Source organism: Vibrio sp. McD22-P3, from assembly GCF_021568915.1.
In the GTDB taxonomy this organism is placed as follows: Bacteria; Pseudomonadota; Gammaproteobacteria; order Enterobacterales; family Vibrionaceae; genus Vibrio; species Vibrio mediterranei.
The window spans coordinates 173015-228668 of the sequence record NZ_JAKGTN010000009.1; the positions used below are offsets into that span (position 1 = coordinate 173015).

The 55654-nt window shown below is 44.6% G+C and carries 52 protein-coding genes and 10 tRNA genes (1 of these 62 only partly in view); 18 read left to right on the plus strand and 44 right to left on the minus strand.

The window, feature by feature from the left end:
• The 4 genes in view from yqiA to nudF are tightly spaced (at most 28 nt apart) and all read right to left on the minus strand, a layout consistent with a single transcriptional unit that may run on beyond the window.
• Nucleotides 1-321, minus strand: partial view of an esterase YqiA gene (gene yqiA, locus L2W36_RS12600; protein WP_236110190.1) — the 5' portion only. It extends 267 nt beyond the left edge of the window; 321 of the gene's 588 nt are visible here — the first part of the coding sequence; it begins with the start codon at nt 319-321; the stop codon falls past the left edge of the window.
• Complete coding sequence (gene cpdA / locus L2W36_RS12605; protein ID WP_171392217.1) at nt 321-1145, minus strand: 3',5'-cyclic-AMP phosphodiesterase; 825 nt, start codon at nt 1143-1145, stop codon at nt 321-323. Before cpdA ends, yqiA begins: the two co-directional genes overlap by 1 nt.
• 28 nt (nt 1146-1173) lie before the next feature.
• Nucleotides 1174-1620 carry a DUF1249 family protein gene (locus tag L2W36_RS12610; protein ID WP_006074454.1) on the minus strand — a complete coding sequence of 149 codons (447 nt, stop codon included), beginning with the start codon at nt 1618-1620 and terminating at the stop codon, nt 1174-1176.
• Between the two features lie 9 nt (nt 1621-1629).
• Nucleotides 1630-2253, minus strand: coding sequence for an ADP-ribose diphosphatase (gene nudF / locus L2W36_RS12615; RefSeq protein WP_124940283.1), 624 nt, complete (start codon nt 2251-2253; stop codon nt 1630-1632).
• Between the two features lie 236 nt (nt 2254-2489).
• Between nudF and tolC the strand changes: the two genes are divergently transcribed.
• Entirely contained in the window at nt 2490-3803 is a 1314-nt protein-coding gene (gene tolC, locus L2W36_RS12620) for an outer membrane channel protein TolC (RefSeq protein ID WP_038224336.1), read from the plus strand.
• A 65-nt stretch (nt 3804-3868) separates the two neighbouring features.
• Here the strand turns inward: tolC and hldE are convergent, their stop codons facing one another.
• The 5 genes from hldE to L2W36_RS12645 all read right to left on the minus strand — a co-directional run bounded on the left by hldE (nt 3869) and on the right by L2W36_RS12645 (nt 11870).
• Nucleotides 3869-5299, minus strand: coding sequence for a bifunctional D-glycero-beta-D-manno-heptose-7-phosphate kinase/D-glycero-beta-D-manno-heptose 1-phosphate adenylyltransferase HldE (gene hldE / locus L2W36_RS12625; protein ID WP_006074448.1), 1431 nt, complete (start codon nt 5297-5299; stop codon nt 3869-3871).
• Nucleotides 5300-5420: 121 nt separating this feature from the next.
• Complete coding sequence (gene glnE / locus L2W36_RS12630) at nt 5421-8270, minus strand: bifunctional [glutamate--ammonia ligase]-adenylyl-L-tyrosine phosphorylase/[glutamate--ammonia-ligase] adenylyltransferase (protein WP_124940284.1); 2850 nt, start codon at nt 8268-8270, stop codon at nt 5421-5423.
• Between the two features lie 91 nt (nt 8271-8361).
• Nucleotides 8362-9132 carry an ABC transporter permease gene (locus tag L2W36_RS12635; protein WP_006074443.1) on the minus strand — a complete coding sequence of 257 codons (771 nt, stop codon included), beginning with the start codon at nt 9130-9132 and terminating at the stop codon, nt 8362-8364.
• A 5-nt stretch (nt 9133-9137) separates the two neighbouring features.
• Nucleotides 9138-10058 carry an ABC transporter ATP-binding protein gene (locus L2W36_RS12640; protein WP_236110191.1) on the minus strand — a complete coding sequence of 307 codons (921 nt, stop codon included), beginning with the start codon at nt 10056-10058 and terminating at the stop codon, nt 9138-9140.
• 165 nt (nt 10059-10223) lie between these two features.
• Nucleotides 10224-11870 (minus strand): SulP family inorganic anion transporter, encoded by a 1647-nt coding sequence (locus tag L2W36_RS12645; protein ID WP_006074439.1) that lies wholly within the window; start codon nt 11868-11870, stop codon nt 10224-10226.
• A gap of 232 nt (nt 11871-12102) precedes the next feature.
• Between L2W36_RS12645 and can the strand changes: the two genes are divergently transcribed.
• Nucleotides 12103-12762 (plus strand): carbonate dehydratase, encoded by a 660-nt coding sequence (can, locus tag L2W36_RS12650; protein ID WP_006074438.1) that lies wholly within the window; start codon nt 12103-12105, stop codon nt 12760-12762.
• Nucleotides 12763-12826: 64 nt separating this feature from the next.
• Here can and hpt read toward each other — a convergent pair whose 3' ends face one another.
• On the minus strand, nt 12827-13357 hold the full coding sequence (gene hpt, locus L2W36_RS12655; RefSeq protein ID WP_006074437.1) for a hypoxanthine phosphoribosyltransferase: 531 nt from the start codon (nt 13355-13357) through the stop codon (nt 12827-12829).
• A gap of 527 nt (nt 13358-13884) precedes the next feature.
• Between hpt and L2W36_RS12660 the strand changes: the two genes are divergently transcribed.
• Entirely contained in the window at nt 13885-14505 is a 621-nt protein-coding gene (locus L2W36_RS12660) for a LuxR/HapR/OpaR family quorum-sensing transcriptional regulator (protein WP_006074436.1), read from the plus strand.
• 101 nt (nt 14506-14606) lie between these two features.
• Here the strand turns inward: L2W36_RS12660 and lpdA are convergent, their stop codons facing one another.
• The 5 genes from lpdA to ampD form a co-directional block, all read right to left on the minus strand.
• Nucleotides 14607-16034 carry a dihydrolipoyl dehydrogenase gene (gene lpdA / locus L2W36_RS12665; RefSeq protein ID WP_006074435.1) on the minus strand — a complete coding sequence of 476 codons (1428 nt, stop codon included), beginning with the start codon at nt 16032-16034 and terminating at the stop codon, nt 14607-14609.
• Between the two features lie 273 nt (nt 16035-16307).
• Entirely contained in the window at nt 16308-18221 is a 1914-nt protein-coding gene (gene aceF, locus L2W36_RS12670) for a pyruvate dehydrogenase complex dihydrolipoyllysine-residue acetyltransferase (protein ID WP_236110192.1), read from the minus strand.
• 30 nt (nt 18222-18251) lie between these two features.
• Nucleotides 18252-20915 (minus strand): pyruvate dehydrogenase (acetyl-transferring), homodimeric type, encoded by a 2664-nt coding sequence (gene aceE / locus L2W36_RS12675; protein ID WP_006074433.1) that lies wholly within the window; start codon nt 20913-20915, stop codon nt 18252-18254.
• Nucleotides 20916-20971: 56 nt separating this feature from the next.
• Nucleotides 20972-21739: a pyruvate dehydrogenase complex transcriptional repressor PdhR gene (gene pdhR / locus L2W36_RS12680; protein ID WP_236110193.1), complete on the minus strand. Its 768-nt coding sequence runs from the start codon at nt 21737-21739 to the stop codon at nt 20972-20974.
• Between the two features lie 384 nt (nt 21740-22123).
• Nucleotides 22124-22708, minus strand: a complete 585-nt coding sequence (ampD, locus tag L2W36_RS12685; RefSeq protein ID WP_006074431.1) for a 1,6-anhydro-N-acetylmuramyl-L-alanine amidase AmpD — start codon at nt 22706-22708, stop codon at nt 22124-22126.
• 135 nt (nt 22709-22843) lie between these two features.
• On the opposite strand from ampD, the gene nadC reads away from it, so the two are divergent.
• From nadC to yacG, 8 genes are all read left to right on the plus strand, one after another.
• Nucleotides 22844-23734, plus strand: a complete 891-nt coding sequence (gene nadC, locus L2W36_RS12690) for a carboxylating nicotinate-nucleotide diphosphorylase (RefSeq protein WP_006074430.1) — start codon at nt 22844-22846, stop codon at nt 23732-23734.
• A gap of 241 nt (nt 23735-23975) precedes the next feature.
• Complete coding sequence (locus L2W36_RS12695) at nt 23976-24455, plus strand: pilin (RefSeq protein WP_236110194.1); 480 nt, start codon at nt 23976-23978, stop codon at nt 24453-24455.
• Nucleotides 24455-26146, plus strand: a complete 1692-nt coding sequence (gene pilB / locus L2W36_RS12700; RefSeq protein ID WP_236110208.1) for a type IV-A pilus assembly ATPase PilB — start codon at nt 24455-24457, stop codon at nt 26144-26146. Before L2W36_RS12695 ends, pilB begins: the two co-directional genes overlap by 1 nt.
• Nucleotides 26147-26156: 10 nt before the next feature.
• On the plus strand, nt 26157-27383 hold the full coding sequence (locus tag L2W36_RS12705; protein WP_236110195.1) for a type II secretion system F family protein: 1227 nt from the start codon (nt 26157-26159) through the stop codon (nt 27381-27383).
• A gap of 42 nt (nt 27384-27425) precedes the next feature.
• Complete coding sequence (locus L2W36_RS12710) at nt 27426-28295, plus strand: prepilin peptidase (protein ID WP_236110196.1); 870 nt, start codon at nt 27426-27428, stop codon at nt 28293-28295.
• 2 nt (nt 28296-28297) lie between these two features.
• On the plus strand, nt 28298-28906 hold the full coding sequence (coaE, locus tag L2W36_RS12715; RefSeq protein WP_088876263.1) for a dephospho-CoA kinase: 609 nt from the start codon (nt 28298-28300) through the stop codon (nt 28904-28906).
• A 31-nt stretch (nt 28907-28937) separates the two neighbouring features.
• Nucleotides 28938-29678 carry a cell division protein ZapD gene (zapD, locus tag L2W36_RS12720; RefSeq protein WP_031494891.1) on the plus strand — a complete coding sequence of 247 codons (741 nt, stop codon included), beginning with the start codon at nt 28938-28940 and terminating at the stop codon, nt 29676-29678.
• A gap of 21 nt (nt 29679-29699) precedes the next feature.
• Nucleotides 29700-29894 (plus strand): DNA gyrase inhibitor YacG, encoded by a 195-nt coding sequence (yacG, locus tag L2W36_RS12725; protein WP_006074419.1) that lies wholly within the window; start codon nt 29700-29702, stop codon nt 29892-29894.
• 198 nt (nt 29895-30092) lie between these two features.
• Here yacG and rplS read toward each other — a convergent pair whose 3' ends face one another.
• The 5 genes from rplS to ffh form a co-directional block, all read right to left on the minus strand.
• Complete coding sequence (gene rplS, locus L2W36_RS12730) at nt 30093-30446, minus strand: 50S ribosomal protein L19 (RefSeq protein ID WP_006074418.1); 354 nt, start codon at nt 30444-30446, stop codon at nt 30093-30095.
• Nucleotides 30447-30488: 42 nt separating this feature from the next.
• Entirely contained in the window at nt 30489-31238 is a 750-nt protein-coding gene (gene trmD, locus L2W36_RS12735; protein WP_038224311.1) for a tRNA (guanosine(37)-N1)-methyltransferase TrmD, read from the minus strand.
• A 34-nt stretch (nt 31239-31272) separates the two neighbouring features.
• Entirely contained in the window at nt 31273-31830 is a 558-nt protein-coding gene (gene rimM, locus L2W36_RS12740; RefSeq protein ID WP_031494889.1) for a ribosome maturation factor RimM, read from the minus strand.
• A gap of 20 nt (nt 31831-31850) precedes the next feature.
• On the minus strand, nt 31851-32099 hold the full coding sequence (gene rpsP, locus L2W36_RS12745) for a 30S ribosomal protein S16 (RefSeq protein WP_031494887.1): 249 nt from the start codon (nt 32097-32099) through the stop codon (nt 31851-31853).
• A gap of 221 nt (nt 32100-32320) precedes the next feature.
• Entirely contained in the window at nt 32321-33700 is a 1380-nt protein-coding gene (gene ffh, locus L2W36_RS12750) for a signal recognition particle protein (RefSeq protein ID WP_006075530.1), read from the minus strand.
• Nucleotides 33701-33872: 172 nt separating this feature from the next.
• On the opposite strand from ffh, the gene L2W36_RS12755 reads away from it, so the two are divergent.
• Together L2W36_RS12755 and L2W36_RS12760 are read left to right on the plus strand one after the other, a co-directional pair.
• The gene (locus tag L2W36_RS12755) at nt 33873-34667 is read left to right on the plus strand and encodes a cytochrome C assembly family protein (protein WP_038224308.1); all 795 of its coding nucleotides are present in this window, start codon (nt 33873-33875) and stop codon (nt 34665-34667) included.
• Nucleotides 34668-34771: 104 nt separating this feature from the next.
• On the plus strand, nt 34772-36040 hold the full coding sequence (locus tag L2W36_RS12760; protein ID WP_236110197.1) for an HlyC/CorC family transporter: 1269 nt from the start codon (nt 34772-34774) through the stop codon (nt 36038-36040).
• Between the two features lie 64 nt (nt 36041-36104).
• Here the strand turns inward: L2W36_RS12760 and metH are convergent, their stop codons facing one another.
• Nucleotides 36105-39782, minus strand: coding sequence for a methionine synthase (metH, locus tag L2W36_RS12765; protein ID WP_236110198.1), 3678 nt, complete (start codon nt 39780-39782; stop codon nt 36105-36107).
• 300 nt (nt 39783-40082) lie between these two features.
• Here metH and L2W36_RS12770 point away from each other — a divergent pair, with 300 nt between their 5' ends.
• Nucleotides 40083-41405, plus strand: coding sequence for a cation:proton antiporter (locus L2W36_RS12770; RefSeq protein WP_236110199.1), 1323 nt, complete (start codon nt 40083-40085; stop codon nt 41403-41405).
• A gap of 259 nt (nt 41406-41664) precedes the next feature.
• On the opposite strand, the gene L2W36_RS12775 is transcribed toward L2W36_RS12770, so the two are convergent.
• The 7 genes from L2W36_RS12775 to mutY form a co-directional block, all read right to left on the minus strand.
• Nucleotides 41665-41740, minus strand: a tRNA-Asn gene (locus tag L2W36_RS12775).
• Between the two features lie 55 nt (nt 41741-41795).
• Nucleotides 41796-41871: transfer RNA gene (locus L2W36_RS12780), tRNA-Phe, on the minus strand.
• A 7-nt stretch (nt 41872-41878) separates the two neighbouring features.
• Nucleotides 41879-41954, minus strand: a tRNA-Thr gene (locus tag L2W36_RS12785).
• A gap of 58 nt (nt 41955-42012) precedes the next feature.
• A tRNA-Phe gene (locus tag L2W36_RS12790) sits at nt 42013-42088 on the minus strand.
• 125 nt (nt 42089-42213) lie between these two features.
• Complete coding sequence (mltC, locus tag L2W36_RS12795) at nt 42214-43347, minus strand: membrane-bound lytic murein transglycosylase MltC (protein WP_038224375.1); 1134 nt, start codon at nt 43345-43347, stop codon at nt 42214-42216.
• 54 nt (nt 43348-43401) lie between these two features.
• Nucleotides 43402-43674 (minus strand): oxidative damage protection protein, encoded by a 273-nt coding sequence (locus L2W36_RS12800; protein WP_038224304.1) that lies wholly within the window; start codon nt 43672-43674, stop codon nt 43402-43404.
• Between the two features lie 14 nt (nt 43675-43688).
• Nucleotides 43689-44747 carry an A/G-specific adenine glycosylase gene (gene mutY, locus L2W36_RS12805; RefSeq protein WP_216613724.1) on the minus strand — a complete coding sequence of 353 codons (1059 nt, stop codon included), beginning with the start codon at nt 44745-44747 and terminating at the stop codon, nt 43689-43691.
• A 141-nt stretch (nt 44748-44888) separates the two neighbouring features.
• On the opposite strand from mutY, the gene trmB reads away from it, so the two are divergent.
• Nucleotides 44889-45608: a tRNA (guanosine(46)-N7)-methyltransferase TrmB gene (trmB, locus tag L2W36_RS12810; protein WP_006075540.1), complete on the plus strand. Its 720-nt coding sequence runs from the start codon at nt 44889-44891 to the stop codon at nt 45606-45608.
• An 85-nt stretch (nt 45609-45693) separates the two neighbouring features.
• Entirely contained in the window at nt 45694-46614 is a 921-nt protein-coding gene (gene glsB, locus L2W36_RS12815; protein ID WP_062459974.1) for a glutaminase B, read from the plus strand.
• A 29-nt stretch (nt 46615-46643) separates the two neighbouring features.
• Here the strand turns inward: glsB and hemW are convergent, their stop codons facing one another.
• Genes hemW through L2W36_RS12850 form a run of 7 tightly spaced genes read right to left on the minus strand, consistent with a single transcriptional unit; the run spans nt 46644 to nt 51367 of the window.
• Nucleotides 46644-47792, minus strand: coding sequence for a radical SAM family heme chaperone HemW (hemW, locus tag L2W36_RS12820; RefSeq protein WP_236110209.1), 1149 nt, complete (start codon nt 47790-47792; stop codon nt 46644-46646).
• A 16-nt stretch (nt 47793-47808) separates the two neighbouring features.
• On the minus strand, nt 47809-48411 hold the full coding sequence (locus L2W36_RS12825) for an XTP/dITP diphosphatase (protein WP_006075536.1): 603 nt from the start codon (nt 48409-48411) through the stop codon (nt 47809-47811).
• Nucleotides 48412-48459: 48 nt separating this feature from the next.
• A complete protein-coding gene (locus tag L2W36_RS12830; protein ID WP_062459978.1) occupies nt 48460-48891 on the minus strand; it encodes a DUF4426 domain-containing protein in 432 nt (143 codons plus the stop codon).
• Nucleotides 48892-48915: 24 nt separating this feature from the next.
• Nucleotides 48916-49203, minus strand: coding sequence for a DUF167 family protein YggU (yggU, locus tag L2W36_RS12835; RefSeq protein ID WP_236110200.1), 288 nt, complete (start codon nt 49201-49203; stop codon nt 48916-48918).
• Nucleotides 49203-49760: a YggT family protein gene (locus tag L2W36_RS12840; protein ID WP_236110201.1), complete on the minus strand. Its 558-nt coding sequence runs from the start codon at nt 49758-49760 to the stop codon at nt 49203-49205. Before L2W36_RS12840 ends, yggU begins: the two co-directional genes overlap by 1 nt.
• Nucleotides 49761-49791: 31 nt before the next feature.
• A complete protein-coding gene (proC, locus tag L2W36_RS12845; RefSeq protein ID WP_006075532.1) occupies nt 49792-50610 on the minus strand; it encodes a pyrroline-5-carboxylate reductase in 819 nt (272 codons plus the stop codon).
• 46 nt (nt 50611-50656) lie between these two features.
• On the minus strand, nt 50657-51367 hold the full coding sequence (locus L2W36_RS12850) for a YggS family pyridoxal phosphate-dependent enzyme (protein ID WP_062459982.1): 711 nt from the start codon (nt 51365-51367) through the stop codon (nt 50657-50659).
• A 25-nt stretch (nt 51368-51392) separates the two neighbouring features.
• Between L2W36_RS12850 and L2W36_RS12855 the strand changes: the two genes are divergently transcribed.
• Nucleotides 51393-52433 carry a type IV pilus twitching motility protein PilT gene (locus L2W36_RS12855; protein ID WP_236110202.1) on the plus strand — a complete coding sequence of 347 codons (1041 nt, stop codon included), beginning with the start codon at nt 51393-51395 and terminating at the stop codon, nt 52431-52433.
• A 9-nt stretch (nt 52434-52442) separates the two neighbouring features.
• On the plus strand, nt 52443-53552 hold the full coding sequence (locus tag L2W36_RS12860; RefSeq protein ID WP_107307048.1) for a PilT/PilU family type 4a pilus ATPase: 1110 nt from the start codon (nt 52443-52445) through the stop codon (nt 53550-53552).
• 139 nt (nt 53553-53691) lie between these two features.
• On the opposite strand, the gene L2W36_RS12865 is transcribed toward L2W36_RS12860, so the two are convergent.
• From L2W36_RS12865 to L2W36_RS12895, 9 genes are all read right to left on the minus strand, one after another.
• Nucleotides 53692-53767, minus strand: a tRNA-Asn gene (locus L2W36_RS12865).
• Between the two features lie 19 nt (nt 53768-53786).
• Nucleotides 53787-53862, minus strand: a tRNA-Thr gene (locus tag L2W36_RS12870).
• A 32-nt stretch (nt 53863-53894) separates the two neighbouring features.
• Nucleotides 53895-53970, minus strand: a tRNA-Asn gene (locus L2W36_RS12875).
• Nucleotides 53971-53989: 19 nt separating this feature from the next.
• A tRNA-Thr gene (locus L2W36_RS12880) sits at nt 53990-54065 on the minus strand.
• 56 nt (nt 54066-54121) lie between these two features.
• Nucleotides 54122-54197, minus strand: a tRNA-Phe gene (locus L2W36_RS12885).
• A gap of 233 nt (nt 54198-54430) precedes the next feature.
• Nucleotides 54431-54679 carry a hypothetical protein gene (locus tag L2W36_RS12890; RefSeq protein ID WP_236110203.1) on the minus strand — a complete coding sequence of 83 codons (249 nt, stop codon included), beginning with the start codon at nt 54677-54679 and terminating at the stop codon, nt 54431-54433.
• Nucleotides 54576-54812, minus strand: coding sequence for a hypothetical protein (locus L2W36_RS27505; protein WP_443088394.1), 237 nt, complete (start codon nt 54810-54812; stop codon nt 54576-54578). Before L2W36_RS27505 ends, L2W36_RS12890 begins: the two co-directional genes overlap by 104 nt.
• 20 nt (nt 54813-54832) lie before the next feature.
• On the minus strand, nt 54833-55132 hold the full coding sequence (locus tag L2W36_RS27510; RefSeq protein ID WP_088876271.1) for a cache domain-containing protein: 300 nt from the start codon (nt 55130-55132) through the stop codon (nt 54833-54835).
• Nucleotides 55133-55566: 434 nt separating this feature from the next.
• Nucleotides 55567-55643: transfer RNA gene (locus L2W36_RS12895), tRNA-Asp, on the minus strand.
• Nucleotides 55644-55654 lie beyond the last annotated feature (11 nt).

Below are 55654 nucleotides of genomic sequence, written 5' to 3' on the forward strand. Positions count from 1 at the left end.
AAAATCGAGCAACAACTCATAGGGCTTTACAGCAGGATTCACTAACACCGCTTTCAATCCATAATGAGCATTGAGCCAAGTCGACAAATAACCACCAAGAGAGCTACCAACTAACGCAATATGATAGTCACTGTGATAGCGCTCTATCAATTGCTTCAGTAGTTCAGCGGCTTGCTGAGGAAAACAAGGCATTTGCGGCACTAACACTTTGATATCAGGACGATGCTTCTGGCAGTATTCCGACATTACCTGCGCTTTAAGCGATAGAGGCGAGCTGTTAAAACCATGAATATATAAAAGCAGCGGCTTCTTTTTCGTCATCAGTAGCCTTCCGCGTTAAAGTCAGGTCTAAACGAGCCGTTAGCTAGGCGTTTCACTTCGGTGTGCAAGCGACCATCCTCTCTTAGTTCCAGCTCACGCCAACCCGGAGAGCGGACGTCTAGCGCGAACTCGTTCGAGTTCGGTTTAAACTGCACACAAGTTGAAGGCGTTGCCAGCACACGCACTCCGCCACGCATTTCATCTAGTTCTTGATGAATATGGCCACAAAGTACGGCGCGAACATTGTCATGCTTTTCGACAACGTTCCAAAACTCATCCGCATCTTTTAGCGAGTGTTGATCGAGCCAAGCACTATTTACTAACAATGGATGGTGATGCAGCAATACTAAGGTATGTCTGTCACAATGCGTAGAAAGCATACGGTCTAAAAACTCGAGTTGGCTATCACTCAGTCGACCATGAGGTACTCCCACGACCTGAGAGTCAAGCAGCACTACCTGCCACTTCTCTCCTAGAAGAACATGGGTAACATCTTGAATAAGCGGCGAGTTCACCACGCTATTCATACAAGGTTTGTAATCATGATTGCCTGGCAACCAGTAGCAAGGAAGAGCTAACGGCTCAATTCCCGCAACAAATTTCTCATATGAAGCTTCTGTGTGGTCTTGTGAAATATCACCAGTCGCAAGCAAGGCATCGAATTGCGTGCCTTGTGCAACGATTTCAGCCACAACAGCATTAAAACTTTCTTGGGTATTAACACTCAGTAGGCAGCCATCTTGCGGCGCAAATAGATGCGTGTCGGTCAATTGCAGCAACCTGACGCTACTTAACTGAGATTCATCACTGGGTGTTGTTTTCAAAATATAGAAACCTGAACATCAAATTCTTTCAGCTTCGATACATAATCGGAGCTCGACTAATTCCATTTTTTAAGCAAAAAGTTAGCCAATCACTTAGAAATTGATTGAACTGAAATTTTTCATCTTTTTGCAGCATTTTGGCGTTGGGATAATCATAACGCGCATTTACTCGCGAAGTTTGCTCACAGTTGCAAACTTCTGCGACCCTAGCATCGTGATAGAGTCGTACCGTCATTTTAGGCAATGGAAAAACAGGAAGCTCATCATCTTGGCAAATTTCGACCAATGTTGTGTACTTCGTCACTTCTAGAACTTCCAATTGATAGGTCAAATTTGCCGCTTGGTAGCAACGGACATCTCCAACCGTCGGTGTTGTTGGAATCAAGCGATTCAATTTAGCGTAATTCGTTTCATAGATCCGCATTAGCTCCGCAAGATCAACATGATACGTATTACTATCGACAACGCCTACCATAGAAAATTCCTACCAACTTGCCTGTAATTTGCGGTAATTAAGCTCTAACCATTGCAATGCAATGATCGAAGCTCCATTTTCAATTTCTCCGCTTTCTACCATCTGATACGCCGCTTCACGAGACACAACGCGAACTCGTATATCCTCTCCCTCTGTCTCCAGGCCATGGACTCCACTAGCGAGTGATGCGTCAACATGCCCGACAAATACAGAGATGCGTTCTGAACATCCACCAGAGGAAGGGTAGTAGCGAGTGATGGGGACTAATGCCTTAACTTCTACTCCAGCTTCTTCTACCGATTCACGACGGACCAGTTCTTCAATCGTTTCATCTTTGTCAACGATGCCTGCGACGATCTCAACCTGCCATGGGTTTTCATGTTCAAGGGCACCAACTCGGATTTGCTCAATTAGCACTACCTCGTCACGAACAGGATCATAAGGCAGCATCGCAGCAGCCCCACCGCGAACTAACATTTCTCTGTCAATTACGGAACTCCAACCGCCTTCAAACAGTCTATGCTTGAAGCGATATAGAACCATTTCGAAGAACCCTTTGAACACCGTTTGTTTTGACATTATTTCTACATCGTCAGATGTAAACTTATCATGCTGTTGTAAAGAGTCTTTCATCACTGACCTCTGGCTGAAGTTAATCTTATAGTCTACTCAAGGAAAGGGGGTTCTACCAACGACAAGGTTCAACTTTTTACGCAATAATTCAAATAAAATTTGCTTTTGGTTAATTATTTGTCGCAATTTTAGGTGAGCTTGCGTAAAAAAGTGCAAAGTTTCGAGTGAATTACGGTCATTTTAAGTTAAACTGTGAATCATACCCTTATCAGTATTATCAGGCAGGATTAGGACAAATGAAAAAACTGCTTCCATTATTTATCACAGCTGCATTAGGAAGCGTAAGTGCAGCGGCATGGGCCGACTCCCTAACGGAAATCTACGATCAAGCTAAACAAAATGATCCTCAGCTACTAAGAGCTGCGGCACAACGTGATCGTGCATTTGAAGCCATTAACTCTGCTCGTGCGACTCTGTTGCCACAAATTAACTTAACGGCTGGCTATAACGCAGTAAGAAGCGATATCGATACTGCCGATAGTGACAAACTGAGTGCTGGTGTTGGGTTCTCACAAGAGCTTTATAACCGTACTAGTTGGATCACTCTAGACAGTGCTGAGAAAACGGCTCGTCAAGCAGATTCACAATACGCTGCAGCGCAACAAGACCTAATCCTACGTACTGCACAAGCTTACTTCGAAGTACTACGTTCAAAAGATAACCTTGAATCGGTTCGCGCTAACAAAGCGGCGGTTGCTCGTCAGCTAGAGCAAACTAAGCAACGTTTCGAGGTAGGTCTTTCAGCGATTACTGACGTTCACGATGCACAAGCACAATACGACCGAGTGTTGGCTGATGAAGTTGTTGCAGAAAACAACTTACTTAACCAATATGAAGCGCTTCGCGAAATTACAGGTCAAGAGCACAAGAACATCGATGTTCTTGATACCGACCGCTTCTCAGCAGCACGTCCAGAGCAATCCGTGACTTTCTTCCTCGAAGAAGCCCAGAATAAGAACCTAGATTTACTTTCTGCGCGTATCGGTCAAGACATTGCTAAAGACAACATCACGTTAGCAAGTTCTGGTCACCTTCCAAAACTAACATTGGATGGTGGTTACAACTACGGCAACGAACGTAACAATAACAATGTAGCTAGCCAGTTTGATGGAAGTAACGCTTTCAATGCAGGTATTAACCTATCAGTGCCTCTATACACGGGTGGCAACATTACCTCGCAAACCAAACAAGCAGAGTTCGCGTACGTCGAAGCAAGTGAACAGCTAGAGCAAACTTACCGCTCAGTTGTGAAGAATGTTCGTGCAAATAACAACAATATCAACTCTTCTATTGGTGCTATTCGCGCTTATGAGCAAACGGTGATTTCTGCTGAGTCTGCACTAGAAGCCACTAAAGCTGGTTTTGATGTTGGTACTCGTACTATCGTTGACGTGTTAGAAGCGACTCAGGCACTTTATAACGCCGAGAGCAACCTTTCTGATTCTCGCTACGACTACATCATTAGTATTCTGAACCTACGTCAATCGGTAGGTACATTAAGCGAGCAAGATATCGTTGATATCAATGCAGGCCTTAAGAAAGCGAAGTAATTGCTAACGGAAATAAAAAGGGACGCGGATGCGTCCCTTTTTATTTGTTTATGCTGACGGAAGGATTAACCTCGGCCACCTTTGATAGCTTCAATGATCTCGGTCGTTGAACAGCCATCTTCAAAGTTCAGTACTTTTACTTCACCACCAGCCGCGATTACCTCTTTACCACCTGCAATCTCTTCTGGCTTATAGTCACCGCCTTTAACAAGCAGACTTGGTAGCACTTCTGAGATCAAGCGTTGTGGCGTTTCTTCAGAGAATGGTACAACCCAATCAACAGCCCCTAGACCAGCAAGAACAGCCATACGGCGATCAGTTGGATTAACCGGACGACCTGGTCCTTTTAACGCTCGAACAGATTCATCTGTGTTCACAGCAACAATTAAGCGATCACCCAGTTCAGCAGCGTGGTTTAGATAAGACACATGTCCTGCGTGAAGAATGTCAAAGCAACCATTCGTCATCACGACGGTTTCACCTTTAGAGCGCGCTTTCGCTACCGCTTCAATCAACGCAGCTTCACTAATCACACCGAAATCAGTATCTTGACTACCGTGAACCGCTTCAGCAAGTTCAATAGTAGATAGTGTTGATGTACCAAGCTTACCAACAACCACTCCAGCTGCTGCATTAGCCAACGCACACGCCTCATCAAGCGGTTTACCTGCTGCTACTGATGCAGCCAATACAGAGATAACCGTATCCCCCGCACCAGTAACGTCATACACTTCTTTCGCTTGTGTTGGTAAATGGAACGGCTCCTGATCTTTACGAAGTAAAGTCATACCATGCTCACTACGTGTCACCAATAATGCTTCAAAGTCGAACTCTTTAATTAGCGCATTACCTTTCTCGATAAGCTCTTCTTCGCTTTTCACTTTGCCTACAACATGCTCAAATTCCGCCATGTTTGGTGTTAGCAATGTTGCGCCGCGATAGCGTTCGAAATCAGCCCCTTTAGGGTCGATAAATACAGGAACACCTGCGGCTTTCGCTTTCTGGATATACGCTTGAACATGCTCTAGTGCACCTTTGGCATAATCGGATAGCACCACAGACTTCACGTTTGGTAACGCTTGATCCATCTTTGCGAGTACAAGCTCAGGATCGGTATTCTCGAACTTATCTTCAAAGTCCAAACGAATCAGTTGCTGCCCTCGGCTCAAAACACGAAGTTTGGTGATAGTTGGGTAGTTAGGTAATGCAACAAAATCACAAGTTACTTTCAACGACGTCAGTGTTTCAGTCAGTACTTTTGCTGGTTCATCCATACCAACAAGTCCAATAGTATGTGCATGACCACCTAGCGAAGCGATATTCATAGCAACGTTGGCAGCGCCGCCTGGACGTTCTTCGTTATTTTCTACTTTTACTACAGGAACTGGGGCTTCTGGAGAAATACGCCCTGTCGGACCATACCAGTAACGGTCTAACATAAGGTCACCGACAATCAATACGCCAGAGTCGCTGTAATTCGGTAGGATGGGTTTCATTTCTGTACTCCAATATGATGTAAGAGGGCTTAATTATGCCCTCTTGTCTTAAATCTTTTGGCTAAGCCATTGAATGGATAGTAGCACAACTCTTCGTTTCAATACCAAGCTGAAGCAAGAATTACCCTAGCCACTGTTTCCATGCTTCAACGACGATGGCTTTCTCTTGAGTAAACTTACTATCGTCAACATCCGCGTCTAAGTTGAGTAAGTTACGATGATGAATTTCATCACGCAATGTGGTGTAGGCTTGAGTGAGTGCCATCGCTTGCTCTTCTTCCATCACACCTTGTGACATCATTGACTCAAATATACGCACATTATCCGACCAGCGTGTCAGCTTTGGCTTGTCATGACTGTATTGCAACACCAAATACTGGGCTAAAAATTCAATATCAGTAATGCCCCCAGCATCTTGTTTAAGCATAAATCGACCCGCTTTTTTGCCACCTAAATGGTCGCGCATTTTTTCTCGCATATCGACCACTTGCTGTTTCAATGTCAGTTCATCACGAGCGGTCCGAAGGACTTCATCGCGGGTGTTTTCAAATGCGTGTTGCAGAGGTGCATCACCGTATATCATACGTGCTCTGACCAAAGCTTGATGCTCCCACGTCCAAGCATCATTATGCTGGTATTCATCAAAGGCGTCAGTCGGACTCACTAACAGTCCAGACGCGCCGGAAGGACGCAGTCTAGTATCCACTTCATACAGAATTCCCGATGCTGTTCTGGTTGAGAATATGTGGATAATGCGCTGTGCTAAACGAAGATAGAACTGACGACCGTCGATATCCTTTTTTCCGTCGGTGTACGCGCTTACCGGACAATCATGCATAAACACAATATCCAGATCAGAGTTGTAACCTAGCTCCCAACCCCCTACTTTACCGTAGCCAATCACCGCAAAACCTTTGCTGCCACGATCTTTCAAGTGTGTTGGTTCACCATATTTAGCCGCCATTTGCTGCCAAGCTTGGTTTATGCCCGCCTCTACAATAGCTTCAGCCAAATACGTTAAATGATCACTTACTTTCATAACGGGCAGTACGCCTGCAATATCGGCGGCCGCTATTCTCAGAATACAGGTCTGTTTAAACTGACGCAGCGCCTCCATCTGCTGTTCCATATCCTCTTCTGGAATACGAGCTAGATAATCCCGTAGTTCGGTCTTATAGGACTCAAGAGGTACTGGGTTGTAGAGATGCGCAGGATCAAGCAACTCATCAAGCAAGATCGGATAACGTCCAAGCTGTTCCGAGATCATTGGACTTGCCGTACAGAGCCTCACTAACTGCACAAGTGCGGCTGGGTGCTCATCCAATAGCTCAAGGTAAGTCGTTCGAGTCACAATACGATGCAGAACATGCAGCACTCGCGATAAACCAAACTCTGCATCTTTATGGGCATAAATGGCACTAAAGACTTTAGGCATCAATCGATTAAGTACTTCACGCCCACGAGGGCCTAGTGTTTTCTTGGCAAGATCCGCTTTAAACTGCTGAATGGTTTTCTGTTTGTCGGCTGGATTCTCCACATGAAGATCATGCTCTAGCAAGTGCTCGATCACTTCTGGTCGATCCGCCATATCCCATAACTCATGGAAGTGCTTAGCGATTGGGTTCGCGTCTTCTTCGTCCTCATCTTCGCCAATCAAGTTAGCAAACACCTGATGTACATTTAGCATATGCAACTCAGTTGCCTGAACCATAGCAGACCAGCTTTCAAATTGCATCGCACACGCTAATTTGAGCTGGTCGCATGGCTTATCAGGTAGTGTCTGAGTCTGCTTATCGGCCATGGCTTGCAATAGGTTTTCCAACCGACGCAAGAAACAATAAGCCGAACGCAGCTGCTGGACATTTTCTGACTCTAGTAGAGACAGAGTGTCGATTGCATCAAGCGTTTCCAGTAACCCTCGACCTCGTAAACTCGGTTCACGTCCTCCACGAATAAGCTGAAACACTTGAGCGATAAATTCCACTTCACGAATACCGCCTGGACCGAGCTTGATGTTGTTTCCTAACCCTCGTCTGCGAACTTCGCTACTGATCATCGATTTCATGCGCCTTAATGACTGAATGGCACTAAAATCGATATAACGGCGGAACACAAAAGGGCGCAGCATTTTACGCAGCTCTTGGTATTGTGGATACATCTCACTGCCCATTACACGCGCTTTCACCATCGCATAACGTTCCCAATCACGGCCTTGCTCTTGATAGTAATCTTCCAGTGCCGCATAACTCATCACCAATGGTCCGCTCTCACCAAATGGGCGTAATCTCATATCCACTCGGTAACAAAAGCCATCAAACGTCTGCTGATCAAGTGCTTTGATGATGCGCTGCCCTAGGCGTGTAAAGAATTGAGCATTAGCAATTGAGCGACGCGTCCCCTGTGTTTCGCCGTTTTCTGGATAAGTGAAAATGAGATCGATATCCGATGAGAAATTCAGCTCACCGCCACCGAGCTTCCCCATACCGATAATCAACATTGGCTGCGCTTCACCCTCTGCATTACAAGGTGTGCCCCATTCCAAGCAGCACGCTTTATATTGCCATTGATAAGTCTCAAAGATCATCGCTTCAGCTAGCATGGAAAGATGGTGCAGGCTTTGTTCTAGACTCCAGTCACTAGTAAAATCGCGCCACGCGATATATGTCATTTCACGATTTCGGAATCGACGTAGAACACGATGACCTTCCGTTTCGCTACCACAAGACTCAAGTTGAATAGCCAATCGCACTCGATAATCCTCAGCTCTGCTCTGCTGCGATAGCATGTCAGGTAGATCCGCGAACAGCCCTTCATCTTTCAATAGTGACTCTTCCACAAAACAGCTCATCGCCATGACATACTTTAGCTGTTGTTGTCGCTCTGGAGTCCAATGGGATAGGTCAGAATAGGCTTGTTGAATTCGCTCAAACGCTGATTGAGCATCGTGTTGTAATTCGGCAGGCAGTTGCATTTGTCGTCCTTGTCTCGACTGAAACAAAAAGTGGCAGCTACCGCTACCACTTCATTGATCACATATCAGTGTATTACGCTAGAATCTTGCTCTAGCTTCTAAGGCCAATACCCTTAGTCACCAAATGATGGGCTACTCCATAAAGTACCACGATAAACACCAAGAGTACGCCAAAAGATGTCACAATCCCTACATCCGACACACCTAAGAAACCGTAACGGAAAGCATTGACCATATAAACGATTGGATTGATTTTGGATACACCTTGCCAGAACTCAGGAAGCAGGCTAATGGAATAAAACACACCGCCTAGATATGTCAGCGGTGTCAAAACAAAAGTGGGAATAATCGATATATCATCAAAGGTCTTGGCATACACCGCATTAATAAGACCACCGAGTGAGAACACCACCGACGTCATAAACACAGTCGCGATAATTACTGCCCAATGTTCAACTTGTAAATCAACAAAAAACAGTGAGACAAAAGTCACTATCGTGCCAACCAATAAGCCACGTACAACACCGCCCATGACAAAACCAGCAATGATGACGTAATTGGGAACAGGTGCGACAAGAAGCTCTTCAATATTGCGCTGAAATTTGGCACTAAAGAAGGACGAAGCAACATTCGAATACGAGTTAGTAATCACCGACATCATGATAAGGCCAGGAACAATATATTCCATGTAACTGAAGCCGTTCATTTCACCGATTCGAGAACCAATCAGACTACCGAAGATGATGAAGTAAAGTGTCATGGTAATCGCTGGCGGTACTAGGGTTTGTACCCAAATTCGAGTAAAGCGATTAATTTCTTTCGTTAGAAGGCTTTTAAATGCCGTCCAATACAAACCGTACAAATTCATCAGTTTGCCTCCGCTTGATTACGCACAATAGAAACAAATAACTCTTCAAGTCGGTTGGCTTTGTTCCTCATTGACAGCACTTTAATACCAGCCTCGGAAAGCTGAGTGAAAATGTGGTTTAACCCCTGAGTTTTCTCAATCTCTATCTCCAATGAGCCATTCACCACATTTTGCGATTTAACCCCTTGTAGTTCAGGAATATCAACGCTTGCGTCAATATCGAGAATAAACGTTTCTACATCCAGCTTATTAAGCAAAGCTTTCATCGATGTGTTCTCAATCAGCTCACCGCGTTGGATAATACCGATGTTGCGACAAAGCAGTTCCGCTTCTTCAAGGTAGTGAGTTGTCAGAATAATGGTGATGCCTTGTCGATTAATCTCTTTAAGGAAATCCCACATTGAACGACGAAGTTCAATATCAACCCCCGCCGTCGGTTCATCAAGAATGAGCAGTTTGGGTTCATGCATTAGAGCGCGAGCAATCATAAGTCGACGCTTCATTCCTCCGGAGAGGTTTCGTGCTCGCTCGCTACGCTTTTCCCAAAGGTCTAGCTGAGAGAGGTATTTTTGCGCGCGTTGCTTCGCCACATCCTTAGCAACACCGTAATACCCTGCTTGCTGAAGAACAATCTGCTCAACGGTTTCGAACTGGTTAAAGTTGAACTCTTGTGGCACCAGACCAAGTTGTTGCTTCGCCAGTTCAAGTTCATTATCAATATCGTGACCAAACACCGAGACCTTGCCCGATGTTTTGTTGACTAGAGACGTAATGATACCGATGGTGGTCGATTTACCCGCACCATTAGGCCCAAGCAAAGCATAAAAGTCTCCCTGCTCAACTTGAAGACTCACCCCTTTTAGCGCTTCAAAACCGCCCGCATAGGTCTTTCTTAACTGCTCAATTTCTAATGCGATCATAATTTGCACCGAAGAATGCATCATTGGAATAATTTGATATTTCCAATGATATCGAAAAGTTTGAATATACCCTTACACATGATGATGATGGCTCAATTTTTCAAGTGGTGGTGATGAATTGGCTATAAAAAAAACGAGTATGTTAGTACTCGCTTTTTATCCCTTTTAAGCCGTTGCCTTATATGCAGCATCCAATGCGTGTTCTCGCTGCTGATAGATATTGCCATCCGGAACAAGATCAATAACGTGGAATTTATCCAATTGTTGTCGAGTTTGCGTATTTGGACATAACAAGTACACCTGACACTCTGCGTCTTTGGCATCCTTGATGGCATTTTCTAGAGCAAGACCAACCGTTACGTCGATCATAGGAACATCGGTAAGGTCGAGTATCATCGCTTGATAATCGGCAATACTTGAGTGTTGTCTTGAAATTGCTTTAGAGACACTAAAAATCATTGGCCCAGATAAGTAGAAAAACAATACCTTACCTTGAGTTTGTTCTAGCAACTCTCGCTCATATTCACTTAACGGCACATCGTCGTCGTCAGCGTCGCTGATCGCTTTTACCTGACGAGCTTGCTCACGGCTCAATCTTTCGATAATGATGATATTCGAGATAAACACACCAAGGCCTACGGCAACGATAAGATCTACAAATACAGTCAGCAGCATAACACCGTACATGATCGCCATACCGGCCAAACTCACCTTATGTGCTCGCTGAATAAAGCTCCAATCCAGTATGTTAAAACCGACATAAACAGCAATGCCTGCCAACACCGCCATTGGAATAGGTTCAGTTAAACCACTTGCTACCAGTACCACCAGCGCCAACACCAATGCCCGCACCACACCAGACAATGGAGAGCGAGCCCCTACTTGGATATTGGTCACCGTCCCCATCGTCGCACCCGCTCCCGGTAAAGCCCCAAACAAACCTGCGATAAGGTTCGCTAACCCTTGGCCGCGCAATTCCTTATCTGAGTCATGCTCTTTCCGAGTTAGAGAATCACCGATAACAGCTGTTAATAAGGTATCAATACAGCCTAATGTGCCGAGTACAAGCGCATCGATAAGCATGGTAGTCAGCATTTCGGCGTTAAAATGCGGTATGACTAAAGAAGGCAAACCTGCTGGAATCTCGCCAATTCTGCGAATACTCTCACTACTGAAAAACAGCATAGATATCACTGTGACTAACACCAGCGCCACAAGCTGCGGAGGAATATGTTGACGGTATTTTTTAGGGAACAGAAATAGAATCGCTAACGTCAGTAACCCAAGGAATAATTCTGAAAAGTCGATATGGGTCAGCAGTTCAGGTAATGCCCTGATTGTCCCAATAACGCCGCCCGTTGGCGCGGCTTGTCCCAATAGTGGCGCCAGTTGAAGAATCACCAAGATCACACCAATTCCCGACATGAACCCCGAGACAACACTGTATGGCATCAAGGTAACGTATTTTCCGAGTTTTAACGTACCAAGCAAGATTTGAAAAATACCCGCCATCATAACGACAGTGAAGGTCATCGCCATCCCCGTTTCCGGGTACTTAGCCATCATTGCTGTCAATACCGCTGTCATGATGACCGTCATAGGGCCTGTCGGTTCGGAAATAAGGCTAGAAGAACCGCCAAATAGAGAGGCAAACAGCCCCACCATGATTGCGCCCCACAGCCCGGCTTCTGCGCCTGCTCCAGATGCCACACCAAACGCCAACGCCAGTGGCAATGAAATAATCGCGGTAGTTACCCCGCCAAATACATCCCCTTTAAGGTTTATATCTTCAAAACGACGTCCTAACTTCATTACTATCCTTGAAAATAACCAAAAAATTGCCTCACCTTAACAAATGTGACAATAAGTTAATAACTAATAAGGGCCATTCAATTTTCATAAGATATAAGTTTTTTTCACTGAATCGTTAAGTCACTGATTTTAGGTACATGAACACGTCAGATGAGTACATTTTGATACTTTTTTTTCGAGATTCAATTTGTAACATTGTGTATAGTATCTCGAATTATTGAAGGGAAGTATCATGCCGGAAATCAAACAACTCTTTGACAACAATTCAAAGTGGTCTGAAGAAATTCGCTCCGAAAGACCAGAGTATTTCGCAAAGCTAGAGGAAGGCCAAAACCCTGGATTCCTTTGGATTGGTTGCTCCGATAGCCGAGTACCAGCAGAGCGTCTAACGGGGTTATATTCAGGCGAACTCTTTGTTCACCGTAATGTTGCCAACCAAGTCATTCATACCGATCTTAACTGCCTATCTGTAGTGCAATACGCGGTGGATGTGCTAAAAGTCAAACACATTATCGTTTGTGGTCACTATGGCTGTGGTGGCGTGAATGCTGCTATTGATAACCCACAGCTTGGGCTCATTAACAACTGGCTTCTACATATACGCGATTTGTACTTAAAGCATCGTAACTGGCTCGGTGAATTGCCACGCGACATGTGGGGTGACAAGCTTTGTGAGATTAACGTTGCTGAGCAGGTGTATAACCTAGGTAACTCAACCATTATGCAAAACGCTTGGGAACGCGGCCAAGAAGTTGAAGTTCATGGTGTGGTCTATGGCATTGGTGATGGTAAGTTGCAAGATCTCGGTGTTCGCTGTTCAAGCAGAGAGAGTCTTGAAGTAAATTACCAAGCTGCCATGTCGAAAATTTTGAGTACCGAAGTACTAAAATAATTCAGTATTTAGAAAAATGCCCATCTCACAGAGATGGGCATTTTTTATGTTTGTACGACCAGATTTATTCCTGAGGTACCACTTTACCGATGTAAGGTAAGTGGCGATATTTCTGAGCGTAATCGATACCAACACCCACTACGAACTCATCCGGGATTTCGAAGCCAATCCATTTAACATCGACATCGACTTCACGGCGTGATGGCTTGTCTAGCAAGGTACAAATCTGAATAGATTTTGGTTCACGTAGCGATAGAATCTCTTTCACTTTATTTAAGGTATTACCAGTATCGATAATATCTTCCACCAGCAGGATATCTTTACCTTTAATATCATCATCAAGATCTTTCAGGATGCGCACATCACGTGAGCTTTCCATGGTATTGCCATAGCTTGATGCCGTCATAAAGTCTACTGAGTGAGTAAGCTCGATGGCACGAGCCAAATCCGCCATAAAGACAAAAGAGCCACGTAGCAAGCCGACCATAACTAAATCTTCGCTACCTTTGTAGTGTTCAGTAATTTCTTTACCTAGCACTTTTACACGCTCATGAACTTCTTGCTCAGAAATCATGACTTCAACAGTATGTTTCATATCTATCTCGATGTTGATTGGTTAACTTGGTCGCTACAGCAACAGTAGCTGTGAGTCCCCTCCTAAAACAGACAACACTATTTTAGTGAAGAAATACCAAGCGTTCACATTTGCTCGGTATGGTATCACTTTCTGACTCAGGATAAAAATCAGGCGAAAATCTGGCGTCAAATTACTCTGTTGGTATAAACCAGAACGAATCTTTGTTAACGCATGGTGTTGAAAGAATATGACGCTTTCAGCGCAAAGTGTGATATGCAGGTAAATTAATGCTAATTATGAAAATTATCAGTGTATGACTATTGACCAAAGCACATATGCACCATTACACTTATCAAACAAAAGAAAAAATAGAGCATGTGATTTCCAAAATGGAAATTGTTAACCAAAAACTAACATTAATATGCCAGTTATTGTGTATAACAGCTTTCATATTGGACCAAATCTCTGACTCTGTATAACAAACAGGGCGCAGTTGGACGTACTCATAGAGTTACCAGCCCTACCAACGTTGGCAAGGAAATATTATGGACTCAATAGTAAAAAGACCTAGAACTCGCTTATCTCCACAAAAGCGCAAGTTACAGCTTATGGAGATTGCACTAGAAGTATTCGCGAAACGCGGCATTGGTCGTGGAGGTCACGCGGATATCGCAGAAATTGCACAAGTTTCAGTAGCAACGGTATTCAACTACTTCCCAACACGAGAAGACTTGGTTGATGAAGTACTTAACCACGTCGTCTGTCAGTATTCCAACTTCTTATCAAATACCATTGACCTTGATGTCGACATCAAAGAAAACCTAACCAATATTCTTGATGGTGTGGTGGATATGGTGATCGAAGACTGTCACTGGAATAAGGTATGGTTTGAATGGAGTACATCTACGCGCGATGAGGTTTGGCCATTGTTTGTTTCATCGAACAAAACTAGCCAAGCACTGATTGAAAACATGTTCATTAAAGCCATTGAACGTGGCGAAGTCTGCTCTCAACACAACACTAAGCATCTTACTAGCCTATTCCACGGTATTTGCTATTCACTGTTTGTTGAAGCTAATCGCAGTAGTGATGGTGAATCCATCAAGTCGTTGACCGACTGCTATATGGATATGGTTTGCATCTACGAGAAAGATAGCCGCCACTAAAAAACAGCCCTTGAGCACAAATGCTTAAGGGCTTGATTTTAAATAGTATCTATAAAAAAACGGCCAGTATGATACTGGCCGTTTTTGTCTTCACTCAGAAATTATTTCTTTTTCTTCGCTTTTGCATTTGGAAGGTCAGTGATAGTGCCTTCAAATACTTCTGCTGCAAGACCAACAGATTCGTGAAGCGTTGGGTGAGCGTGGATAGTCAATGCGATATCTTCTGCATCACAACCCATCTCGATCGCTAGACCGATTTCACCAAGCAGTTCACCACCGTTAGTACCCACGATAGCACCGCCAATTACGCGATGAGTATCTTTATCGAAAATAAGCTTAGTCATACCGTCTGCGCAGTCAGATGCGATTGCACGACCTGACGCTGCCCATGGGAATGTCGCCGTTTCGTAGTTGATGCCTTCTGCTTTCGCTTCTTTCTCAGTCTTACCAACCCAAGCTACTTCTGGTTCAGTGTAAGCAATTGAAGGAATCACTTTCGGGTCAAAGTAGTGCTTCTTACCAGAGATAACCTCTGCCGCTACGTGACCTTCATGCACGCCTTTGTGAGCAAGCATTGGTTGACCAACGATATCACCGATTGCATGGATGTGAGGGACGTTTGTGCGCATTTGCTTATCAACATTGATAAAACCACGCTCGTCTACTTCAATACCCGCTTTTTCTGCATCAAGCAGTTTGCCGTTTGGTACACGGCCGATAGCCACAAGCACTGCATCATAACGCTCAGCTTCAGAAGGTGCTTTCTTACCTTCCATTGAAACGTAGATGCCGTCTTCTTTAGCTTCAACTGCCGTCACCTTGGTTTCAAGCATCAAGTTGAACTTGTTCTTAATACGCTTGGTGTAGACTTTAACCATATCTTTGTCCGCAGCTGGGATAAGTTGGTCAAACATTTCTACAACATCAATCTGAGATCCCAGAGAGTGGTATACCGTCGCCATTTCTAGACCGATGATACCACCGCCCATGATAAGCAGTTTTCCTGGTACTTCTTTCAGCTCTAGCGCATCAGTAGAATCCCAAATACGTGGGTCTTCATGCGGGATGAATGGCAATTTAATAGGGCGTGAACCCGCAGCTACAATGGCGTTGTCGAAGTTAACAACAGTTTTACCGTCTTCGCCTTCAACTTCAATTGAGTTAGGACCAGTAAACTTACCGAAACCGTTAACCACATTTACTTTACGCATCTTAGCCATACCGCCAAGACCACCAGTAAGTTGGTTAATAACTTTTTCTTTCCATAGACGAATCTTATCGATGTCAGTCTGTGGCTCACCAAATACGATACCGTGGTCAGCAAGCGCTTTTGCTTCTTCGATAACTTTAGCAACGTGAAGTAGTGCTTTAGATGGGATACAACCCACGTTCAGACACACACCACCAAGCGTGCTATAACGTTCAATAAGAACGGTTTCTAGGCCTAAATCGGCACAACGGAATGCAGCGGAGTAACCAGCAGGACCGGCACCAAGTACTACCACCTGGGCTTTAATTTCTTTGCTCATTTTGACCTCTTGTAGTCATTATCCCTAACAGGCTGAGTGGGTATTGATTTTTATATGCTTAGACTTCGTTTTAAACAGACGTTCTATTAAACAAATAACTTAAACAATTATGATTTCAGACCGCCAACATTTTACAGAGATGTTAATGGTGTGAAAAGTAAATCAATTTAGCCTGTGAGCTAGACAACAATTCACGTTGGAAATGTTGTATTAATTTGTTTTCCCCTCACTCGCTCCCCTTTGATTAGGGGGAGCGAGAGTGGGAAAGTTATCTTACAGTACTAGACGACGAATATCGCTTAGGCAGCTGTTTAGATAAGTAATGAAACGTGCACCTTCTGCACCATCAATCACACGGTGATCGTATGATAGAGACAGAGGTAGCTGCAGACGTGGTTCGAATTCTTTACCGTTCCACACAGGCTTCATTTCAGACTTAGATACACCAAGGATACCTACTTCAGGCGCATTTACGATAGGCGTAAATGCTGTACCACCGATGCCACCTAGGCTTGAGATAGTGAAACAGCCACCTTGCATGTCAGCCGCAGTTAATTTACCTGCACGTGCTTTCTTAGAAATTACCATTAGCTCTTCAGATAGCTCGTAGATGCCTTTCTTGTTTACATCTTTGAATACTGGAACAACAAGGCCGTTTGGCGTATCAACCGCGATACCAACGTTCACGTACTTCTTAAGAATGATGCTCTCGCCATCTTCTGATAGAGAAGAGTTAAACGCAGGGAATGCTTCTAGTGCTTTTGCAACAGCTTTCATGATGAACACAAGTGGAGTGATCTTCATGCCTGAATCTTTCTTCGCTTCGATAGCGTTTTGCTCTTTACGGAACGCTTCTAGGGCTGTGATATCAGCGTTATCCCACTGTGTAACGTGCGGGATCATTACCCAGTTACGGTGTAGGTTAGCACCAGAGATCTTCTTGATCTTAGAAAGCTTCTGAACTTCAGTCTCACCAAACTTGCTGAAGTCAACCTTCGGCCAAGGTAGTAAACCAAGAGCAGAGCCGTCACCGCCTTTGCCAGATGCCGCAGCACCAGACTCAAGACGCTTAAGTGCATCTTTAACGTAAGACTGAACGTCTTCTTTAAGGATACGGCTCTTACGACCAGTACCTTTAACCTTAGAAAGGTTAACGCCAAATTCGCGAGCTAGACGACGAACAACTGGAGACGCGTGTGCGTAATCGTTGTTTTCTTGGAAATCGTTTGCTGCAGGTGTAACTGCTGAAGCTTCAGCTTTTGGACGGTCCGCCGATGCGGCAGGAGCTGCTGCTGGAGCAGGAGCAGGAGCAGCTACTGGAGCCGGAGCCGCACCAGCAACCGGAGTGCCGGCCACCTCAAATACCATGATTAGAGAGCCAGTCGTTACTTTGTCGCCAGCTGCAATTTTGATTTCTTTTACTGTACCTGCAAATGGTGCTGGAACTTCCATTGAAGCCTTGTCGCCTTCCACAGTGATTAGAGATTGCTCTTCTTCTACTGTATCGCCAACCGCTACCATTACTTCAGTAACTTCAACTTCGTCACCGCCGATATCTGGTACGTTTACTTCTTTTTCAGCAGATGCTGCTGGAGCCGCCGCAGGTGCTGCAGGAGCTTCTGCTATTGGAGCTGCCGCGCCAGAGCCCGCAGTTTCGAACACCATCACAAGAGAGCCAGTTGTTACTGAATCACCTTCAGCAATCTTGATCTCTTTAACCGTACCTGCAAATGGTGCTGGTACTTCCATCGAAGCTTTGTCGCCTTCTACAGTTAGAAGAGATTGCTCTTCTTCTACTGTATCGCCAACTTTAACCATGATTTCAGTAACTTCTACTTCGTCGCCACCGATATCTGGAACGTGAACTTCTTTAAGTTCTGCTGCCGCTGCTGCTGGAGCTGGAGCCGCTGCTGGAGCCGCTTCTGCCGCAGGAGCAGGTGCAGCGTCAGCTGCACCTTCGGCTTCGAAAATCATGATAAGAGAACCTGTAGTAACAGAATCGCCTTCCGCTACTTTGATTTCTTTAACGATACCTGCTTGAGACGCTGGAACTTCCATAGAAGCTTTGTCGCCTTCAACAGTGATAAGAGACTGCTCTTCTTCTACCTTGTCGCCAACGCTTACAAGAATCTCAGTAACTTCAACCTCATCCGCACCGATGTCAGGTACATTAATTTCGATTGCCATTGCTTATTTACCTTCTAATTAAGCGCTGTATTAAGCGTAAAGTGGGTTAGTTTTTTCAGTGTCGATGTTGAACTTAGCAATTGCTTCAGTCACAACAGACTTCTCAACATCACCGCGCTTCGCTAGTTCAGTTAGTGCTGCAACTACCACGTAGCCTGCGTTAACTTCGAAGTGACGACGTAGGTTTTCACGGCTGTCTGAACGGCCGTAACCATCTGTACCAAGTACTTTATATGACTCTGAAGGCATGAACGCACGAACTTGCTCAGAGTAGTTCTTCATGTAGTCAGTCGCGGCGATTGCAGGCTCAGTACCCATTACTTGTGCAATGTAAGGTACTTTAGCTTCTGCTTCTGGGTGAAGCATGTTGAAACGCTCTGCGTCTTGACCATCTCGAGTTAGCTCGTTGAACGATGTTACAGAGAACACGTCAGATGCGATGCCGTACTCTTCGCTTAGGATAGTCGCTGCTTTACGTACTTCGTTCATGATAGTACCAGAGCCCATTAGCTGAACTTTAGACTTATCACCAGCGTAAGATTCAAGCTTGTAAATACCCTTACGGATGCCTTCTTCAGCGCCTTCTGGCATTGCTGGCATTGCGTAGTTTTCGTTCATCACAGTTAGGTAGTAGAACACGTTCTCTTGGTTCTCACCGTACATGCGACGGATACCGTCTTGCATAATTACCGCAACTTCGTAAGCGAATGTTGGGTCGTAAGAGATACAGTTAGGTACTGTGTTCGCCATGATGTGCGAGTGACCATCTTCGTGCTGTAGACCTTCACCATTTAGTGTTGTACGGCCAGCTGTAGCACCTAGTAGGAAACCACGAGCTTGTTGGTCACCAGCCATCCATGCCATATCACCTACACGTTGGAAACCAAACATTGAGTAGTAGATATAGAACGGAATCATTGGTAGATCGTTAGTGCTGTATGAAGTTGCAGCGGCAACCCAAGAAGCCATTGAGCCTAGCTCGTTGATACCTTCTTGCAGAACCTGACCAGAGGTTGCTTCTTTGTAGTAAGAAACGATGCCTTTATCTTCTGGTGTGTATTCCTGACCGTGTGGGTTGTAGATACCAATCTGACGGAATAGACCTTCCATACCAAACGTACGAGCTTCGTCACAGATGATAGGAACAACGTTCTTACCAATGTTCTTGTTCTTAAGCAGGATATTAAGCGTACGAACGTATGCCATCGTAGTTGAGATGTCACGCTTCTGCTCGCTTAGTAACGGCGCGAATTCTTCTAGCTCAGGAACTTTAAATTCTTGAGTGAACTTAGGTAGACGCTGTGGCGTGTAACCTTTAAGTGCTTTACGACGAGCGTGTAGGTATTCGTATTCCGCACTACCTTCTTCCAGTTTTAGGTATGGAAGCTCTGCTACTTTCTCATCAGTTAGAATGTCTTGAAGACCTAGACGGTCACGTAAGTGTAGTACGTGAGTCATGTCCATCTTCTTAACTTGGTGTGCGATGTTCTTACCTTCAGCTGCATCACCCATACCGTAACCTTTAACTGTCTTAGCTAGGATTACTGTAGGACGGCCTTTAGTTTCTGCCGCATTTTTATACGCTGCATACAGCTTAGAAGAATCGTGACCACCACGCTTAAGCGCGAAGATTTCGTCATCTGTCATGTCAGCAACAAGTGCTGCTGTTTCTGGGTACTTGCCAAAGAAGTGCTCACGTACGTACGCGCCATCTTTAGACTTAAATGTTTGGTAGTCACCATCTACAGTTTCGTTCATTAGCTGCAGTAGTTTGCCTGACGTATCTTTCGCCAGTAGCGCATCCCAGTTGTTACCCCAGATAACTTTAACAACGTTCCAGCCAGCGCCTTTAAATAGACCTTCTAGCTCTTGGATGATGCTACCGTTACCCATTACAGGACCATCTAGGCGCTGAAGGTTACAGTTGATTAGGAAGCATAGGTTATCTAGTTTCTCACGCGCAGCGAAAGACAGTGAACCACGTGATTCTGGCTCATCCATCTCACCATCACCTAGGAAGGCGTAAACACGTTGAGCTGAAGTGTCTTTAAGGCCGCGACCATTTAGGTACTTAAGGAAACGCGCTTGGTAGATCGAAGAAATTGGACCTAGACCCATAGATACTGTTGGGAACTGCCAGAACTCAGGCATCAGTTTAGGGTGTGGGTATGAAGGAATACCTTTACCGTCTACTTCTTGACGGAAGTTATCTAGCTGTTCTTCAGTTAGACGACCTTCAACGAATGCGCGAGAGTAGATACCTGGTGAGATATGACCTTGATAATAAACTAGATCGCCACCGTCTGTTTCGTTAGGAGCACGGAAGAAGTGGTTGAAGCACACTTCATAGAATGCTGCTGCAGACTGGTAAGAAGCCATGTGACCACCAAGGTCTAGGTCTTTCTTAGAAGCACGCAATACGATCATGATTGCGTTCCAGCGAATAATCGAACGAATACGACGCTCAAGCGTGGTATCACCAGGGTAAGCTGGTTCTTGTGCTGCTGGAATAGTGTTGATGTAGTTAGTGTTGATACCTGTTGGCATATCAACGCCGTCTAAACGTGCTTTCTCTAGAACTGTTTCTAGTAGGAACTGCGCGCGTTCTACACCTTCTTCGCGAACAACGGACTCAAGTGCTTGTAGCCAATCTTGAGTTTCCAGTGCATCTACGTCATGCTTCATGTCAGACATGGCGATCTTTCCTTCTGTTGGTTGGATCTACTTAATAAAAGTAAGCGTTTCTAGTTTTAAGAATCACTATCTTGTTGAATTCGTCTTAAAGAGCGCTCACGTCGAGACTCTTCTCTAGTCAAATCCAACAATGTTTCTTCGATATAAGCTAAGTGTGAATGAGACATTTCACGTGCCTTTTCAGGCTTTCCAGAAACAATCGCTTCCACGATATTAGCTCGGTGTTTACTGACTTTCTCCACCACTTCACTTCGGCGGTGCAATAACTTTAAATTCTGTAAAACATTTTGCTCTAGCAGTGGTGCTAGGCTTCGCACGATATGAAGCAAAACAACATTGTGTGCAGCTTCAGTTAACGCAACAAGAAAAGCCATGACCGCAGCAGCTTCTGCTTCGATGTCACCGGTTTCTTGTACTTTACGAATAGTGCCTAAGCAATTTTCAATTTGAGCAAAATCTTCATCGGTACCACGCAATGCTGCGAAATAAGCAGAAATCCCTTCCATAGCATGACGTGCTTCGAGCAAGTCAAGCTGCGTTTCATTATGGGAAGATAGAAGGTCTAGCAACGGATCCGAGAAACTTTTCCAAATATTTTCGCTCACAAACGTACCTCCACCTTGGCGGCGGGTAAGTAGTTTCTTCGCTTCTAAGCGCTGAATCGCTTCTCGAATAGAAGGTCGAGAAACATCAAACTGTTTAGCCAGCTCTCGTTCAGGTGGAAGCTGTTGACCTGCTGAAAGTGTCCCTTCAACAATCAAGCGTTCCAATTCCTGTTCAATCACATCAGAAAGTTTCGGCTGACGAATCCTTTGATAAGCCATATTTATTATTCTACTTTTCTTTCGAAGTTAATTGGTATTACCAATTTCAAATTGGCGTAAAAATTAACACATTTAAAACACCGATGTCTAGTGAAAAATTGATTCAAATCATAGAACCGGCCTTGCATTAACCATTCTGAAACATTTATAGATTAAAACATCAACACTCATGGTCAGACCAATTACATACAAGAAACTTATCGGGCAAATTACGTGCTATAAAAACACTTATAAATCAACAACAAAGGAATCATTTTGTCGGACAAGGAAACTTGACCAATATCAATAAAGGAAGGAATAACCCAAGGCCGGGTTATTAATAATTTGAATAACAAAATAAATCTGCAGCAAAACCCAACCGCTCAGTAATTGAACAATGGTTTTTTATGACAATGATTTTCTAAATCGAGCCCAGTCAAAAACAAGACCGGGATCACTCTTTCTCAGCGGGGCAATATATTGATGCCCAGTGATACGTGGTTGAGTAATTAATGGATACGATTGAATCAAGGCACTACTTAGGCGCTGCAGACTGAGGTACTGTTCATCGGTGTAAGCCACATAGTCCGACCCTTCAAGCTCAATACCGATCGAGTAATCATTGCACTTCTCTCGGCCAGCAAAACTCGATACTCCTGCGTGCCAGGCTCGAGCAAGAAATGGCACAAACTGGACCACTTCTCCATCACGTCGGATCAAACAGTGCGCAGATACTCGCATGTTCTCAATCACTTTGAAGAAAGGGTGAATTGACGAGTCGAGCTTGCCTAGGAAAAAGTCTTCGATGTAAGAGCCACCAAACTGGCCTGGCGGTAAGCTGATGTTATGAATAACCAGTAGTGATATATCACTAGTGTCTGTTCGGACATCATAGTGAGGAGATGGGACAATTCGCGCATGACAATACCACCCTTGAGCATCAATAAGCTCCAAGCTTTGTTTACCTTCATTTGTATTGCTACTGCGCATACATCTAGACTCCATCTACCTCTATGTCGTTATGATTTTATCCGACAACAAAGAAAATGCGAGAATTGATGCTGAAATTCCGCACAAGCAAGAGTATCATGCGCACTTTGTTACCCCACAAAGACAGTTTTAGCGATGAAGAACACACATAACAGTCAAGAACGCCTCGAATATCTTAAGCAGCAACTACCAGCAGAAATCTCTCGTGCCGTGGCAGATACACTACGCGAAGACCTCGGTGGTACACTAGATGCCACAGCGGATATCACTGCAAGTTTAATTCCGGCTGAGACTCAGAATGTTGCAACGATTATTACTCGTGAGCACGGTGTGTTCTGTGGCCAAATGTGGGCTGATGAAGTCTTTAAGCAACTTGGTGGTGAAGTCGTCATTGAATGGCATGTCCAAGATGGTGACAAGGTGGAACCGAATCAAGTGCTTTGCACACTAACAGGCCCTGCGAGAGTCTTGCTTACCGGCGAACGTAACGCTATGAACTTCATCCAAACTCTGTCTGGCTGCGCCAGCGTGGTTGCGCAGTACGCTGAGAAAATTGCGCATACCGAGTGCCGACTGTTAGATACACGTAAAACCATTCCTGGCCTGCGCAGTGCGTTGAAGTATGCTGTCGCTTGTGGTGGTGGCTTTAATCACCGCATTGGCGTATTTGACGCTTACTTAATTAAAGAAAACCACATCATTGCCTGTGGTGGTATCACTAAAGCTATTGAAACTGCGAAACAGCTTAATCCAGGCAAACCAGTTGAGGTCGAAACGGAATCTCTAGAAGAGCTGCAACAAGCCATCGATGCAGGAGCGGATATCATTATGCTCGATAACTTCAGCACCGACATGATGCGCAAGGCGGTTGAGATTAACGCTGGCCGTGCTGCTTTAGAAAACTCAGGAAATGTCACTATGGACACCATCGCTGAGTTTGCGGAAACTGGCGTTGATTATATTTCTGTGGGTGCTTTGACCAAGCACTTGAAAGCAATGGACTTGTCGATGAGATTTAAAGACTAGTCTATTTCTCAATGAGAGAATCTTACTAAAGCGAAGCCTATTTGAGCTTCGCTTTTTTATTTCCAGCATTGCCCAATCCAGAGTTCTACACCCGAAATCGCCACTTGCTCCGCAACACCATTCTCATTTTTTGCAAGTCTGCTTTTAATTATCCACGCCTCCTCGTAAGCGCTTATCTAGTCGCTTCAACGTCAGCTGTGATGCCTCTAATGTTCAAGCTTCACGTCTCTGAGGAATCACTATGCACCAAGGAATTAACCAAAAAGGGTTTACCTTAATCGAACTGATGATTGTGGTTGCCGTTATCGGTGTACTCGCCGCTGTCGCTCTACCGCAATATCAAAAATACATTGGAAAAAGTGAGGCGGCCTCTGCTTTAGCGACCTTATCGGGACTTCGCACCAATATCGAAGCGTACACTCTTGAGCAAGGAAGCTTTCCTGATACCGAAACTACACCAGCCTTAAAAAACCGATTAGGTTTCCCCAGCGCTATTATTGAAGCCATTGAAGCCGAGGCTGGAGTCAGCAGTGCAGGCAATATCATTTTGTCATTTGATCAAGTCCCCGACGCAAGTCCTTCGGTTAGTAATTATAAATTGGCATTAGCACGAGATGCTCAAGGCGGATGGGCATGTATTAGTACTGCCACGGAAGAATCCGGAGTATTACCAAAGGGCTGTCAATATTCCGAAAGCGTCTCAGTAACGGTACCTGAATGATCCCGTCCACTCTCCCATCTATTTTAAGACAGGCTAACGCCATCGACGAAACGCAAGAAACTGCGTTATATGACCTGTCCATGCTATCTGGTTGCTCTGTTCCAGAAGGAGCAACTGAGCTCAACCTTTGTCAGGCGCAAGAGCTTGTTGCTGTTCTAGCCGACGTTTTTGGACTCCAAATAGTGTCGATAAAGGACAACGACTATGCGAGTTTGTGCCAACAACTCGGTTTACGGGACGTCATAATTCAATACCAAGCCTTACCTATTTCACTGCGCGACAACGTTCTAACCGTTGCGGTCAGCGATCCCACACCCTCGCAGTTAGAAAATGATTTTAAGTTTGCCTCAGGATTACAAATCGAACTGGGTTTGGCTAACCATCAAGACATAAACGCTGCAATACGCAAAATTTATGGAGAGGGTCAAGAGCAATGGAGCCAACAGACTAAGGAACTCACCTCCCACGAACTAGCAAACTTAGTACAAGTGAATGAGAGTGAACTTGAGCATTGCGATGAGCTAATGCTGGATGACTCGCCTGTCAGCCGTTTTATTCACCAAATCCTATTAGAAGCCGTCAGCAAGAAAGCGTCCGATATTCATTTTGAGCCATACGAACACCAGTACCGAATTCGACTTCGCTGTGATGGTATTCTTATTGACGCACATCAGCCATCGATCCAATTAAGCCGCAGACTATCTGCTCGCCTGAAGATTCTCGCTAAGCTAGATATTGCTGAGCGCCGTCTTCCTCAAGATGGTCGAATCAAACTCAAACTATCACCCCACTCCGCCACGGATATCCGTGTATCAACCCTGCCAACCATGTGGGGAGAAAAGGTAGTACTGAGAATTCTCGACCTAAATTCTGCCCGTTTGGATATCGAGCAGTTAGGGTATAACGACACTCAACAAGCCCTTTACTTGCAAGCGTTGCACAAACCTCAAGGAATGGTGTTAATGACAGGGCCTACTGGAAGTGGCAAAACCGTCTCTCTCTATGCGGGACTCAAACTTCTTAATACCCCAGAGCGAAATATCTCAACTGCCGAAGACCCGATTGAAATACATCTAGATGGGATAAACCAAGTTCAAGTTAACCCTAAGATAGGCTTTGGTTTTTCTGCAGCCTTGCGCACTTTTTTACGCCAAGATCCGGATGTGGTTATGGTGGGAGAAATACGAGATCTCGACACAGCAGAGATTGCGGTTAAAGCGGCTCAAACAGGTCATCTCGTTCTGTCAACTTTACACACTAATTCCGCGCTTGAGACCATTACACGGCTACAAAATATGGGAATAGAGAGCTTCAACCTCGTGTCTTCACTTTCGCTAATTATCGCGCAGCGGCTCGCTCGCCGTTTGTGCTCTTTATGTAAGCGCCCAGATCACCTCCGTAAAGATCTGCTCCGCAGTCTCGATATATCCTCCTGCCAGAGGATTTACAAAGCCAATGATGTTGGTTGTAGCAAATGTAATAGAGGTTATTCGGGTCGTATCGGTATTTACGAAGTGCTGGTTTTTTCCAACGAGTTAAGCGCCGCCGTTCTTCAGAGAGCCAGTATTCAAGATCTTGAAGTCATCGCTGTGTCACAAGGAATGATGACACTTAAACAAGCGGGGCTTGAAAAACTCACTCTTGGGCTGACAAGCTACCAAGAACTGCAGCGTGTCCTTTATTTCGAATGAGAATGCCCCTATGCCTAACCCGCTTCCTATGCCATTAAGAAAGTTCCGCTGGAGAGGTGTTGATCGATCTGGCGCAAAAGCAAAGGGGCAAATCCTTGCTTTAACCGAAATGGAGGTCAGAAATCAATTAGGTCGGCAGCAAATCCATATCAGAAAAATTTCTCGCCATCGCATTTCGTTTTGGACCAGATTAACCCACAAGATTTCACGCAAAGACATCACTCTATTCACTAGGCAATTGGCTACTTTGCTGACGACAAGAGTTCCTCTTGTTCAAGCCCTTAAGCTTATCTCTGAAAGCCACTCCAAAGCTGAAATGAAATCGGTCCTTAATCAGGTCGCTAGCCGAGTGGAGAGTGGCGTCCCTATCGCTCAAGCGCTACAAGCACTAAGTACACATTTTGACCGCTTCTATATCGATATGATTGCGACGGGCGAATCGTCCGGAAACATTGCGGTGACGTTAGATAGGTTAGCAACATATCGTGAAAAACATGATGCTCTGCAGTCTAAAGTCGTTAAAGCCATGATATATCCAAGTATGGTGCTGATAGTTTCTTGTGCCGTAACCTATTTGATGCTCACGAGTGTGATTCCTGAATTTGAATCGATGTTTAAAGGGTTCAATGCCAATTTACCTTGGTTCACATCCGAGGTGCTGGAGCTATCAAACTGGAGCCAATCATACGGACTGGTTAGCGTTGCTTCTCTAGGTTTATTGATTGCTAGCATTAAGTTTATTTGCCTTAAAAATGCTACTGCCGAATTATGTATAAGTAAATTAGCCATCAAACTGCCCGTTGTTGGCGACATCATTACCAAAGCAACCATTGCCAAATTTAGCCGAACATTAGCGACCAGTTTTAGTTCTGGAATACCGATACTCACAGGCATACAAGCGAGCGCAAGAACAACAGAGAACGCTTACTTTCAACAAGCTATTTTTTCTATACACACTCATGTCGTAGCGGGCGTACCTGTTCATTTAGCAATGCGAAACAGTCTCGCTTTCCCTGAGATGGTGCTGCAAATGGTCATGATAGGTGAAGAAACTGGCAAGTTAGATGAAATGCTCAATAAGATCGCTAGCATCTATGAGGCGGATGTCGATAACATCGTAGACAACTTAGGAACAATCATTGAGCCTTTGGTTATTGTCTTCCTTGGCACAATAATTGGCGGGTTAGTGATTGCAATGTACTTACCTATCTTTAACTTAATGTCGGTAATAGGCTAACATAGGCAATAACTCACTGATTTTACGGTTTCATACTCAAGAATGGACGCATTTTCTTATTATCCTTGGCTCTTCCCTGCTTTTGCGGCTCTCTTCGGCTTGATCGTTGGCAGTTTTTTGAATGTCGTCATTTATCGATTACCGATAATGATGGAGCGTGGTTGGCGCGAAGAATGTGCCGAAGCTTTTCCTGAGTACAAAATTGCCCCTCCAGAAGATAAATTTAACCTTAGCGTGCCGCGCTCAGCATGCCCTAAATGCCATACACCGATTCGAATTATCGATAATATTCCTGTACTCAGCTGGTTGTTACTTAAGGGCAAGTGTCATCATTGCAGTCATAAAATCAGTGCTCGTTATCCACTTATTGAGCTCCTGACAGCAGCCATGTGTGCAACCGTAGCGTGGCAACTTGGGTATAGCGAATACAGCTTAGCGTTAATCGTCTTTACCTTCGTGCTTATCAGCGCCACTTTCATTGACTTCGATACCATGCTGTTGCCAGACCAGCTTACCTTACCTCTAATGTGGTTGGGCATTGCACTAGCATTATTAGGTATCTCTCCAATTTCGTTAACGGATTCTGTAATTGGTGCCATGGCTGGCTACCTCTGCTTATGGTCCATTTTCTGGCTGTTTAAACTACTAACAGGTAAAGAAGGCATGGGCTACGGTGACTTTAAGTTGCTGGCAGCTCTCGGAGCATGGTTAGGCTGGCAACACTTGCCTTTGATCGTCTTAATGTCATCCGTTGTTGGGGTTTTATTTGGTCTCGTTCAATTGCGAATGCAAAAGAAAGGGATTGATGTTGCATTTCCTTTCGGCCCTTATCTCGCCATTGCTGGTTGGATTAGCGCTTTGTGGGGCGAGCAAATTATTCAATACTACCTCAAGTCGTATATAGGGGTGTAACCATGGGATTTGTTATTGGACTTACCGGCGGTATTGCCAGCGGAAAAACCACCGTTGCCAACCTTTTTCACGATAACTTTGCTATTGATTTGGTCGATGCAGACCTTGTTGCTCGAGAAGTAGTAGAAGTAGGTTCGGCAGGTCTTGACGCTTTAACGCAACACTTTGGTATTGGGATCCTTCAAGAAGATGGTTCTCTTAATCGCAGTGCTCTTCGGGAGCGCATCTTTGCTAACGAGGACGAAAAGCTTTGGGTAAATAACTTGCTGCACCCGATGATCAGAGAGCGTATGCAATCACAACTGGATGCATCCACCAGCCCTTATACTCTGTTCGTAGTTCCACTTCTCATCGAAAATGGGCTACAAACTATGGCTGACCGTGTTTTAGTTGTAGATGTCTGTGAAGAAACACAAATTTACCGAACAATGACACGTGATGGGGTGCCTGAGTCACAAGTGCGTTCTATACTCAAAGCACAAGTAGACCGAGAAACTCGTTTATTGCATGCTGACGATGTGATTGATAATAATACTGATAACGCTCAACTTTTGTCCCAAGTCACAGAATTACACCAAAAGTACCTAGCATTATGCGAACAAAATCGGTGAAAATAGCAGGGAAGCGTTTAAAGGCTAGCAGATGATCACAAATAGATTCGAACACCCTCTTAATGAAAAAACAAGAATGTACCTAAGAGTTGAATCTCTATTGAGACAGCTTCAGCACTCCTCGTCTTTTTCAGATAATTATCAGTATCAAATTTTCTTCAAATCACTGTTTGATTTACTGGAGATCTTTGAACAAATCCAGCTCAAAAGCGAACTCGCTAAAGATCTTGAAAAGCAACGTCAAACTTATCGTGCATGGCTTAATGTCGATGACGTCGATCAGGAAATGCTAGGCTCGATCTTAAGGGATCTAGATGGTGTACATAAAGATTTAATGATGGCCGAACGATTCGGTCAATCTCTGAAAGAAGATCGCTTCCTCAGCGCAATCCGCCAACGATTTGGACTGCCGGGTGGTTCATGCTGTTTCGATCTTCCGTCATTGCATTACTGGTTACATCTACCGATTGAAAAACGTATGCATGATGCTGAAGCTTGGTTAGCGTCAGTCAAACCACTTATGAATGCCCTTCAGTTATGGCTGAAGCTCACTCGTGAGACTGGTCGTTTTAAGAAGCAAATTGCTCGCTCTGGGTTTTATCAAAGTGACGCTGAAGAAGCCAATATCCTTCGTTTAACCATTCCAATGGAGTATGGTGTCTACCCAATGATTTCAGGACATAAAAACCGCTTTGCAGTGAAGTTTATTGCCTTTGAATCAGGTCAAGCCTACCCTAATGATATTGAATTTGAATTAGCTGTTTGCAGCTGAAAGTAACACTCAGGAATCACTATGAGTAAACCAACCGTTGTTCCATGCCCTCAATGTAAAGCTGAAGTTGTATGGAACGAAGACAGCCCTTTTCGCCCGTTTTGCTCAAAGCAGTGCCAAATGATTGATTTTGGTGAGTGGGCCGACGAAGAGAACACCATTCCTGGCGCACCAGATATGTCTGACAGCGATGGCTGGTCAGAAGATAATTACTAACTTCGTCCAGCAATTACCACCACTTACCTCTCATCATCCCTGCGTAGACAGGGATCTTACCAAAGAGTACTGACCGGGCTCATAGGTAGCAGTTCTAACCGGACACATAAGTAAAAGTGCTAAGGTGTTAACTTCAAACATAAAAAAAGCGGAGCCCTTGGGCTCCGCTTAATACTTGAGAACGCTAGTAAAATAGCATTACTTCTTAGCAAGTTTCTCTTTGATACGAGCAGACTTACCAGAACGCTCACGTAGGTAGTACAGCTTGGCACGACGTACTGCACCACGGCGTTTAACTTCGATGCTATCAACCATTGGAGAGTGAGTTTGGAACGTACGCTCAACACCTTCGCCGTTCGAGATCTTACGAACAGTGAAAGCAGAGTGAAGACCACGGTTACGGATAGCGATTACAACGCCTTCGTAAGCCTGTAGACGCTCACGGTCACCTTCTTTTACTTTAACCTGAACTACAACAGTGTCACCTGGTGCAAATTTAGGTAGGCCTGATTTCATTTGCTCTTCTTCAAGAGCCTTGATGATGTTACTCATGTTCTTAAATTCCTAGAATAAACTGATACTAAATTAAATAGGTTACTTGCTATTAACTCGATGCTCTTTTATGAACTCGGCAAGTAATTGTTCCTGTTCGTCAGTCAGAGCTAGGTTTTCCAGGAGCTCCGGTCTTCTTAGCCAAGTACGGCCTAACGACTGCTTAAGTCGCCAGCGACGAATGTCCTTATGGTTACCAGACTTGAGGACACTTGGTACCTCTAAATCGTCTAGAACTTCAGGGCGCGTATAGTGTGGACAATCTAGTAAGCCATTTGCAAAAGAATCTTCTTCTGCTGAAGCAAAATCGCCTAGTACTCCCGGAACAAACCGTGAGACTGAGTCGATTAGCGTCATGGCTGGGATTTCCCCACCTGTCATCACAAAATCTCCGATTGACCATTCTTCGTCAACCTCTGTTTGGATGATGCGCTCATCTACCCCTTCGTAGCGTCCACAAATCAACACAAGGTTGTCGTTTTTCGCTAGTTCTTCTACCCCAATCTGATCGAGCTTACGACCTTGAGGAGAAAGGTAAATAACTTTCGTCTTACCCGGTGATGCCTGTTTGGCTGCGTGAATGGCATCGCGCAATGGCTGAACCATCATTAACATGCCAGGACCACCACCGTAGGGTCTATCATCGACAGTGCGATGTTTGTCGTGAGTGAAATCACGAGGATTCCATGTCTCAATCGACAGTAGACCTTTTTTAACCGCTTGACCTGTTACTCCATAATCAGTAACGCTGCGGAACATGTCTGGAAAAAGGCTAATTACGCCAACCCACATCTGTTCTCTCGCTCTTTCAGTTACCAATTAAGGATTAGAATCCAGGATCCCAGTCAACTTCGATCCGTTGAGCTTCGCGATCAACTTTCTTGATCACTTGCTCTTCAAGGTACGGTATCAACCGTTCCTTTTGCCCAAAAGCATCTTTCAGATTTGCTTTCACAACCAGAACATCGTTCGAACCCGTTTCCAACATGTCGGTTACTTCACCTAGGTCGTAACCTTTTGTGGTCACTACTTTCATGCCGAACAATTCGCGCCAGTAGAACTCATCTTCTGACAGTTCAGGAAGCACAGCTGGATCAATTGCAATTTCAAAGTTAGTTAGTAGGTGAGCTTCTTCACGAACCTCAAGACCTTCAAGTTTACACACCATACCTTTGTTATGGCGCTTCCAACTTTCAACTTTCAATTCGACCCATTCGCCCTTTTGACTAATGTACCAAGGACTGTAATCGAAAATACTTTCAGGATTGTCTGTGTAGGTAAACACTTTAAGCCATCCACGAATGCCATAAGTAGAACCAAATTTACCTACAACAATTCTTTCGGGAGTATTGCTCATAGTTTCTTTACCTTTCATCGACGACATACTGCTAACTAAACTAATAATTAAGCCGCTTTTTGAGCGTCTTTAACTAGCTTAGCAACACGGTCAGAAACTGTTGCGCCTTGACCAACCCAGTGGTTAACGCGCTCTAGGTCTAGACGTAGACCTTCTTCTTGACCAGTAGCAGTTGGGTTAAAGAAACCCACTTTCTCGATGAAACGGCCAGTCGCTGCATTGCGGCTGTCCGCTACTACGATTTGATAGAATGGACGCTTCTTAGCGCCGTGACGTGCCAAACGAATGGTTACCATATCGTCCTCTTTGCTTTCTCAATAATAAAAATGACCTCAGAAGTGTTTCTCTAATGAGCAACCTGAGGTCTCGTGCCAAAATAAAGCCCCGGAATTTTACTCTTATTCCGAGGCATTGCAAGGGGTTTAGCTATTTTTTCACCAGTTTTTGGCTGGCATTTCTCGTGTGACGCAGATAACAGTTTGAAACTTAAGGGACTGAAACCTGAGCCAATCCACGGCTAGCGACCAAATGGATTGAAGCCGCCGCCGCCCATGCCACCCATCATGCCTTGCATGTTGCGCATCATTCCGCGCATGCCGCCTTTCTGCATCTTCTTCATCATTTTTTGCATCTGAGTGAATTGCTTCAAGAGACGGTTAACATCTTGCACTTGAGTACCAGAACCTGCAGCGATACGCTTTTTACGAGAACCTTTAATTAACTCAGGACGTTGACGCTCTTTCATTGTCATTGAGTTGATGATCGCTTCCATCTGCTTAAACATCTTGTCATCAACTTTGTCTTTAACGTTATCAGGTAAGTTAGACATACCTGGTAGCTTGTCCATCATTCCCATCATACCGCCCATATTTTGCATCTGACCAAGTTGCTCACGGAAGTCTTCTAGGTCGAAACCTTTCTTCTCCTTGAACTTCTTCGCCATCTTTTCTGCTTTATCGGTATCAACATTACGTTGTAAATCTTCGATAAGAGAAAGAACGTCACCCATGCCTAAGATACGTGATGCAACACGATCTGGGTGGAAAGGTTCTAGTGCGTCAGTCTTTTCACCCACACCCAAGAACTTAACTGGTTTACCCGTAATATGACGAACAGAAAGCGCCGCACCACCACGAGCATCACCGTCGACTTTAGTTAAGATAACACCCGTTAACGGGAGCGCATCACCAAAAGCTTTTGCTGTGTTCGCGGCATCCTGACCTGTCATCGCATCGACAACAAACAGCGTTTCGACTGGGTTGATTGCTGAATGGAGATCTTTAATCTCATCCATCATCTCATGGTCAACCGCTAAACGACCCGCGGTATCGACAATCAATACGTCATAAAACTTTTTCTTCGCATGATCGATAGCTGCATTGGCTATATCAATTGGCTTTTGATCTGCTGATGAAGGGAAGAAATCAACGCCAATATCGGTAGCAAGTGTTTCTAGCTGTTTGATCGCAGCTGGACGATAAACGTCGGCAGACACCACAAGAACTTTCTTCTTGTCACGCTCATGCAGCAGTTTAGAGAGTTTACCAACACTGGTCGTTTTACCCGCACCTTGCAGACCTGCCATTAAGATGACCGCCGGCGGCTGTGCAGCTAGGTCCAGTGCTTCGTTGGATTCACCCATGACCGACTCAAGCTCAGCTTGAACGATTTTGATGAACTCTTGGCCTGGAGTTAAGGATTTAGAAACTTCAACACCAACGGCACGCTCTTTTACGCCTTTGATGAAATCTCGAACTACTGGCAGAGCAACGTCGGCTTCTAGAAGCGCCATGCGAACTTCGCGCAGAGTATCTTTAATATTGTCGTCGGTCAGACGACCTTTGCCGCTGATATTCTTCAGCGTTTTGGATAGACGATCCGTTAAATTCTCAAACATTTCTTTCTCTTCGCTGTAAATTGCGATCAATTGTAGTGAGTATACCTTAGCCAGCAGTGAGAGTCATACCTAACAAGATCAAATACGAGTCAATACTTTTTACTTCTGCGATGGCTCATTGAGTCGATGCAGGGTATAATTCCAGCTCTAAGCAATCGATTTTTTAGGAAAAATGGACAGTTTAATCGCAATTGCGGCCGCTATTCTTTATGTGCTGGCCATCGTTACAATTATCCCAGGCTTGGTCCACCAGGTCGGGATCCGTACAAAAACTGTTCTCGTCAGTGCGGTTTTAGCACTAGCTTTTCATGCGTGGCTACTCAGTGATCTCATCTTAAGTGGCAGTGGACAAAACCTCAGCATCTTGAATGTCGCTTCATTAATTGGCTTCATTATTTCGCTGTTTATGAGCATTGCCATGCTTAAAACGCGAATTTGGTTCTTATTGCCTGTGGTTTACGGCTTTGCCGCCATTAATCTCTCCGCCGCCGCTTTTGTTCCAACTGCGTTTATTACTCACTTGGAGCATAATCCAAAACTGCTGATTCATATTTCGTTAGCACTTTTTTCCTATTCTACGCTCTCCATTGGTGCGCTTTACGCAATTCAGTTAGCGTGGCTTGACCATAAGCTTAAGAATAAGAAAGCACTGACCATTAATCCTAATCTTCCACCTTTAATGATGGTTGAAAGACAGCTTTTCAAGATCATTTTGATTGGCACTGGTCTGCTTACAGCAACGCTTCTTACTGGTTTTGTGTTTGTTCAAGATATGTTTGCTCAAGGCAAGGCTCACAAAGGTGTGCTTTCGTTCTTGGCTTGGATTATCTACTCAGTATTGCTTTGGGGACATTACCGCAAAGGATGGCGCGGCAAAAAAGTGACTTGGTTTGCCGTTGCAGGCGCAACCTTGCTCACTCTAGCTTACTTCGGTAGCCGATTCGTTAGGGAAATCATACTAAGCTAAATGGCTTGATATGCTCTATTTAGCACACTACGAATGTCGCGTTGACAACACAGTATAAATGGTTCATTAATTAACCAGCTATTAACTAAAGGAATTTTGAAGTTTTGGACGACATTTCGACCGGTATTTTGTTTGCAATCCTTGCAGGTCTAATTGTAATTTCCGGCTACTTTTCCGGCTCAGAGACAGGGATGATGTCTCTGAACCGCTATCGACTTAAACATCTTTCTAAGACAGGCCACAAAGGCGCGAAACGCGTCGAGCGCTTACTCAATCGCCCAGATCGGTTGATTGGGTTAATTCTCATCGGTAACAACCTCGTTAATATTCTCGCCTCAGCCATAGCCACCGTCATCGGTTTACGCCTTTATGGTGATATTGGTGTCGCCATTGCCACAGGTGCACTAACTCTGATTATTTTGGTCTTTGCCGAAGTCACACCGAAAACGCTCGCCGCCCTGTATCCAGAACGCGTCTCTTTTATGAGCAGTATCTTGCTGACCATTCTGATGAAGGTTCTGTCTCCTCTGGTTGTTTTAGTTAACTTTATTACTAACGGCTTCATTCGCTTGTTGGGTATTCGCGTTAATCACAATGATGAAGATCATTTAAGCTCGGAGGAGCTGAGAACAGTAGTTAATGAAGCTGGCTCGCTGATCCCACGACGTCACCAAGATATGCTGATTTCTATTCTCGACCTCGAACACGTGACGGTGAATGACATTATGATCCCTCGCAACGAGATTACTGGCATCAATATTAATGATGATTGGAAATCAATTGTTCGTCAGTTAACCCACTCACCTCATGGTCGTGTGGTGCTGTATCGTGATCAGATTGATGAAGTAGTTGGGATGCTGCGTCTACGTGAATCTTATCGTTTAATGTTGGAGAAAAACGAATTCACCAAAGAAACCCTGCTCCGAAGTGCTGATGAGGTTTACTTCATTCCTGAAGGGACGCCACTCAACGTGCAAATGCTAAAGTTCCAACGTAATAAAGAACGCATCGGACTGATCGTTGATGAATACGGTGATATTAATGGCCTAGTCACCCTAGAAGACATTCTCGAGGAAATCGTTGGTGAGTTCACAACTTCAATGGCGCCAACACTCTCTGATGAAATTACGCCGCAAGGGGACGGCAGCTTCTTGATCGAAGGCAGCGCCAACATCCGAGACATTAATAAAGGCCTTAAATGGAACCTACCAACAGATGGCCCTAGAACATTGAATGGTTTAATGCTGGAGTATTTGGAAGATATTCCTGAAAGCCACCTGAGTGTTCAAGTTGCAGAGCATCAAATGGAAATTGTTGAACTGGAAGAGAACCGTATCAAGATGGTCAAAGTTTTTCCAAAGAAGAAAAAATAACCAACCTGTATTAAAAGAAACGGCACCAAAAGGTGCCGTTTTCTCTACTTCCAAATGGAACAACCTAGTTGATATTAGGCCCTAACCACTTCTCAGCTTCCGTTTGATCCCAACCTTTACGATCAGCATAACTGTCTACCTGATCTTGTTGAATCTGTGCAATTGCAAAGTATCGAGAATCAGGGTGTGAGAAATACCATCCAGACACAGAAGCTCCAGGCCACATCGCATAGCTAGAAGTCAGTGACATACCGATAGTTTGCTCGACCTCGAGTAACTCCCACAACGCACCTTTTTCCGTATGCTCTGGACAGGCTGGGTAACCAGGGGCTGGTCGGATACCTTGGTACTTTTCACGAATCAGGTCGTCATTAGACAGGGCTTCATCTGCTGAGTAACCCCAGATCTCTTTACGAACTTTCTCATGCATGTATTCTGCAAACGCTTCTGCCAAACGATCAGCAACCGCTTGGATCATGATCGCATTGTAATCGTCACCTTGGGCTTTGTACTCGTCAGCCAGCTCACGCTCACCAATACCACCAGTTACAGCAAACGCACCAATCCAATCTTGCTTACCGCTTTCTTTTGGTGCCACATAATCAGAGAGACAGTAGTTGAACCCTTTAGGCTTTTCAGTTTGCTGACGCAAGTTATGCAGTACTTTGCGAACTTGGGTGCGAGTTTCATCAGTGTATACTTCAATATCATCTCCGACAGATGCCGCAGGGAATAAGGCACACATGCCACTTGCTTTTAGCAAGCCTTCACGTTCAACTCGGTCTAACAATTCATTGGCATCGTGGAACAATCGCTTCGCTTCTTCACCTACCTCTTCATGCTCTAGTATCGCAGGATACTTGCCCACCAGAGACCAAGTCATAAAGAACGGGGTCCAATCGATATAATTTCTTAGTGTTGCGACCTCAAAGTTCTCGAATACATGCACGCCCGGTTTCGCTGGAATTGGTGGCGTGTAGTTTTGCCAATCGATAGCCACTTTGTTTGCTCTGGCTTCTTCAAGCGTCACCGGTCTAGTTCTCGGCTTTTTACGGTTGTGCTGATCGCGCACGCGTTCATAATCGATATCAAGCTTTTCAATGAAGGCAGGTTTAAGCTCTTTAGATAACAGTGAAGTACAAACACCAACCGCACGAGATGCGTTATTAACGTAAACAACAGGTTCACTGTAGTTCTGTTCGATCTTCACTGCCGTGTGCGCTTTAGATGTAGTAGCACCGCCTATCAATAGTGGCAATGTGAAGCCTTGACGCTCCATCTCTTTTGCTACATGAACCATCTCATCAAGAGACGGAGTAATCAGTCCGGACAGACCGATAATATCCACGTTCTCTTCTTTGGCGACTTTAAGAATCGTTTCGCACGGCACCATAACGCCAAGATCAATGATTTCGTAGTTGTTACATTGCAAGACAACACCAACAATGTTCTTACCAATATCGTGAACATCGCCTTTCACTGTCGCAAGTAAGATCTTACCGTTTGAAGAACCTGCTTGTTTCTCTGCATTAATAAACGGTTCTAGATGGGCAACCGCCTGTTTCATAACACGAGCGGATTTTACAACCTGAGGTAAGAACATTTTGCCTTCACCAAACAGATCACCCACCACGTTCATGCCATCCATTAATGGCCCTTCAATGACTTCCAGAGGTTTAGACGCATTCAAACGCGCCTCTTCGGTATCTTCGACAATAAACTCAGTGATACCTTTTACCAAAGCATGCTCTAAACGCTTTGAGACATGCCAAGTGCGCCATTCAAGTGCACTAGCATCCTCCTCTTTACCCACTCCCTTATTGGCATACTCAGCGGCAATATCAAGCAGTCTTTCGGTGCCATCATCACGGCGGTTAAGTACGACATCTTCAACCGCTTCACGCAATTTCTCAGGCACATTGTCGTAAATCTCAAGCTGACCAGCATTTACGATACCCATGTCCATACCATTTTTAAAACAGTGATAAAGGAACACGGCATGAATGGCTTCGCGGACATAGTTGTTACCGCGGAAAGAGAACGAGACATTAGACACACCACCAGAAATCATGGCATGTGGAAGGTCACGTTTAATATCTGCAACGGCTTCAATGAAATCCACAGCGTAGTTGTTGTGCTCTTCTATACCTGTCGCCACTGCGAAAATGTTAGGGTCAAAAATGATATCTTCAGGCGGGAAACCAACCTCTTCGACAAGAATATTGTAGGCGTTGGTACAAATTTCTAGCTTACGCTCACGTGTCTCCGCTTGACCAATTTCATCAAACGCCATCACGATAACCGCAGCACCATAGCGCCTGATTAACTTCGCTTGCTCGACAAATTTCTCTTTGCCTTCCTTCATGGAAATCGAGTTAACTATGCCTTTACCTTGAATACACTTCAGGCCAGCTTCAATCACTTCCCATTTTGATGAGTCAACCATGATTGGTACTTTAGAGATTTCAGGCTCAGAAGCACACAGGTTTAAGAAACGAACCATGCACGCCTCGGCATCAAGCATACCTTCATCCATATTGATATCGATGATCTGCGCGCCGTTTTCGACTTGCTGACGAGCAACCTCTAACGCTTCGTCATATTGCTCTTCTTTAATAAGGCGCTTAAATCGTGCAGAGCCAGTTACGTTAGTACGTTCACCAACGTTAATAAATAAAGAGTCTTTCTCAATCGTCAGTGGCTCTAACCCTGATAGTCGACAAGCTACAGGTAGCTCTGGTAGAGGACGAGGAGTGACGCCTTCAACGGCATTCGCCATTTGACGAATATGCTCAGGTGTCGTACCACAACAACCACCAACGAGGTTTAGGAAGCCACTGCGCGCCCACTCACCAATGTGCTCTGCCATATCTTCTGGCGACAAGTCATATTCACCAAAGGCGTTAGGTAAGCCTGCATTAGGGTGAGCAGAAACAAAGCTCTCGCCAATACGCGACATTTCTTCAACATATTGTCTAAGCTCATCAGGGCCTAAAGCGCAGTTTAAGCCAAAGGAAAGCGGTCTTACGTGACGTAACGCGTTATAGAAAGCTTCTGTTGTTTGACCTGAAAGAGTTCGTCCGGATGCATCGGTAATTGTGCCCGAAATCATCACTGGCAGTTCATAACCAAGCTCTTCGAATACAGATTCGACGGCAAAAGCGCACGCCTTCGCATTGAGTGTATCGAAGATAGTTTCGATAAGGATTAGGTCTGAGCCACCTTTGATCAGTGCATGTGTTGATTCTGAGTACGCTTCTACCAATTCATCAAACGTGACATTACGATATCCAGGATCATTCACATCGGGAGATATTGAACAGGTTCTGTTGGTTGGGCCAAGTACACCAGCGACATAGCGAGGTCGGTCTGGCGTTTTAGTCGTCCACTCATCTGCGGCTTCACGAGCCAGCTTTGCCGCTTGGTAGTTAATTTCCTCGCTGAGCGATTCCATATCATAGTCGGCCATTGCTATCGTGGTAGCGTTAAAGGTATTGGTCTCTAAGATGTCCGCGCCGGCTTCCAGATAAGCACTATGAATCTCTTTAATAAGTGCTGGCTGAGTCAATACTAAAAGGTCATTGTTACCCTTCAGATCACTCGGCCAATCAGCAAAGCGCTCACCTCGGTAGTCTTCTTCCTCAAGTTTATAACCCTGAATCATGGTGCCCATACCACCATCAATCAGTAGAATTCGTTGCCTTAGCTGACTCTCTATTTGTTGTCTTACGTTACTTCCCACGATACTGCCTCATTCCTTGCTTATGCCGTCATCGTATCATAGATTTTTTAGAAATCTAGACGTCTAAAAATCTTTCTAGTCTTATTATCTTCCACGTTATCTAACTAAAAGGACTGACACAAGCGCTTCTATATTCTATCCACTGACTACAATTTCATTTCGGTTATGAGAAAAATCCGCAAGTTACCTCATTAAGCTCTAATCTATAAACAAGAGGAATGAATTCAAAAATAGTGATTGATATTCCTGCAAGAGAAGCACAAAATCCCATTAACATTTTTTTACAAACTAGGTGGAGTGATGTCCGTTTATCAGACTTTATGTTTTTTGTCGGCAGCGGCAATGTTAATTGCCTTTGTAAACAGCAAGATAGGAAAAATGCAGACTACGATAGCCATCACAGCTGGTGCAATGATGCTGTCGCTGTTCATCTTGATTGCTGGCCAAAACGATTGGTTTCAACTTACTGAGATTGCCACAGAGACCGTAGCTGATATTGATTTTGAAGACTTCCTTCTACAAGGGATCCTTGGTTTCTTACTCTTTGCAGGTGGTTTGGGTATTAAATTGCCTCACTTAAAAGATCAGAAATGGGAAATCACCGTACTCGCACTCGGTGCCACACTATTCTCGACCTTCTTCATCGGTTTTGTGTTGTATGGATTTTGTAATGTCATTGGCATACAGTTTGATCTCATCTACTGCTTGCTGTTTGGCGCTCTTATCTCTCCAACGGACCCTATCGCAGTATTGGCAATCGTCAAAAAGCTCAAAGCGCCTGAACGCGTTTCAACGCAGGTTGAAGGTGAGTCACTGTTTAACGATGGTTTCGGTCTGGTTATCTTCGTCACTCTCTTTACGATCGCTTTTGGCAGTGAGACACCAACTGTCGGCAGCGTGACTATGTTGTTCTTACAAGAAGCTCTGGGCGGTATCTTATATGGCTTTGTTTTAGGCTTAGTATTCCACTACCTAATTAGCTCGACCGACGACCACTCTATGGAACTACTACTTACCATAGGTATCCCAACAGCCGGCTATGCTTTTGCAGAAGTGCTTCATGTTTCAGGCCCATTGTCGATGGTGGTGTCAGGCATTATGATCGGTAACTGGACTCGTTATATCGGCTTTTCAAAAGAAACAGAAGACCACCTAGACCACTTCTGGGAGCTTGTTGATGAGTTTTTAAATGGCGTACTGTTCTTACTTATTGGTATGTCGATGCTGCTGTTCCAATTCCATCAAGAAGACTGGATTTTGATGGCCTTCTCTATTCCTCTGGTTCTTGGTGCACGCTATTTAAGTGTCGCACTGGCCTATGTAGGCTTTAAACGCTATCGCACTTATAACCCTTGGTCAGTTCGAATTTTAACGTGGGGAGGCCTACGCGGCGGTCTTGCTTTAGCAATGGCACTCTCTATTCCATCGGGAATTTGGGTTATCGAAGACAAACTTATCGACGTTAAAGAGATAATTCTTGTTATGACCTACTCTGTGGTGGTTTTCTCTATTCTTATTCAAGGCTCCACCATTACACCTATGATTGAAAAAGCGAAGCTTGCAGAGAAGGAAATGGCGGAAAAGAAAGCGGCTCAAGAGCAAACCAACGCCCATCAAGAATAGCGAGTCTTTAATATCTACCAATAGCCTCACCTTATCGGTGGGGCTTTTTTATGAAGATAGTAGTGAAGCAGTAATACTAAAACACATCAAAAGCAAAATAGGCCGTATCTTATGATACGGCCTATTTATAAGTGGCTCCACTGACCATGCACTCGTAGCGACATACTACGGGGCTACTTAGGTCAGCGACATCAAGCTTGCAAAGCTTAAGAGTGTAAATGCAAAAAGACCGCATCTTTCGATGCGGTCTTTTTTAAAGTGGCTCCCCCTGCGGGACTCGAACCTGCGACATACGGATTAACAGTCCGCCGTTCTACCAACTGAACTAAGGGGGAATTATTTGTGTAAGCACTGGTCATTAAGACCATTATTTGCTTAAGCACCAAATAATGGTGCCTCGAGGCGGAATCGAACCACCGACACGAGGATTTTCAATCCTCTGCTCTACCGACTGAGCTATCGAGGCAAATAAATGGTGCCGACTACCGGAATCGAACTGGTGACCTACTGATTACAAGTCAGTTGCTCTACCTACTGAGCTAAGTCGGCGACACTTTATTTTGCGTTGCTCGTGCTAATTTCTATCAACACCAACAATATCAAATTGTGGTGCCCGGAGGCGGAATCGAACCACCGACACGAGGATTTTCAATCCTCTGCTCTACCGACTGAGCTATCCGGGCAACGGAGCGCTATTAAACGGATTTTCCGGTCTCCCGTCAACGCTTTTTTGAAAAAAACTTCAAAAAAGCGTTCAAGCGCTGCATTTTTCATCGAATCGTATTCGTTTTGCGCAGATCGGGACAAATTAGCCTTTTCCAGCATTAAAATCTTTTTTGAATTTAGTTACTTTCTCCAAATAACGTCGCGCTTCAGCATTCGGGTGTTTTTTAGTCAACGCCCAATAAACTTGATTCGGTTGCAACGAATTGAGGTCGTTCATCGCTCGCTTTCTGTCACTATGGAATGTTTTCAGCACCCCTCCCGTCCCGCCGTTATATGCGGAAATCATACTGTACTCCAACGACAGTGGATGCCTAACATCTTTCAAGTAGCGATTTTTTAGAATGTAGAAGTACGCCGTCCCAGTATCAATATTCTGTTCAGGGTTGAACAAATACTCTGGCGTCGGTTCTCCCGGTTTGTTTTTGACAAGATTAAACACATCTCGACCCGCAGTCTTTGGCACCACCTGCATCAAACCATAGGCATTAGCCCAGCTAACCGCATAAGGGTTAAAACTACTTTCTGTTTTTATAATCGCGTAGATAAGATCTTCCGGGATGTCATAGCGCTTAGAAGCCCGGCGTACGATATCTGCGTACTGGTAACTACGCTGTTTAAAGTGATCCGCTACCATGGGGATCTCAACGTAGTATGCCTTCTTGAAATCTACGTTTTTGGTCTTTAACTTATTCGCAATGAGATAATCGGCAAAACGGTTAGCACGCCATGTCCATTGGATTGGTTTTTTCTCTTGGTCGACAACCTGGTTATAAAGAAACGGCTGGCCCTCTAATTTAATGGCTTTAGACGAGAACAAGTCAACGCTTGATGGATCATCAGGCGTCAACAGCGTTGTCACGATAGCAGCCTTAAGGTGCTTCTCTGGCTCGGTTGGAGACACGGTTTCAATCGTGATAAGACCTTTACTAAAGTTAACTTCGGCGCGGCTCAAGTAGTTATCAATGTATTTCACGTAATTACTTTTACCAGCAACCTTAACTTCGCGACTACCCCAGCGCTTCTGGATATTACCGTTAAAGCTGTTGATCAGCGCGTCCAACGCCTTTGTATCTTTTACATATTGGCCTGGGAGTTCGGCTAAGTTCTTAGCAAAGCGGTTGGTTGGCTCGTAGTTAACATCATATATCTTTTCGATAAATTCGCGACTACAGCCCACCAGCAATAGGGGAACCAGAAAGTAGATTAACTTCTTCATAGACAACATTAAAAACACCACCCAAAAGGTGGTGTTTGATTTATTCCTTGTAGATTACTCTGACGGCGGCGTGTAGCCGTCGATGACGACATCCTTTCCTTCAAACAAGAAGTTCACCATTTCAGTTTCAATCAACTTACGATGCTCGGGATCCATCATGTTGAGTTTCTTCTCATTGATCAGCATGGTCTGCTTAGACTGCCATAAAGCCCATGCTTCTTTCGAAATGTTATCGAAGATACGTTTACCCAATTCACCTGGGTACAATTGGAAGTCGAGACCTTCAGCATCTTTCTGTAGGTGAGCACAAAAAACCATACGGCTCATATTGTTATCCTCAATTAATGTCGTTGTAAGGTTTCAATTAGCGACTTAACTGGTGCCGCTAATCCAACCTTTTCTGGATTAGTTATGTTATACCAAAGACCTTTCGACTCTTCCATCACCATTGTTGGAAGCTGGTTAAGCGTCACGACGATTGGCGTTATATCGAGGTGATAATGGCTGAATGTATGTCGAAAAGCGATTTCAACCTCTCTGGATTGGATATTTCGCTGTTGGATACCATATTGCTCCAACACCTCATCAATATCCGCGCTAGGACTCTCAGGGAAGCAAAACAAACCACCCCAAATCCCCGTTTGAGGCCTTTGAGCCAGCCAGAGTTCATCTTGGTGTTTCAAAATCACAAACCAAGTTTCTTTTTCAGGTTTGGTTTTCTTAGGTTTCTTTCCCGGGTAATCAAGAGGATTCCCCTGCTTATTAGCAACACAAAAGCTTTCTACGGGACACAATGTGCATTTTGGTCGACTTCTGGTACAAACCATTGCCCCCATGTCCATCATTGCTTGATTGTACTTATCCGTATCTTCCGCGGGAGTATGTTGTTCAGCAATTTGCCATAGCTGGTTTTCTACTTTTTTCTGCCCAGGCCACCCTTCCACAGCAAAACTACGAGCAAGTGTTCGTTTTACATTACCATCGAGAATTGCATGAGGAAGTTTATGAACTGATGATAAAACAGCAGCTGCGGTCGAACGCCCCACTCCTGGTAATGCATTCATTGCTTCGAGTGACAAAGGAAATTCACCACCATGCTGTTCGACAACAACTTGAGCGGCCTTATGAAGGTTGCGTGCTCGGGCGTAATATCCCAACCCCGTCCACAAGTGTAACACTTCATCTTGTGGCGCTTTAGCCAAAGACTCTACTGTGGGGAAGTGCTCCAAAAACCTTTCATAGTATGGAATGACAGTGGTCACTTGTGTCTGTTGTAGCATGATTTCCGACAACCAAACCTTATAAGCGGTCTTTTGTTGTTGCCACGGTAGCTCTTTGCGACCGTATTTCTCATACCAATCTAATATTGAGCGTGCAAAAGGCGTCACAATTACTCTCATCTCTCTTATAATTTGCTAGAAATTGCACCACACTTAGTAACAGAAGTAAAACTGCGTGAAATTCTGATCCGATAATGCTTGCTTGCGAGCAAATTCTTTGGATAATTCCCGCTCTGATTATTGAATGAACAGGCTAAACCAATGAGTGAAGTGACTACTAACGAATACACAGAAGATGGCAAACTGATTCGCAAAGTTCGCAGTTTTGTTCGTCGTGAAGGACGCCTAACCAAAGGCCAAGAATCGGCGATGGAAGAGTGCTGGCCTACAATGGGTATTGATTACCAAGAGTCACTACTCAACTGGGAACAGGTATTTGGTAACAATAACCCTGTTGTTCTTGAAGTTGGTTTCGGCATGGGCGCTTCTTTGGTCGAAATGGCAAAGAACGCACCAGAAAAGAACTTTATTGGCATTGAAGTACACAGCCCAGGCGTAGGTGCATGTCTATCATCAGCGCGCGATGCTGGTATTACTAACCTGCGTGTTATGTGTCACGATGCGGTTGAAGTCTTTGCCAACATGATTCCGGACAGCAGCCTAAGTACAATGCAGTTGTTCTTCCCTGACCCATGGCATAAAAAGCGTCACCACAAACGTCGTATTGTGCAGTTAGATTTTGCTGAAATGGTAAGAACTAAGCTTATTCCAGAAACAGGCGTATTCCACATGGCTACAGACTGGGAAAACTATGCCGAGCATATGGTCGAGGTAATGAACCAAGCACCTGGCTATGAGAATATTGCTACTGATGGTGACTTTGTACCACGTCCAGATGATCGTCCTTTAACAAAGTTTGAAGCTCGCGGTCACAGACTTGGTCATGGTGTTTGGGATATCAAATATCGCCGCACAGCTTAAGTTTCGATTGCTAATCGAATTCTAATCCTGAAAAGCCAACCTCCCGTTGGCTTTTTTTGGCGCTTACGTTGGGAGAACAACAAATATGAAACCAACTAAACAGATTCTTTCTACTATCCTCAGTGAAGTAAAACCACTGATTGGACAAGGAAAAGTCGCGGACTACATCCCTGCTCTTGCAAAAGTACCTAACAACAAACTAGGCATAGCAGTGTACACCAACGAAGGTGAAGTGATTACCGCTGGAGACGCCGAAGAGTCCTTTTCTATACAATCAATTTCCAAAGCACTGAGCCTAACTTTGGCAATGATGCTGTATAAACCAGAGGAAATCTGGCAGCGAGTCGGCAAGGAACCCTCAGGGCAAGCTTTTAACTCACTAATCCAGCTTGAGATGGAACAAGGAATCCCGAGAAACCCGTTTATTAACGCAGGCGCGATTGTGGTAGCCGACCTACTGCAAAGTCGCTTATCGGCGCCTAGGCAGCGTTTATTGGAGTTTGTTAGAACACTTTCAGGTGACAACCACATTGTCTACGATAAGATCGTGGCAGCTTCAGAAATGATGCACAGTGACCGCAATGCAGCTATCGCTTATCTAATGCGCTCGTTTGGTAACTTTAATAACGATGTTATTCCTGTTCTCAATAACTATTTCCATGCCTGCGCTTTAAAGATGAGCTGTGTTGATCTTGCCAAAACCTTCAGTTATTTAGCCAATCAAGGGCAATCCGTAAATACTAAGAAGCAGATCATCACACCGACACAAACCAAGCAGCTCAATGCGTTATTGGCGACATGCGGCCTCTATGATGGCGCCGGAGAGTTTGCTTACCGTGTCGGCATGCCAGGTAAGTCAGGTGTGGGCGGTGGTATTATTGCGATTGTTCCGGGTGAAATGACTATCGCGGTTTGGTCTCCAGAACTGGATAAATCTGGTAACTCTCTCGCTGGGACGAGAGCGTTGGAGATGCTTTCGGAGCGAATTGGACGTTCTATATTTTAATTGAAAAGGGAGGCATTTCGCCTCCCTTTTTACATAAAGCCTTCAAGTAAATCATTTAAAAACAAACGACCTTTATCGGTGATCTGCCACTCTTTCGAGGTCTCACTGATGTAGCCTTTTTGTTTCGCCCAAGTTAACTTGTCTTCGATATCTCTTTCAGACAAACCTGTTCGCTCTGTAAATTCAACTCGCGGACATGCTTCCAACAACCTGAAACGGTTCATGAAGAACTCAAACGGACGCTCTTCCGGAGCCACTTCGGTTTGAGAATCTAGGTATGGCTTTAACATATTGAGATAGCCGCGTGGGTGCTTCACTTTAGTTGTTCGAACAATACGACCATCGGCAAAACTCAACTTACCATGGGCACCGCAGCCAATACCTAAGTAATCGCCAAAACGCCAGTAGTTTAAGTTATGCTGACATTGAAAGTCTGGCTTGCTATAGCCCGAAATCTCATATTGCTGATAACCAGCCTCCACCAGCATTTGATGTCCTTGCTCGAAGATATCCCAAAGATCATCATCATCTGGCAATGTAGGTGGCTTAGAGTAGAACAGGGTATTCGGCTCGATTGTGAGTTGGTACCACGAAAGATGCGGTGGCGCCAATTCAATCGCCTGCTTAAGATCACTTAATGCGTCATCAATAGATTGATCTGGTAATCCATGCATAAGATCCAAGTTAAAGCTGTTTAAGCCAATTTCATGAGCCAGCTTTGCTGCATTGACCGCTTCACTTTCACCATGAATTCGTCCTAAGCGCTCAAGTTTGGTTTGCTGAAAGCTCTGCACACCGATAGAGATGCGTGTGACGCCTACGACTCGGTACTGCTCAAATCGTGCAGCTTCGATCGTTCCTGGATTGGCCTCCATAGTGATTTCTATGTCATCACGAAATGGAATACGTTCCCTTACTCCATCAAGCAACTGCTTAATGTATTCTGGAGCGATTAAACTTGGAGTACCACCACCAATGAAAATTGAGTGCAGCGGGCGAGAATCTGAAGCCAATCCGTATTGGCGAATATCAGTATCTAAATCCTCAAGTAATGCCGTTATGTATGCTTGTTGGGGAATATCTCCCTTTTGGGCATGCGAGTTAAAGTCGCAGTATGGACATTTTTGAACACACCAAGGAATATGGATATAGAGACTCAACGGCGGCGGTACCAGCACAGGTGTTTGCTCCATGTTAAAGACCTTGCGCCTTAATCGTTGCGAAAAGCTCCTTTAACGCTTTACCGCGGTGTGACAGCTGTTTTTTACGTGCAGGTTCTAGGTCAGCAGACGCACAGTTGTCTTCAGGCACAAAGAAAATAGGATCATAACCAAAACCATTGTCACCACTTGGCTCCGTTAGAATACGACCTTCCCATTTTCCATGGCAAACGATCGGCGTAGGATCAGCGGCATGACGCATTAATACCAACACGCAATGAAACCGTGCTGTCCTCTGTGCTTCAGGAACCCCTTTCAACTCTTCTAGTACTTTATCTAGGTTACGCTTGTCCGTCGCCCCCTCCCCAGAATAACGAGCAGAGTAGATCCCCGGTGCGCCTTTTAAGTAATCAACTTCTAACCCAGAGTCATCTGCAATCGCAGCTAGTCCTGTTTCTTGAGCGGCATGTCTGGCCTTAATGATGGCATTCTCGATGAATGTCGTACCGGTTTCAGCCACTTCTGAGACATTGAATTCACTTTGGGCATGGACTTCAAAACCAAAATCAGACAGCAAATCAGCCATCTCTTTCACTTTGCCTTGATTGCCGGTTGCAAGTACGATTTTTTTGCTCATGGGGTTCTCTCGAGTTAGTAAGCTTAAGCGTTGGTATTTACTGGAACCTTAAGGTTCTACATACAGTTTCTGACTAAACGTAATAGGACCGCGACCTTTGTTTCCAGCATCAATATCAATCGTGAATTGGTATTGCTCTTCGTTCACGATAGGAAATTGAGCCAAGTAGTATATCGCATCTCCTTCCTTAATTTCTTTAAACTCGAGCGTTTTGGTTTGGCCAATCAGGTTTTTAGCATTGCCTTTTATCGATACTGGCATGGCAGGCTTGCCTGCGCTTGAGCGGTCAAGGACACTGATATTCACCGTTGCAACAAACTCATTACGCTTCAAACCATAGCTACGCGCCACTTGTGGCGTCATAAACGTCGAGTTAAACACCACATAATGCACTTCTGCATCCTTGATTGTTTTGAACTGTTCCGCTTGAGCTAACCCAGTCACCATCAATGCCGAAATCAACAATAACCACTTTTTCATTGTTCTTCTCCTTTAAAAAAGCCCTCATAAGAGGGTCATAAATTCCTTGGGAATCAGTGCAGGTGACACTATTCGAAGTTGTTTGTGCCTTCCAAGCTCACCTTTCTCAATCAACACTTGTCCCTTTGCGACTTTAAATTGTTTAGCAAGGTACTTGCTCAAATGCGCATTGGCCTTTCCATCAACAGGAGGAGCAGTAATCGCCACCTTAAATTCTTCACCATGCTCTCCCACCAGCTTGTCTCGACTGGCTTTAGGTTGAACATAAATACGAAGAATGAGGTCTTCTCCATCCTGTTTTACGGCTGACATTAAAGTCGATACCAAATTGGACCAATAAGATCGCCCATTAGGAAATTAGCAAACTGCAGCACAATAAATAGCACTAACACACTCAAATCAAACCCACCCATCGCTGGAATGATTCGGCGAATTGGTGCCAGCATAGGCTCTGTCAATTGATGGAAGACATACTCGATTGGACTACGCCCTTGACTGACCCAGCTTAAGATTGCACGAATTAATAGTACCCAGAACAACAAGCCACCCGCGGCTTTAATCAGAGAAAGCAAGCCTAGGAACAAGAAGTCAGCACCGAAGCTAAAGTTGCCACCAGAAGCTATCAGTACCAGAGCTACGTATTTACCAACACATAGAACGTAAGCAAACAGTAACGTCGCCATATCAATAGCGCCAATAGACGGAATCATTCGTCTTAGTGGCGCTACTACAGGTTGGGTTGCTTTCACAATAAACTGTGAAAACGGGTTGTAGAAGTCTGCGCGTGATGCCTGTAGCCAAATGCGCAAAATCACGACCATAATGTAGAGATCAAACAAGGTCGAAACCAAGAAACTCATTGAATTCATAACTAGCCCTTACGAGTTATCATTGTTGGGATTAAAACAGTTTTTCCATTTCTTCAGCACGGGTCACGGCCGATTGCATCGCTTTAGCAACAATGCCTCGAATATCATTTTCCTCAAGCGTACGAACCGCTTCTGCCGTTGTCCCTCCTTTAGAGGTGACCTGTTGGCGCAGGGTAGCTAAATCAGTATCTGGATTCTCATTAACCATTTTAGCTGCGCCTAATGCGGTTTGTTGCACCAACAGTCGAGCGGTGTCTCCATCAAAGCCACTTGCTATCGCTTGTTGCTGAATCGCTTCCATGAAGAGGAAGAAATACGCCGGAGCACTACCAGCGGCAGCGATAATGTCATTGATGCCGGATTCTTGTTCAACCCAACAAACTTTACCAACAGCCTGCATCAGCTCACCTGCATAGGTTTTATCACTAACTGGTGTTATTGGGGAAGCAAATAGACCACTCATACCCTCACCTAGTAAAGAAGGTGTATTCGGCATTACTCGAATCAGATTTAGTGGGCTGGCAAACATTTGTTGCAGACGCTCTATTGAGATTCCGGCCGCAATTGAAATGACCAGTTTGCCCTGAAAATCAATCGACTGAAGTGGTTTGGCCACTTGTTCCATTAATTGAGGTTTCACAGCCATCACAATCACATCGGCTTGTTGTGCTGCCTCAGTATTGTTCGTCGTCACTTGAATATCATAAGCCTGCTGCAAAGCAACTAACTTTGCTTCGCTAGGATTTGTCGCAGTAATACAATCTGGACGGTAGCCACTGGCCACCAATCCCGCGACGATGGAGCGAGTCATATTGCCCGCACCAATGAATGCGATCTTTCTTTGTTCCATTAACCCTATCCTAAATTAGAGGTACTTTGCGTCACTCTCTTATGTGTTACGCTTTGTTGCTGTAATCTCTCGCACCAAAGATAGCAGTTCCAATTCGAACTATGGTACTTCCAGCTTCTATCGCCGCTTCCATATCACCACTCATACCCATCGATAGCGTATCGACTTGAGGGTGCTTTTCTGCCAGCAAGTTTTTGACCTCTGCCAGTGCTTTAAAAGCAATGAGCTGAGATTGATAGTCACTAACATTCTCTGGAATTGACATTACTCCTCTTAACGTGAGGTTTGGTAATGAGGAAATCAATTGGGCAAGCTCTAAAACTTGCTCGCTATCGACACCAGACTTACTTGCTTCACTGCTAGTGTTCACCTGAATCAGTACTTGAATAGGCTTCATACCTTGAGGGCGCTGATCATTAAGTCGTTGGGCGATTTTGGCACGATCTACAGTATGAACCCAGTCAAAGTGCTCTGCGACTGGTCGTGTTTTATTCGACTGAATAGGTCCAATAAAGTGCCATTCAATATCTATATCACCATGTTGTTCATTGAAATGAACAACTTTAGAAACGCCTTCTTGAACATAGTTTTCGCCAAAACGACGTTGACCTGCCTGACAAGCGTCTAAAATTGCCTCAATAGGCTTAGTTTTACTGACCGCGAGCAATTGCACATCACCTTGCGCTCTCCCGCACTTTTGCTCAGCCTGTGCAATTTGGGAGGTGATTAGTTCGATATTTTGTTGAATACTAGTCATAGCTTACAAATTATAAGGAAAATGAATGGATATCACCGAGTTACTAGACTTTAGTGTAAAGCATAACGCTTCAGATCTACACCTTTCTGCTGGTGTCCCACCTATGGTACGTATTGATGGTGAAGTAAGAAAGCTTGGTATCCCTGCTCTTGAGCATTCTGAGGTCCATAAATTAGTTTTTGACATTATGAATGATAAACAGCGCAGCGAATACGAAGAGCATCTCGAAATCGATTTTTCATTTGATATGCCCGATATCGGTCGTTTTCGTGTCAATGCGTTTAATCAATCTCGTGGCTGCTCTGCCGTTTTTCGTACCATCCCCAGTGAAGTCCCAACACTGGCGCAAATAGACGCACCCGACAAATTTTCCGAGATAGCCGGTCTAGAACGCGGCTTGGTATTAGTAACAGGGCCGACTGGTTCAGGTAAATCGACGACACTAGCAGCCATGGTCGACCACATTAACCAACATCAAAACAAACATATTCTGACCATTGAGGATCCTATTGAGTTTGTTCATCAGAATAAAAAATGTTTGGTTAACCAGCGAGAAGTTCATCGCGACACCCACAGTTTTAAAGCTGCACTCCGCTCTGCACTGCGTGAAGACCCGGACATCATTTTAGTCGGTGAGCTTCGAGATCAAGAGACCATTAGCTTAGCTCTTACCGCTGCCGAAACGGGCCACTTAGTCTTTGGCACTCTGCACACGAGCTCTGCAGCCAAAACCATTGACCGGATTATTGATGTATTTCCAGGCCAAGACAAAGAAATGGTTCGCTCTATGCTCTCAGAATCTTTACGAGCTGTTATCGCACAAACTCTGTTAAAGCGCGTGGGAGGTGGGCGCATCGCTTGTCATGAAATTATGCTAGCGACACCCGCTATCAGAAACCTAATTCGAGAAGATAAAGTAGCTCAGATGTACTCAATTATCCAAACAGGTGCGGCAAGTGGTATGCAGACCATGGAACAGCACTCTAAACGGTTATTGTCTCAAGGACTGGTTGAACCAGAAGAAGTGAATAAGAAAATTGAACAACATGGTTCAATGTTTCAATAGGACGAGATAATGCACAACATTGATACCATTCTAAATCACATGCTTGACGAAAAAGCCTCTGATCTTTACTTAACAGTCGATGCGCCACTGTTATATCGCGTAGATGGCGAACTGCAAGCAAAAGATGACAAGCTCACTACAGAGGCGATTCAAGCGCTTTTAAGCAGCGTCATGGAGCGTTCTAAGTACTCGGAGTATCAGACAACAAAAGAAGCTAATTTTGCGATAGTGAAGCCATACGGCCGTTTTAGAGTAAGTGCATTCTACCAGCGAGAATTGCCTGGTGCAGTCATCCGAAGAATTGAAACTCAGATACCGACCTTCGAGCAGCTTTCGTTGCCAGAAGTATTGCAAGATCTAGCGATTGCCAAACGTGGCTTAGTCTTAATAGTAGGTGCTACTGGCTCTGGTAAATCTACCACTATGGCAGCGATGACAGGTTATCGAAATCAGCACCGCAGTGGTCATATTCTCACCGTCGAAGATCCTATCGAATTCGTTCATGAGCACGCAAAATGTATCGTGACACAGCGTGAGGTTGGGCTGGATACTGAAAGCTATGAAGTCGCCCTTAAAAATTCACTCCGACAAGCTCCTGATATGATTTTAATTGGTGAGATACGTTCTAGGGAAACGATGGAATACGCCATGTCGTTTGCTGAAACTGGGCACCTTTGTATCGCGACATTGCACGCGAATAATGCTAGCCAAGCTTTAGAGCGAATACTACACCTTACACCGGAAGATAGACGGGAACAGTTCCTCTTTGACTTATCTTCGAATTTAAAAGGCATCGTAGGACAACAGCTCATTCGAGATAAGAATGGACAGGGCCGTCACGGCGTTTTCGAGGTTCTACTAAATAGCCCTCGCATTTCCGAACTCATCCGTAAAGGTGATTTACATGAAATCAAAGCTGCAATTGCGAAAGGTAAAGAAGTCGGAATGCAAACCTTTGATCAGGCCTTATTTGATTTGGTTTCAGCTGGCAAGATAAATCAAGAGGACGCTTTACACAGTGCTGATTCGCGAAATGATCTTAGATTAATGTTAAAGCTTCAAAGTAATGACAATAACAGCTCATCAAACCTTAGCGATATTAAGATAGATATGAGCTAATCACTGGCTCTAACCAGCGTGAGAAAACACTTCGAAAAGACTGTACTACTGCAATACGGTCTTTTTTACAGTTCAGTAGAGGGAAGGCAAACTCAAGATAACAAAAAAGGCTGCATCGTAAGATGCAGCCTTTATAATGTGGCTCCCCCTGCGGGACTCGAACCTGCGACATACGGATTAACAGTCCGCCGTTCTACCAACTGAACTAAGGGGGAATTGCTTTTCGCAATAAAGTGGTGCCGACTACCGGAATCGAACTGGTGACCTACTGATTACAAGTCAGTTGCTCTACCTACTGAGCTAAGTCGGCACTTAAAGCAAGCTTTTGCTTACTTTTAAAAGTGGCTCCCCCTGCGGGACTCGAACCTGCGACATACGGATTAACAGTCCGCCGTTCTACCAACTGAACTAAGGGGGAATTACTTTACGTAAATAAATGGTGCCGACTACCGGAATCGAACTGGTGACCTACTGATTACAAGTCAGTTGCTCTACCTACTGAGCTAAGTCGGCGACACTTTATTTGTTATTGCTCGTACTACTGTTAACAGCACCAACAATCTAAATTGTGGTGCCCGGAGGCGGAATCGAACCACCGACACGAGGATTTTCAATCCTCTGCTCTACCGACTGAGCTATCCGGGCGACGAGGTGTATTAAACGGTTTTTCGTCCTTTACGTCAACACTAAATTGCAAAAAAAATATCGTTTGGTGCTTTTCTATACTTAGCGTTCTGTTTTTATTCATTTGGCGCTCAAAAACAAGCCCTAGCAGTCGTTCCGCTCTATTAATGAATATAGATAAACTAGGCTCATTAACTTTCCCAGCACCAAATAAGTTAAGATTTTGTCCCCTAGTACAAAGAGAAAATCCTTGATTACTGAACCTCAAAGCGAGCTATTTTGTGGTACAGCTCCAACGACAGTTGATTTAATGAACGAGTGGCCTGCTCTGTTTCTTCTGCAGCCGAGCGAAGTTCAGTGCCACTTTGTTCAATCATGTTTAATCGTTGAGAGAAATCGTCACTCACCACTGTTTGTTCTGCTGCCACTATCGCAATTTGAAGGCTTTTCTCTGTAATAACCTCTAAAAGGAGCAACAACTTCTTGCAAGGCAACTGAGGCATGTTGTGAGCCTGACTGAAGATTACCCATCATTTCTAGAATCTCTTTTATGCTTTGTTGAGTCCGGCAAACAATATTTCTGACTTCAGTAGCAACAACAAAGCTTCTAAAGCTTCTGCCTTGCTCCCCAAGCACAAGCAGCCCGATAGCGGCATTCAATGCAAGTAGATTGATCTGCTCATCAATATCACAATCACACCCAGAACCCGAACGATATTGCGGACATCAGAATCAAGCTCAGAAAGGATAATGTCTGTAATACTCTGTCCGACACTATCTTTGAAATTGTGAAAACTCGTACCATAGCGCAGAAGCACAGGGTCAAGAGGAACAACAATAAACGTCATATCCTCATCAGCTATATAGACGTATTCGCTATCTTTGTAGATGTAATTACACCGTATTCTTATGACGATAGCCTTATTTACTTGCTCTGTTAGCTTATCCCTAAGGATGGGTTTTCTAGCTAAACGCTTGTAGAGTAGGTACTAGTAAAAACTTCTGTAACGCGTGCTTTATCATCTGCATTGCATGCTACTCGAAGCGACCACAAGACTACTCAGTCTAATAACCGGTGTGACAGGCAATGACATAGAGTCATCTCTTATTTACTATCTTTTAGCTTATTGTCTTCAGCACAACGGTGCACTAGGAGGATAACGTAGGCTCATATTAAAAGGAATATCAAAGCCTTGTGGATATCGATATGGTGGTAGGGAAAGAGCACTTACTCTAGGGTAATGTTCTGCGTGTGAAGCTACCTATTGAAAAATGTAAAAGTCCCAGTCTATCGGCGGGGGCACCTAACCTAGGGTTGAAATCAACCGGAAGTCGATCAAATTTTAGATAATAAAAAACCCGACGCTTTCGCATCGGGTTTTTTAATAAGTGGCGGAGTGGACGGGACTCGAACCCGCGACCCCCGGCGTGACAGGCCGGTATTCTAACCAACTGAACTACCACTCCGCAGTGGTCTA

Excerpts from the sequence above, each read along its gene's own strand:
- hpt (WP_006074437.1), bottom strand. The coding sequence starts at position 13,357 with ATGAAACATACTGTTGAAGTCATGATTTCTGAGCAAGAAGTTCATGAG.
- trmB (WP_006075540.1), top strand. The coding sequence starts at position 44,889 with ATGAGTGAAGTGACTACTAACGAATACACAGAAGATGGCAAACTGATT.
- L2W36_RS12695 (WP_236110194.1), top strand. The coding sequence starts at position 23,976 with ATGCACCAAGGAATTAACCAAAAAGGGTTTACCTTAATCGAACTGATG.
- pdhR (WP_236110193.1), bottom strand. The coding sequence starts at position 21,739 with ATGGCTTATCAAAGGATTCGTCAGCCGAAACTTTCTGATGTGATTGAA.
- L2W36_RS12660 (WP_006074436.1), top strand. The coding sequence starts at position 13,885 with ATGGACTCAATAGTAAAAAGACCTAGAACTCGCTTATCTCCACAAAAG.
- glnE (WP_124940284.1), bottom strand. The coding sequence starts at position 8,270 with ATGCAACTGCCTGCCGAATTACAACACGATGCTCAATCAGCGTTTGAG.
- trmD (WP_038224311.1), bottom strand. The coding sequence starts at position 31,238 with ATGTGGGTTGGCGTAATTAGCCTTTTTCCAGACATGTTCCGCAGCGTT.
- aceE (WP_006074433.1), bottom strand. The coding sequence starts at position 20,915 with ATGTCTGACATGAAGCATGACGTAGATGCACTGGAAACTCAAGATTGG.
- hldE (WP_006074448.1), bottom strand. The coding sequence starts at position 5,299 with ATGAAACCCATCCTACCGAATTACAGCGACTCTGGCGTATTGATTGTC.
- zapD (WP_031494891.1), top strand. The coding sequence starts at position 28,938 with ATGATCACAAATAGATTCGAACACCCTCTTAATGAAAAAACAAGAATG.
- coaE (WP_088876263.1), top strand. The coding sequence starts at position 28,298 with ATGGGATTTGTTATTGGACTTACCGGCGGTATTGCCAGCGGAAAAACC.
- L2W36_RS12840 (WP_236110201.1), bottom strand. The coding sequence starts at position 49,760 with ATGAATTCAATGAGTTTCTTGGTTTCGACCTTGTTTGATCTCTACATT.
- lpdA (WP_006074435.1), bottom strand. The coding sequence starts at position 16,034 with ATGAGCAAAGAAATTAAAGCCCAGGTGGTAGTACTTGGTGCCGGTCCT.
- L2W36_RS12645 (WP_006074439.1), bottom strand. The coding sequence starts at position 11,870 with ATGAAGTTAGGACGTCGTTTTGAAGATATAAACCTTAAAGGGGATGTA.
- rpsP (WP_031494887.1), bottom strand. The coding sequence starts at position 32,099 with ATGGTAACCATTCGTTTGGCACGTCACGGCGCTAAGAAGCGTCCATTC.
- L2W36_RS12860 (WP_107307048.1), top strand. The coding sequence starts at position 52,443 with ATGCACAACATTGATACCATTCTAAATCACATGCTTGACGAAAAAGCC.
- glsB (WP_062459974.1), top strand. The coding sequence starts at position 45,694 with ATGAAACCAACTAAACAGATTCTTTCTACTATCCTCAGTGAAGTAAAA.
- L2W36_RS12610 (WP_006074454.1), bottom strand. The coding sequence starts at position 1,620 with ATGGTAGGCGTTGTCGATAGTAATACGTATCATGTTGATCTTGCGGAG.
- L2W36_RS12830 (WP_062459978.1), bottom strand. The coding sequence starts at position 48,891 with ATGAAAAAGTGGTTATTGTTGATTTCGGCATTGATGGTGACTGGGTTA.
- aceF (WP_236110192.1), bottom strand. The coding sequence starts at position 18,221 with ATGGCAATCGAAATTAATGTACCTGACATCGGTGCGGATGAGGTTGAA.
- yggU (WP_236110200.1), bottom strand. The coding sequence starts at position 49,203 with ATGTCAGCCGTAAAACAGGATGGAGAAGACCTCATTCTTCGTATTTAT.
- L2W36_RS12800 (WP_038224304.1), bottom strand. The coding sequence starts at position 43,674 with ATGAGCCGTATGGTTTTTTGTGCTCACCTACAGAAAGATGCTGAAGGT.
- yacG (WP_006074419.1), top strand. The coding sequence starts at position 29,700 with ATGAGTAAACCAACCGTTGTTCCATGCCCTCAATGTAAAGCTGAAGTT.
- L2W36_RS12710 (WP_236110196.1), top strand. The coding sequence starts at position 27,426 with ATGGACGCATTTTCTTATTATCCTTGGCTCTTCCCTGCTTTTGCGGCT.
- L2W36_RS12705 (WP_236110195.1), top strand. The coding sequence starts at position 26,157 with ATGCCTAACCCGCTTCCTATGCCATTAAGAAAGTTCCGCTGGAGAGGT.
- L2W36_RS12825 (WP_006075536.1), bottom strand. The coding sequence starts at position 48,411 with ATGAGCAAAAAAATCGTACTTGCAACCGGCAATCAAGGCAAAGTGAAA.
- rimM (WP_031494889.1), bottom strand. The coding sequence starts at position 31,830 with ATGTCGTCGATGAAAGGTAAAGAAACTATGAGCAATACTCCCGAAAGA.
- nadC (WP_006074430.1), top strand. The coding sequence starts at position 22,844 with ATGAAGAACACACATAACAGTCAAGAACGCCTCGAATATCTTAAGCAG.
- rplS (WP_006074418.1), bottom strand. The coding sequence starts at position 30,446 with ATGAGTAACATCATCAAGGCTCTTGAAGAAGAGCAAATGAAATCAGGC.
- mutY (WP_216613724.1), bottom strand. The coding sequence starts at position 44,747 with ATGAGAGTAATTGTGACGCCTTTTGCACGCTCAATATTAGATTGGTAT.
- L2W36_RS12640 (WP_236110191.1), bottom strand. The coding sequence starts at position 10,058 with ATGATCGCATTAGAAATTGAGCAGTTAAGAAAGACCTATGCGGGCGGT.
- tolC (WP_038224336.1), top strand. The coding sequence starts at position 2,490 with ATGAAAAAACTGCTTCCATTATTTATCACAGCTGCATTAGGAAGCGTA.
- L2W36_RS12770 (WP_236110199.1), top strand. The coding sequence starts at position 40,083 with ATGTCCGTTTATCAGACTTTATGTTTTTTGTCGGCAGCGGCAATGTTA.
- ffh (WP_006075530.1), bottom strand. The coding sequence starts at position 33,700 with ATGTTTGAGAATTTAACGGATCGTCTATCCAAAACGCTGAAGAATATC.
- mltC (WP_038224375.1), bottom strand. The coding sequence starts at position 43,347 with ATGAAGAAGTTAATCTACTTTCTGGTTCCCCTATTGCTGGTGGGCTGT.
- L2W36_RS12755 (WP_038224308.1), top strand. The coding sequence starts at position 33,873 with ATGGACAGTTTAATCGCAATTGCGGCCGCTATTCTTTATGTGCTGGCC.
- ampD (WP_006074431.1), bottom strand. The coding sequence starts at position 22,708 with ATGCGCAGTAGCAATACAAATGAAGGTAAACAAAGCTTGGAGCTTATT.
- L2W36_RS12890 (WP_236110203.1), bottom strand. The coding sequence starts at position 54,679 with ATGCCTCAGTTGCCTTGCAAGAAGTTGTTGCTCCTTTTAGAGGTTATT.
- can (WP_006074438.1), top strand. The coding sequence starts at position 12,103 with ATGCCGGAAATCAAACAACTCTTTGACAACAATTCAAAGTGGTCTGAA.
- nudF (WP_124940283.1), bottom strand. The coding sequence starts at position 2,253 with ATGAAAGACTCTTTACAACAGCATGATAAGTTTACATCTGACGATGTA.
- L2W36_RS12855 (WP_236110202.1), top strand. The coding sequence starts at position 51,393 with ATGGATATCACCGAGTTACTAGACTTTAGTGTAAAGCATAACGCTTCA.
- proC (WP_006075532.1), bottom strand. The coding sequence starts at position 50,610 with ATGGAACAAAGAAAGATCGCATTCATTGGTGCGGGCAATATGACTCGC.
- L2W36_RS12850 (WP_062459982.1), bottom strand. The coding sequence starts at position 51,367 with ATGACTAGTATTCAACAAAATATCGAACTAATCACCTCCCAAATTGCA.